A 54,019-nucleotide genomic window follows, 5' to 3' on the forward strand; every position below is an offset into this window, starting at 1 on the left:
CATATGATGGGCATTGACTACAAGTAGGGATTGATAGTTACTGTGGAATTCTTCAATTGCTTCATATACTGGCCGCCAATACACACCCGTGCTTTCCATGGCAATATGATTACAATCGTGGCGAACTAACCATTGAACCAATTCTTGTAAATCCTGTTGCATTGTCTTAAATTCAGCACGAATCACTTCTGGATTATCTGTTAGGCCCTTTAGTATACATACTTGCAGACTATCTCGATGTACATCAATTCCACAGCAACATTCCAAAAGGGCTTCCATCTAAATCACTCCTACTATTTTAAGTGCAGGAAGATTGTCTGATAGAAAAAAGTTTATTGTACGCTGTTTAACAGCAGTTCTCTGTACTCAAAGACAACCCGATCATGTTCTCAAAGCGGAGTAATCTCCAAACCGTCCCTCGATCTTATCCTGCTTCTTCGAGTATAGCATAATTATCGTTATTTTCATCAGCTCTGCTGTGTCAATTATTGTCATGGCTGTTCCCTGACTCATGTTAAATCTGCCAGGTAACAAGGAACCTTTCCGCTGCGTTATTAACCCCTTAACAGGCAAGTTGAGAACCGTCCCTGCTTGCTATGGTCAACTAAAAAATCGCGCACAAAACGCGATTTTTTTATTCCCTTTTATAGTTTTTCAAACTGATCTTTACCAACACCGCAAATAGGACATTGCCAATCCTTCGGCAAATCCGCAAAGGCCGTTCCCGGCTTGACGCCATGGTCCTATAGGATTACAAGTTTTTATTACGAAAAAAATTATACACAGCCTCAGCCGCCGGCAGCGTCATGCCCTCAACCTTGGCAAGTTCCGCCACTTCAGCCGCCTTGATTTTCGCCAAACTGCCAAAATGATGCCAGAGCGCCTGACGGCGTTTGGCGCCAATACCCGGAATATGATCCAGCACCGATACCAGATTGCGCTTGGAGCGCAGTTTGCGGTGATAGGTTATGGCGAAGCGGTGCGCCTCATCCCGGATGCGCTGCACCAGATAGAGAGACTGGGAGTGGCGTGGCAGGATCAGCGGTTCGCTGATTCCTTCTTTAAATATATGCTCAAATTCTTTAGCTAGGCCCACTACCATGACCGCCTGCAGGCCGGCGGCGCGGATAACCGGCAGAGCGGCGTTAAGCTGGCCTTTGCCCCCGTCAATGATGATCAGGTCAGGAACCGGCCCTTTCGCTAAGGCGTCACGATAACGCCGTCCCACAACTTCCTGCATGGACTTAAAATCATCAGGTTTGCCTTCCACCGTTTTCAGCTTGTAGCGGCGATATTCATTTTTATTGGGTTGGCCGCCCTCAAATACCACCATTGACGCCACTGTCTCCGACCCCTGGATATGCGAAATGTCAAAGCATTCAATCCGTTCCGGGGGAACCGTCAGCCCCAAATGCTGCCCCAGTTCGGCCGCCGCCCCGGCTGTCTTCTCTTGATCGGCAGCCAGTCGCGCAGCCTGCTCCTGTAATACAATGGCCGCATTGCCTGCCGCCATGTTAACCAAATCTTTCTTGGTGCCGCGTTTAGGCGTTTCCACCTGCACCCGCCCGCCCTTGCTGCCGCTCAGCCATTCGGCCAGCAGCTGCTGTTCCTCAAGCGCCAGCGGCAGCAGGATTTCACGGGGAATAAAGGCTGCCTGACTGTAGTACTGCTTAATGAAAGCTGTCAGCATGTTCTGATCGGTTTCATCTTCACCGCCTGACAACATAAAATGGTCACGTCCCACCATTTTGCCGCTGCGGATGAAAAATACCTGGGCACAAGTGCCGGCGGCCGAACGGGCCAAGCCGATGGCATCCTGGTCACCACTGCCGGTCACAATGTTTTGCTTTTCGATAATCTTTTCCACGGCCGTTAGCTGATCACGCAAACGGGCCGCCTGCTCAAACTCCAGGGCTTCCGCCGCCTCAGCCATAAGCCGTCTGAGGTTTTTGACCACCGTGTCACTGCGTCCCTCCAGAAACAGTTCCACTGCCTTAATCATTTCCCGATAGGCATCCTGATCCACCTTGCCGGAACAGGGCGCCAGGCAGCGTTTAATATGATGTTCCAAGCAAGGCCGCTTGGCGTCAAGGCGGCGGCAGGAACGCAGCGGGAATAACGTTTTGAGCAGCCGCAAGGTTTCATGCACGGCCCCGGCGCTGGTATAGGGGCCAAAGTACCTAGCACCGTCTTTAACCACTTTACGGGTGGCATATACCCGGGGATATTCTTCGGCTGTTACTTTGATATAAGGATAGGTTTTGTCATCCCGCAGGCTGATATTATACTTAGGGCGATGTTTTTTGATCAGATTGCATTCCAGAATCAGTGCTTCTATCTCTGATGCGGTAATAATGTATTCCAGATCGGCGATACGCGCCACCATCGCCAACACCTTGGGGGAATGGTTGCGGCTGGACTGAAAGTAAGAGCGTACCCTGTTTTTTAAATTAATGGCTTTGCCGACATAAATAATCCGGCCTTTGTCGTCTTTCATCAGGTAAACGCCCGGCTTATCCGGCAAAAGCGCCAGCTTTTCTTCCACTATGGAAGCTACAACAGCAATGACCGTACACCTCCTTTGCTATTGCCGCGGACCACGGGCCAACACAGGCGCCAAAAATTGACCGGTATAAGACACCGGCACGGCCGCCACTTGTTCCGGCGTACCCTGGGCCACAATCGTCCCGCCCCGTTTGCCGCCTTCCGGACCAAGATCGATCAAATAATCCGCCGTTTTTATCACATCCAGATTATGTTCAATCACCACCACCGTATCTCCGCCGTCAACCAGCCGCTGCAGCACCATGAGTAAGCGGTGAATATCGGCCGTGTGCAGCCCGGTAGTCGGTTCATCCAGGATATATAAGGTTTTGCCGGTGCTGCGGCGTGCCAGTTCGGTTGCCAGCTTAATCCGCTGGGCCTCACCGCCCGACAGTTGGGTAGCCGGCTGACCCAATTTAATATACCCCAGACCGACATCCTGCAAGACCTGCAGTTTCCGGTGAATCTTGGGGATATTCTGAAAGAATTCCACCGCCTCGTCAACCACCATATTAAGGACATCGGCAATACTCTTGCCTTTATAACGGACCTCCAGCGTTTCCCGGTTATATCTGGCGCCTTTGCATACCTCGCAGGGCACATACACATCCGGCAAAAAATGCATTTCAATCTTAATAATTCCGTCGCCCTTGCAAGCTTCGCAGCGGCCGCCTTTAACGTTAAAACTAAAGCGTCCCGGGCGATAGCCGCGCATTTTGGCTTCAGGCGTCTGGCTGAAAACTTCGCGAATATTATCAAAAAGGCTTGTATAGGTAGCAGGATTGGAGCGCGGCGTGCGGCCAATCGGCGACTGGTCAATATCGATAATTTTATCAATATATTCCAAGCCGCGAATTGCCTGATGTTCCCCCGGACGGGCATGGCTGCCGCGATACAGTTGACTGGCCAGCCCTTTGTACAGGATTTCATTAACCAGCGTGCTCTTGCCGGAGCCTGATACCCCGGTAACAGCCGTGAATACCCCCAGCGGGAAACGGGCGTTAACCTTTTTAAGATTATTTTCCTTAGCCCCAATGACTTCCAGCCACTTGCCATTAGGCTGCCGGCGCACGGCCGGTACCGGTATGGCTTTACGACCGCTCAAATATTGACCGGTAATCGAAGCTTCGCAAGCCTTGATTTCCTCTACAGTTCCCTGGGCGACGACCATGCCGCCGTCAGCCCCGGCCGCCGGTCCGATATCGATAATATGATCAGCCGCATACATCGTATCCTCATCATGTTCCACGACCAGCAGCGTGTTGCCTAAGTTTCTCATTTGTTTCAAAGTAGCAAGCAGCCTGTTATTATCCCGTTGGTGAAGACCGATACTGGGCTCGTCCAGAATATAGAGCACCCCAACCAGGCCGGATCCGATCTGGGTGGCCAGCCTGATCCGCTGGGCCTCGCCGCCGGAAAGGGTACCGGCGGCCCGGTCAAGTGTCAGATAATCCAGACCGACATTCAGTAAAAATCCCAGTCTGGCGTTAATTTCCTTTAAAATTTGGCGGGCAATCACCGTTTCCCGTTCAGTGAGTTGCAAATGACTAAAGAATTCTTTGGACTCAGCCACTGTCATCTTAGTAACTTCATTAATATTCTTGCCGCCAACCTTTACGGCAAGCGCTTCGGGTTTAAGCCTGGCCCCCTTGCACGCCGGGCAGGGCTTGGAGCTCATATATTCTTCGATTTCCTCCCGCGCCCAGTCTGAGGTCGACTCACGGTGCCTGCGGGTAAGTAGCGGCACAACTCCCTCAAAGTTGGAGTGATAGGTCTTGGTCTCGCCATACATGTTTTCGTACCGGAAAGTAAATTTATCCTGACCGGCTCCATAAAGAATAAGCTCCTTAAGATTGTCAGGCATCTTCTCCCAGGTATCATAAAGCGTATGGCCATACTGCTCCAGCACAGCCTCCAGCTGGCACATAAAATAAGAGTTTGTGCTTTTGCTGAGCGGCGCAATTACACCGTCGATAAATGACTTGCCTGGGTCGGGAATAACCAGCGCCGGGTCAATCTCCAGATTGTTGCCCAGCCCGGTACATTCCGGACAAGCGCCAAAAGGGCTGTTAAAAGAAAACATGCGGGGGGCAATCTCCGGCAGGCTGATACCGCAGTCCACACAGGCGAAATTCTGACTAAAAATCAGTTCCTTGCTGCCGCCGACATCCACGGTAACAATACCGCCACCCAATTTCAGGGAGGTTTCCAGCGAATCGGCCAACCGGCTGTCTACGCCCTCACGCACAATAATCCGGTCAACAACTACTTCAATGGTATGCTTCTTATTTTTTTCCAGCTTAATTTCATCGGCAATATCATAAATTTCGCCATCCACTCGCACCCGGACATAGCCATTTTTCCGGATGTCCTCCAGAATTTTTTGATGCTCGCCTTTTTTACCGCGCACCACGGGTGCCATCAGGCTCAGCCTGGAGCCCTCGCCCAAGGCCAGCAGCTGGTCAACCATCTGCTCAACCGTCTGCTGGCTGATGGGCTTACCGCATTTGGGGCAATAGGGCCGCCCCGCCCGGGCAAACAACAGGCGCAGATAATCGTACACCTCGGTCACGGTCCCCACTGTCGAACGCGGATTGCGGCTGGTGGTCTTCTGGTCAATAGATATGGCCGGCGACAAACCCTCAATATAGTCGACATCCGGTTTGTCCATTTGCCCCAGAAACTGGCGGGCATAAGCCGAGAGCGACTCCACATAGCGGCGCTGCCCCTCGGCATAAATGGTGTCAAACGCCAATGAAGATTTGCCCGAACCACTGAGGCCGGTAATAACCACAAGCTTATCGCGCGGAATGGTTATATCTATGTTTTTTAAATTATGTTGTCTGGCACCTTTAATGATAATTTGATCTGGCATCTTTCGGTTCCCCTTTTAGACTACTATATATTAATTGATACTAATTATCTAACTTATATATTATAGCAGTATTCTGCTGATAATGATAGCCGTCTGTAACAGCAAAATATACTTGTCTTACCCGGCGGCAACAGGTACAATAATGAATAGAACTATTTATTGGCATCATGGAGGATAGTATGAGCGAAGAACGCTTTGACAGACTGGAAAAAATGCTGATCCAACACCAAAACCAGCTGAATCAAATGCAGACCATGATGGAGCAGCTTATTAAAATGGTGGGTCACAATAATGCGGTCACAGAAGAACTCTGTGAGCGCGTGGATAAACTGGAAACCAGGTTCGATAATCTGGAAACTAGGTTCGATAAACTGGAAACTAGGTTCGATAATCTGGAAACCAGGTTCGATAATCTGGAAACCAGGTTCGATAATCTGGAAGCCAGATTCGATAACCTGGAAACTAGGCTTGATAACCATGAACTGCAAACTCAGGCCGGTTTTCAAGGACTTACCGCTATGGTTAACTTGCTTGGTGAAAAGTTGGATGCCATACCCCGCCTGGAAGCCAAGCTGGATATCCTTAATAACCGCCTCCTGGAGACAGAAACTGATGTTCGCCTGCTCAAAAAAGCACTATAAATTTTCTGCAATCTATACAACATGCTAAAGTGTCTTGCAGACAGATGGCGTATTAACCAAAATACTATTTCACCAAAAATCACCCGGTTCTATCCGTTCCGGATGATTTTTTTATTGGCTTTTCTTGCCTCTTGACCGTTTGGCCGGTTTACTGCCGCCCGCTTTGGCCTTTACCGAACCGGCCCCGGCTTTCTGCCTGAGTTCAATGACCATATCCCGCAGTTCGGCGGCCCGCTCAAACTCCAGCTGTTTGGAAGCCAGCCGCATTTCTTTTTCCAGATTATCAGCCAGTTCCAGCATATCTTCGCGCTTCATATCGCCAATACGGTCAGCTTTGTAAGCAGCCGGGGCCTCCGCCACCTTAGTGGTCTCAATCAGTTCTTTAACCCGTTTTTCGATAGTTTTCGGGGTTATGCCATGTTCTTTATTATAAGCCACCTGAATTTCCCGGCGGCGCTCAGTCTCGCTAATTGCCCGGCGCATCGAATCGGTAATATTGTCGGCATACATGATAACCTTGCCATGGGCATTACGGGCTGCCCGGCCAATTGTCTGAATCAATGACGTCTCCGAACGAAGAAAGCCTTCTTTATCGGCGTCGAGAATGGTCACAAGCGATACTTCCGGCATATCCAGACCTTCCCGCAGCAAGTTAATACCGACTAAAACATCATGTACCCCGGAGCGCAAATCGCGAATAATCTCAACCCGCTCAATGGTTGCTATATCGGAATGAAGATAATTCACCTTAATTCCCATGTTTTTCAGATATTCTGTCAGATTCTCCGCCATTTTCTTGGTAAGCGTGGTGACTAGCACCCGTTCATTGGCAGCCGTGCGCAGCCTGATTTCGTCAAGCAAATCATCCATTTGGCCCTTGATCGGCCGTACCTCGATTTCAGGGTCAACAAGACCGGTAGGGCGAATGATCTGCTGCGTAACCTGCTGGCCCGCCTTCTTCAGTTCATAAACGGCCGGTGTTGCCGAAACGTAGACAATCTGATTGATTCTGGCAGTAAATTCATCAAAAGTCAGCGGCCGGTTATCAAAGGCCGAAGGCAGCCGGAAACCGTTTGTCACCAGCGATTCCTTGCGGGACCGGTCACCGGCATACATGGCTCTAATCTGCGGTAAGGTAACATGAGATTCGTCAATAACAATCAGAAAATCCTCCGGAAAATAATCGACCAGCGTATAGGGCGCCTCACCCGCCTGCCGTTTCGTTAGATGCCGGGAATAATTTTCGATTCCGGAACAATACCCCATCTCCTGCAGCATTTCCAGATCATAGCGGGTGCGCTGTTCCAGCCGCTGAGCTTCCAACAGCTTATTGTTGGCTTTCAGATAAGCCAACTGCTCCTCTAACTCGGTTTCAATATCCTGCACCGCCCGCAGCATATTTTCCCGGGAAGTAACATAGTGAGAGGCCGGATAAACGGCAATATGCTTACGTTCCGCCAGAATTTCACCTGTCAGGGTGTCGATCTCCAGAATTCGTTCAATTTCGTCGCCAAACAACTCGACCCGCAAAGCCTTTTCCCCATAAGCTGCCGGAAATATCTCAACAATGTCGCCCCGTACCCGGAAAGTCCCCCGGGTAAAGTTATAATCGTTGCGTTCATATTGAATTTCTACCAGCTTGCGCAGAATATCATCCCGGTCTTTGGTCTGGCCCTGCCTTAACGATAAGACTAACCCCCGGTATTCATCCGGAGAGCCCAAACCATAAATGCAGGACACACTGGCTACGATAATGACATCCCGCCGTTCAAACAGCGAGCTGGTAGCCGAGTGGCGCAGCTTATCAATTTCATCATTAATCGAAGCGTCTTTCTCAATATAGGTATCTGTTTGCGCAATATAAGCTTCCGGCTGGTAATAATCATAATAACTGACAAAATACTCAACCGCATTATTGGGGAAAAACTCTTTAAACTCGCTGGCTAATTGCGCAGCAAGTGTTTTGTTGTGAGCAATGACCAAGGTTGGCTTTTGCACAGCTTCAATGACTTTCGCCACAGTAAAAGTTTTACCTGTGCCGGTAGCTCCCAAAAGGACCTGCGCCGCATCACCCTGTGTAATTCCTGCCGCTAGTTGGGCAATAGCCGCCGGCTGGTCGCCTGTAGGCACAAACGGCGCTTCCACTTTAAAAGGAATGCCTCCGTCCTGGTGAACCGTATTCAGTTTGGGTACAGTAGCCATTATTATCACCTAACTTATCTTTTAAACTTATCTTTCAGCCAGTCGATTAATCCGTATCGATTGGTCACCATTTCAACATAAAAAGACTCATTGCCGTCCGGAACTAAAATAACGCCCAGACGCCGCTCACCCTGCTTGAATTTACAATCCTTGTGAACGACCTTTCCCGCCCGTTCGAAAACAAGGCTAAACGCTGCCGGCGCCTGACTAATGGCTGCCGCTAAATCAAAACGGCTGTTTACCGGCAATCCGGCCAGATTGATCATAATATCGCCTGGCTTAAGAAGCTTAGCCGCCGGCGTATCGACAACCGTGTCAAGTACCATCAGCCCGTAAGGCGGCGGCACAAACCGGGGCGGTGCACCCATTTCGCGGCGATTATCCCACTGGATGAGAAACTCATGGCCCAGCGGCGACAGTATGGCGGCTATAGCCTGCAGCCATACATACTTGGCAGATAAAAGCGCCAGCGCCAGCAGCAGCAAGCTGTAACCCGCCAGATGCAGGGCTGACTGCCACCGCCGCTGCCGCGGCAGACTGGCTATTGCCATGTCGGTGTAGCCGAGAGCCGCTACCACCGGCAGCATAACATAAATCAAACTCGTACCGGGCGGCGTTTCCAGGGATACGTTCAGCAGCGGCCACCAAGCCGGCATATTGATTGTTCCCCCGCTTGCCGAACCAGAAGGTACTGTCACGGCCGCCAAAATAACCAGCGGCAGCGGCCAAAAATTCTGCAGACTGAAAGCGCCAACCAACCGTCCGTCCTGCCTCTTGATGATCATGGGCATAGCGCTGTAGCCGCCACTGACGGCGATTAACAAACTTTCGGTAACATGCAGCACAGCTACCAAAGACAGCACCTGCGGCACATTAACCTCCGGCCAGCCAAAAAGTACATTGGCCAAGGCAACCACCCCGCCGGCATAGGCAAAACATAGAAACCGCATATTGATCAGCATGAGTGCCAACGCCACCGGCCAAATATAGCTTAGGCCAAGCTGGTTTAAGGTAACGCCAACAAGCGTCAATAAAAAACTACCGGTAATGCCGCCAATAAGGCCAAATGCACCGGCTGACAGGATTTGCTGCGATAACGTGTAGTTATACACGCCAAACATTCTGTGCTGACTTTTTTGCATCTGCCAGTATTGATAGCCGACCAGTGCCAAAACAATCCAAAAATTAACATCGAATACTACGTCCAAAGCGCCGCGAATAATCAATATGCTGATTTCAGCCCATGGGAACAACTTGTCCTCACCTCAATGCAGATAAAGGTTGGTTTATAAATTATAAACCAACCTTCAACTTTAGTCATTACTGCATTTTACTCTTTAAGACCTCAACGGCCTTATCAAGCTGCACATCCCGGTTCCTGTTTTCCGGCAATTCTACTTTAATATCGGGTTCTATGCCGACACCGTTAATGGCTCTGTCATTTGGTGTCAGATACTTGGCAATCGTTAATTTTATGGCTGATCCGTCATCCAAGCGAATAACCGTCTGCACCGAACCTTTGCCGTAGGTCTTGGTGCCAATCAAAATGCCCGAACCGGTGTCTTGCGCCGCCCCGGCTACGATCTCGGAGGCACTGGCGCTGCCGCCGTTAACCAAAATCGCTACCGGATATTTTGTGGTTTCCAGGTTGGAAGAATGGGTTTCCCGCCGACCGTCACGCGTAACAATCGAAACCACCGGCCCTTTAGGCACAAACTGACCGGCCACTTTAACGCACTCGTCAACAAGCCCGCCCGGATTGTCGCGCAGATCAAGCACCAGGGATTTTAGGCCTTGCTTTTCTAATTCCTGCAGTTTTTGAACAAAATCATTGCCTGTATTCTCATTGAACATGGATATGCGAATATAGCCCATGTTATTATCAAGCATCTTACCGGCCACAGTCTTGATTTGAATATTGGACCTGGTCAGAGTATAATCCTGCACTTCCTGATCACGCATAATGGTCAAGACGACTTTGCTGCCTTCCGGCCCGCGAATCTTATTGACAGCTTCATCCAGGGCCAGTTCTTTGGTATCCTGACCGTCAATTTTAATAATCTGATCACCGCTTTTAATGCCGGCTTGTTCGCCGGGTGTCCCCTCAATCGGAGCAATAACGGTAAGTTGTTTATCCTTGGTTCCAATGACAATACCAACACCGCCAAAAGAGCCTTCGGTCTCAATCATAAACTGTTTATACATTTTGGCGTCCATATAAAGCGAATGCGGATCATTGAGAGAATTGACCATTCCTTTAATTGATCCGGCCATTAGGGTGTCCACCGGCACATCTTCCACATAGCGTGACTTGACGACCTGCATAGCCCTGAGTACCCTCAGCGTACTGACAATATCGGACGACCAGGCGTTCATCAGATATAAGAACCCGGCCGCTGTTGCCAAAAAGGTCACTAAAACTAAGAGTACGGCGCCAAAAATTATTTTACGGCGACTCAATCAATACACCTCGCAAAAGTCGCGGGTCTAACACCGGACTTATCCCTTTTTCTTCTCATCCTTTTAACTATATGTCAATTTGGCGGTAAATATTCTTATTAAGGCAAATATCCTAACGGACTGACCGGCGTACCATTTTCCCGCACTTCAAAATGCACATGCGGACCGGTGGAATATCCGGTTGAACCAGCGCGGGCAATCGTTTGTCCCTTTTGCACCCGCGCGCCCTCATCTACCAGAAGTTCAGAATTGTGCCCGTATAAGGTTGAAATGCCGTTGCCATGATCAATAATAACGGCCTTGCCATAGCCACCCATCCAGCCGCTGAAAACAACAACCCCACTATCGGCGGCGGCAACCGCATCGCCGTAATCGGCGCCGATGTCAATCCCGCTATGGAACCGGCTAGAGCCGGAAATCGGATGTGTCCGCCAGCCAAACGGCGAAGTAATCGGTCCGGAAACCGGCCACATCATGGCACCGCTGCCGCCTGCCGAACCGGTAGCGCCGCTGCCGCTGGACTGAATCTGCCTAAGCATTCGCTCAATCTGATTGGACGTCTCCATCAGGTCCTTATAGGCCTGCTCGGCGGTATCGCGCTCATTGACGGCTGAATCCAGCACTTTTTTCTGCTCGGTTTTACGGCTCTCCATCTGTGCTTTTTTCGCGGCAGCCTGGGCCTTAAGGTCGTTCAAAGCCGCCTTATCGCGTTCAAGTTCAGCCCGTTTTTGCACTACAAGTTCCCGCTCGGCCTTTACCTGCGCTACAAGGGTCAAATCCTGATTCACAACCCGCTTTAAAAGATCCGCCCGCGTGGCAAAATCGCTAAAATCGGAAGCTCCCAGCAAAACATCCAAATAATTCATCTGCCCGTTTTTATAGATATCACGCATTCTTTTGTTTAAAATTTGACTACGTTCGGCCAGGTTCTTTTCTACTTTGGCCAGTACAACTGTATTGGCTTCAATTTGCTTTTCGGTTGCCGCTATTTGGGACAAAATACCGTTATATTCACCGGTTACCGCATCAAGGTCGCCCTGAATCACCCGCAGTTGCTCCGAGACACTATTCACCTGCTGTTGTGCCTGGGCTGCCTTGTTTTGCTGCATTTCCATCTGCTGCTGAACGCTCTCGAGTTCACGCTGTTTGTCGTCGACATCATCGGCAAGCGCCGTTCCCAGCACGCTGGCAGCCAGTAGACCAACCAAGGCGGTTGATAAAATTCGTTTTCTAAACAAAGCTCTCCCCCCTGTTACACCTTCATAAAACGCTTCAGCGAAATCGTACTGCCTAACGCGCCGATGGCTGTACCCACAACCAGGAGCACAATACTAATATGAGTCAAAAACGGGCTCTTGGGAATCAATGGCAAGAACGCCAGTGATTCGTAGACTTTTTCCGTAATAGTGCTATAGGTCTGACTCAGGATAAGTACGGCGCAGAATGCGCCGCTAAATCCCAGGATCATGCCTTCAATCATAAATGGAAACCGGATAAACCAGTCGGTTGCGCCTACGTATTTCATAATCCCAATTTCCCTGCGCCGGGCAAAAACGGTAATCCGAATGGTATTCGAAATAATAAACAAAGCGGCCAGTGCCAGAAAGACGATCAAAATCAGCCCAAATATCCGAATGGCTTTGGTCAACGCAAACAGTTGTTCAATAACCTCCTGGCCATATTTTGCGTTTTCAATGCCTTTCAACTGACTAATTGACTGAGCTACTTGTTTCACATACTCAGGCTTGTCTACTTTTACTTCGAAGGAATTCGGCAATGGGTTCGTATCCCCCAGCGCCGTTAATAAGCTCTGCTGCTCGCCCAAACGCTCTTTGAATTTAGCCAGGGCCTCTTCTTTATTGGTAAACATGACTTCCGTTACACCGGGCAGCTTGGTGATCCTGGTACCAATTTCCCGCATTTCCCGGTCAGAGAGTCCGTCTTCCATATAAACCGAAATTTGCACCTGCGTCTCCAGGGTAGAGGCAATATGATTAAGATTAAGAACCATGACCAAAAACATGCCCAGGATCAACAAAGACAGCGCGACCGTACTCACCGAGGCAATACTCATCAAACTGTTGCGCCGGAGCGAAGAAAAAGCTTCACGGATAAAATATTCAAATGTCCTAATCTTCATAGCCATATACTCCTCTTTCCTGGTCACGAACAATATAGCCTTTTTCAACTGCGATTACCCGTTTTCGCATGGCATCGACAATGGTTTTATCGTGGGTCGCCATAACAATCGTCGTACCGGCCTTGTTGATGGTATCAAACGCCTTCATAATTTCCCAGGAAGTATCAGGGTCCAGATTGCCGGTAGGCTCATCGGCAATCACTACAGCCGGGTTGTTAACAATGGCCCGGGCAATGGCCACCCGCTGCTGCTCACCGCCTGACAGTTCTGACGGGTACGTGCGGACTTTATGCCGGAGGCCAACCAAATCCAGTACATTATGAACCCGTTTTTGCATCTCCCGGCGGGGCGCTTCAATAACCTGCATGGCAAAAGCCACATTATCATAAACCGTTTTATTGGGCAGCAAACGATAATCCTGAAAAACCATGCCTAATCCCCGCCGCAAATACGGCACCTCATTTGGCTTCATATCAATTACATTTCTGCCATTAACAAAAAGTTTTCCGCTTGTCGGCAATTCTTCGCGGAACACCAGCTTAATGAATGTCGATTTTCCAGCACCACTCGGCCCCACGAGAAAGACAAACTCACCTTTGTGGATCTCTATTGAAACATCTGCCAAGGCAACCGAACCGTTGCCATACACTTTCGACACTTCACTCATGGTAATCAATCGTAGAGTACCTCCATAGTAAATTGCAGTCCAAAACATTAACGGTATTCGACACCGATATGGAAAACCCTCCTTTTTCGGTAACAGCAATCACTTTTCTCCATTTATTTCCATCTCTTTTTGAAGAAAGTTGTCTTTTATTTTAACAGTTCCAGCGTATACAGTGTTGTCACCCCTAATACGCTTAACAACCCAAAATACCACCACGCCACTTGCAGACGCTGGGCCGCAGTCAATTGATAATAACCGTATTCCTGTTCCTCTCCGCCACGCCACAACTCAAATAACGAAAATAGAAAAATAATTAAAACCAGGATGTTATATGTATACACAAACACCGCACCAATAACAAAACTGCCAATCCACCAAATGCGTGGCGAGATGGCAGCGGCGATGCGTTCCCCATCTAAGGGAGCGCAAGGAATGAGATTAAAAATATTTAACAAACAGGCCGTATAAGCAAGCACCAGCATGAGCATGCTGCCACTCCATAAATAAAAAGCCAGGCATATGAGGGCACTGAGCGTCCCGGCCGCCGGTCCGCCAATGGCGATATTGGCCGTCATTTTGGCATTGACCGGGGGGCGGTTTAAGCTAATCACAGCACCAATAAAAGGGATAAACGTAGGGCCTTTGGCCTTTAGTCCGACTATCCGGGAAGCCGCAATATGCCCCAACTCGTGGATCAATAACAATAAAATGAAGCCGACAGCGAACTTAACGCCAAAAGCCAGCGCATATACAGCCAGCGAAACCAGCATCGAGGCAGCCGTAGAAAGAACGCCGCCCACCTGGATCAGCGCCAAAAGTCCGACTATCCCGATGCCGGCCCGGCGCAGAACCCGCCGGCCCAGATTGATCACCCGCCAGTGTCTCACAGCATCCCTCCTTCCCTTTTATGTAATGGATAAAAAAGTAGAAAAAAATTCCGCACATACAACATTCATATGCATGTGCGGAATTTTTTAGTCAAACAGAATTTATAGCAAGCGGGGACGGTTCTCAGCTTGCCTATCAAGGGGTTAAAAACGCAGTGACGAGGTTCTTTGTTGCCTGGCAGTTTTAAATTTTAAAGAATTCGCCTGAGTCAAGGAACCGTCCCTTGACTCACTTGACTCAGGCGGGGCCTTATGAGTTTTTACGGGCAACAGCCTTTTTGACCGCGGCCACAATAGCTTCTTCTGTCAGATTGTATTTTTTCAGCAAATCGTTGGGGGTACCGGATTCACCAAAGGTATCCATAATGCCTACCCTTTCCAGCGGCACCGGCACATTTTCAACAACTACCTCGGCAACGGCACTGCCCAGCCCGCCGATAATGCTATGTTCCTCACACGTTACAATCGCGCCGGTATCGCGGGCGGCGGCGGTAATCGCCTCTTTGTCGATCGGTTTTATGGAGGCCATATCGAGTACCCGGGCACTTATTCCCTGGGAAATAAGCTGTTCGGCCGCGTGCCGTGCCGGCGCCACCATGACGCCGCAGGCGATAATTGTGGCATCGGTTCCATCTGCCAGCAAAGCAGCTTTGCCGATATGGAATTCATAGGCATCGCCAAAAACATCAGGTACTGCTGCCCGTCCCAGCCGGATATATACCGGGCCCTGATAACTGGCTGCAAAATCAATTGCCTGTCTGGTTTCCGCCGCGTCAGCCGGCACAATCACCGTCATATTCGGCAAGGCGCGCATGACAGCAACATCCTCGACCGACTGGTGAGAAGCACCGTCTTCGCCAACGGTTAAACCGGCGTGAGTTGCCGCAATTTTGACATTGAGCTGCGGGTAACAGATGGAATTACGGACTTGTTCAAACGCCCGGCCGGTAGCAAACATGGCAAAAGTCGAAACAAAAGGAATCTTACCGGCGGCAGCCAGACCGGCAGCAACCCCCATCAAATTCTGCTCGGCAATACCGACATTAAAAAAACGGTCAGGATGCGCTTTGGCAAATACATTGGTCTTAGTAGACTTGGACAGGTCAGCATCCAAAACTACAACATTCTTATTGCGGTCGCCTAAATCTTTTAGAGCTAAACCATAGGCTTCACGGGTAGCTAAAGTAGCCATTTAAAATTTGCACCTCTTTCATGGGCGAATGACTCTGAACGCCCATCTGCGTTGTTGCTCCTGCGATCCGTTGCTCAACGTACGCGTGTACGTCTCCGCTACGGTTCTCGTCGCGAGCCGTACAATATGCGGTCAGTCTGTCTGCGACAAACTTAACGCGTTATAAGCAGCATTGTAAAACAGAACGCAGCATCTGGACATTCATAGCCATCCGCGTGTATATTCATGGTTTCTTTTGGGAACGTAAATAGACTCTTTTTATATCGAATCTATAATCACTCACCCGCTAACGCAGCTAAGAATTTTTCACACTCTTCCCGGCTGGGAGCTTTTCCATGCCAATCCACAACATTTTCCATTTGGCAGACGCCTTTGCCTTTAACGGTTTTGGCCACAATCATCGTGGGCTTGTCCTTTACCGTCTTAGCGGTTTGAATAGCATCATAGATAGCCTGATAGTCGTGTCCGTCAATTACCAGGACATTCCAGCCAAACGCCTGCCATTTTTCAGGAATAGGCAGCGGCGACATGACTTCACGAATCGGACCGTCAATCTGCAAGCCGTTAAAATCGACAAAAGCAGTCAGGTTGTCCAATTTATAGTGAGGCGCAAACATAGCGGCTTCCCAAACCTGGCCTTCTTCCAATTCCCCATCGCCTAATAATGCATAAACACGGTAATTGCGGGCATCAAGCTTACCGGCAAGGGCCATGCCGTTGGCAGCACTTAAGCCTTGTCCCAGAGAACCGGTGGACATATCCACGCCGGGAATCTTCTTCATTTCAGGGTGTCCTTGCAGGCGGCTGTTGACCTTGCGCAGTGTCAACAATTCTTCCTTAGGAAAAAATCCTTTTTCCGCCAGCGTAGCGTAAAGTACCGGAGCCGCATGCCCTTTGGACAGAACAAAGCGGTCACGGTCGGCATCCTTCGGGGTTGCCGGGTCTACATTCATTTCAGCAAAATAAAGCACCGTCAAAATATCGGCGGCCGATAAGGAACCACCCGGATGACCCGATTTTGCTTCCGTAACCATGCGCAAAATATTGCCTCTGATGGATTTGGCCCGTTCAGCAAGCTCGGTAAGTTGCTGCGGGGTTAGTTTTTGTGTCATTCTGTAACCTCCTATAGTCCTAATCCTTTATCTATCTACAATGTTTCAGCAAGCTGAAACGAGTCCACTGTAAAAAGTAGCAAGCGGGGACGGTTCTGAACTTGCTATTTACCTTTGCTCTCAAAATCTCAATACCCCTAGTTGACACGCAATACAAGTGGTTGGCACGCAATACAAGTAAAGTGCTCAGGCCTGAAACTGGCTAGAAATGTCCAGCTGCGAGGCGCACCGGAAAAACGTGCAGCGCCGCGTACATGCGTACGCAAGCAAACGTTTTGAGGAGCAACGAAGCAGATGGGCGTTTATAGCCAGTTTCAGCAGTTTCAGCGATAGGTGCCAAAGCCTTCGCCAAGCACCTCATGCGCATCCGCCACAATGACAAAAGCCTGGCGGTCAATACGGTACACCAGGTCTTTAACAGAGGAAACCTCACGGGTATTGACCACACAGAAGACAACATCCCGGTTGGCGTCTGTGTAGGCACCCCGTCCGGCCAGAAAGGTCACGCCCCGCCCAAGATCCTTCATAATCGCCGCTGCCACCGCGTCAGGCGCATTGGACATAATAAAAAAAGCTTTGGCGGAACTGGAGCCTTCCTGCACCAGATCAATAATTTGTGTAGTAACAAATAACGATATAAGTCCGTATAATGACAACTCGGCACTACCGAATACAATACCGGCGGTGGCAATGACAAAAAAGTCAACGCCCAACAAAGCCTGACCAATACTAATATTAGTCAGTTTATTAATAATCGCCGCCGCCAAATCCGTACCGGCTGTTGTCCCTTTAAATTTAAATACAATGCCCATGCCGACACCGGCCAGGACACCGCCGTATAAAGAATTAAGCAGCAAGTCATGGGTAAGCACCGGTACATACGGGGCCGTCAAATCAATACTGGCAGCGAGAATACCGGCTCCCAGCAGGGTATTAATGCCAAAGCGGGTTCCCAGAATTTTTACGCTGACCAAAAACATCGGGATATCGAAGGCCAGCATGGTCAGCCCCACCGGCAGACCAAACACATGATGAAGCACTGTGGCCAGGCCGCTGGTGCCGCCGGCCGCGACTTTATTCGGAATTAAAAACATGTTAAGAGCCACCGCGGTAATTACCGTGCCCAGCACAATTCCCAAATAGTCACGCAGCCACTTCACCATCGCTACCTCCTTACTTTTTTAGCAAACTAAGGGCAAGTTCGGCGTTTTGAAATGCTTTGTTTCTCAAAGTATTGATTCTTTCTTCCCGTTCCTGGTTGGGGCGCTTGCGTTCATCCCACAATTCACGAACCCTGGCTATCAGACTGTCGGCCGTTACCGTTTTCAGGGTGCCAACATGCCTTTCCCCAATCGTTTGCAGGAAGCGGTCAATCTTGGGGTCATAGGATATCCCGGCCATAGGCACATGCATAACAGCAGCAAAAATCAACGCATGCAGTCTGATGCCGATCAATAAATCCAAATTGCCAACAAGTGAAAGAAGCTCACTGGTAGTATATTCATCTGGCAAAACTTCAGCCCTATTTTTCATCTTGGCGGCAATTTTTTGAGATACACTGAGATCATCCGGCCACTGCATGGGAATAAATACGACCTTAGCTCCCAATTCTTCAATCATCCGGTCCCCGGCATGAGCCAACACCTGTTTATAATGACCCCAGTCTTTCCATTCGCGTACCGAAATTCCGATAAGCGGCGCGACGCCTTCCTGGCCGTGTTTCTTTAGAATGCTGCGGCCGATCAGTTTATCCACCGGATGCATGGCCAAAACCGGATCAGCGGTGACATGAATAGGCGGCGCAGTTACTTTTAGACGTTTAAGTTCTTGGTAAGAGCCGTCATCGCGGACAGTAATCAAGTCGACCATATTGCCAATATACCGCATCGCTCCCTGTGCCAGCAGCCCTTTTACCGGGCCAATCCCCTGCGCGTACAGCATAACCGGCTTGCCCAGCTTCTTGGCCAGCATCATAATACTTAAATAATAGTAGAGACTGCGATCGCTGGTTACATCCTGGAGCAGGCTGCCGCCGCCGCTGATCAGGAGCCGGCTTCTTACCAAAACCTTGGCGATCTCCGGGTAATTCAGGCGATACACGGCGGCGACGCCGTGCCGCTGCCGTGTGTCTTCCGGATTGCCGGAAATCACTGTAATTTTTATATTGGGTTCAATGTCGGTCAGAGCCTCAATCATGGCCGCCAGCATGGCCTCATCACCCGCGTTGGCAAAACCGTAATAGCCTGAAACAACAATTTCACTCATGGGTGGCATTACCCCTTCCCCAGCGAGCGATAACAGCTTGAATCACATACACGCCGACAACAGCGGCAATCCCGATGACCGCACCTAACAGCAAGCCATCCAACGCCCGGACAGTCGACATCAGCACCGGTGTCCGCAAATGGGCAAAGGTTTCGACAAGTGATCCCTGCGCAATGGTCGCCGCTACAATTAATAAATATTGAAAAAGGCGCGGCCACTGACGATAGATAGACATAACTGCCAACAAGAAGGCCGGATGGCCGATTAAGAACTCCTTCTCGCGCGGACGGGCATACATCGCTTGTTCCAAGAGCGCTCTCAGCTTAAGTTCGGCAGCCGGTACCGGCACCCCGGCCGTATGTCCTGAACGGCCGACAAAGATCCAGGCAGCAAACGCCGCCGCGCCGACAAGCAGCAATGTTTTCATATAGACCGGATAGTTCAGGATAGTCTTCACCTGGCGCCAGAGGTCCTTAGGACTCGTCAATTGCATGTTGTCAAATAAATTATATCTGGTCAAATAAATAATGGTTACTAAGAGCAGCGGTGCCACAAAGGTCAGTTTTACTCCCCGGAATATCTCCATTTCCAGGAAAAATCGTATATCACTGAGCACAGCACCCAGATAGAGGCCGCCTGACAGGGAAACAAACGTAGCGACAACAACGGCCCCCAAGCCGGCGGTAATTATTCTGCCTAAAGCAACCGGCTGGTTAAAGTGACCGTCGGCTTCCATTCGCCGCCAGCGGTCTAACTGCCAGGTCATAGCTAAGGCCGGGAAGACGCTGGCGGTGGCCAGCGCCACCATTTGGCGGCTAAGCGTACCGCCGCCCTTAAGGATTGGCAGCACCAGTAGTACTGACAGTACAGCCGTAAGAATATACTGCCAGCGGGCGGGAAACGGACAAATCAGCGACAGCAAGAGTACGCCGGCGGCAGTTGCCCCGAACATAACCAGCGCCAATAACGCCGGCATCGGGAAATACGGCCGGAAGGTATCTGCCCGTCCCAGGCTGTAGCCCTCGTCCACCAAAGCTTGTTTCACCCCTGACACATAAGCCAGGTTAGTTTCTGCCAGCGTTTTCCCCGGCTCCGGCTTATCATACCGGCGCAGGAGATTGATCCGGATATTACGCTCCTGGTCAGTCACGGCCCAGCGCAGGATAGCCTCAGCAGCCTTGAGCTTAGGCTGCTCATCTTTCGGTATGACATAAACCCGGGCAGACTGATAATTATTGGCGGCCGCCAGTTGGGTAAGACCTTCCTGTTTAAGGAATTGGAGCTGCAAAGGGTGTTCAATCATGCCCAGGGTTATATGGCGTTCTTTAAAATAACTGGCAGTCATCGGTAAAAGATCCGGGTAACCCAAAACCTCTTCGCCGGAGAAAATGATGGCACTCAGATTTTTGACCGGTGACAGGCGCTGAAATACGGAGTTAACATCATCAGGCGTTACTTTTGTATAATTCGTCGGGCGGGCAATTACATAAAAGCCCATCTGGTCGACGGCAGCCAATTCTTCTGACGGCAGCCCCAAATTCCATTTAACCACCTTTTCAAAATTGGCCTTCGCCGCCAGTACCGGCCGCTCGCCTTCAGCCAGCAGCGTTACCCTGCCAGGCCCCAAACGGCGGCTCAAGTCCTCCATAACTTCCCTGAAGACTTGTTGGTCCTGGCCGACAATGTAAACATCCTCAGCCTGAATCTTGCCTGCTGCAACTAAATTGCGCCAGAAGGGATCACTCAAGGTGCCGGTGCGGTTTTGGTGGAGGATCTCAGCACCAGGCAACGCTGTTATTTTGCCACTTTTATTAAGTTTCTCCAGGGTAGCTTCATAAACAGCCAGGCTTGTGACACCAGCCTCCTTGAACTGCCTGAACAGATCTGCCGGCGGAATCCCTTCGATTTGTGCTAATTCCACGATATCTTCATAATCCATTACTGTTTCTACTGTGGAATTGGCCTGTTCAACCATGTACCGCTGCCAGTCGATGGTGAAAGCAGCCAATAACCCCACAATAATCACACCAATTAACCATTTATTATATGTAAAGGTTGACAAATTCTCTCCACCCTTTTTGAAACTGCCTGCAAACAGTTTCAATAATTATACGGTATCTGTACTATTCCCCAAATTGCTAAATTCCAGCACAAGCTTACAGCAAAAAGGCTGGAAACTAGTTCCGGTTATCGGCATAAATAATAACCTGCCCCTGCTCCATCACAACATCGCGCACATTAACATTAAACGGCAGTTTTTTCAGATCCACCAACGGCAATTCGGTCAGCAGCGAGCCGCCGACATTGCCGACCGGCGTATTGTTCAGCCAAAATTGATCGGTCACAAACTTGATCCGCCGATTGTCGCGATCACCGGTGATCCGGCCTTCCAGTTTGACATCCACCCGGGCGATTGCGCCTAAATTCAAGGTACTTCTGACCTGCACCTTGCCGGGAGTAATCGTGACAGCGGCATTCTTAACCCCTTTTACAGAATTATTCAGAAATGCGGCTAATTCCTCCTGGCCAATTGCTGCCGTAAGCTGAACTTCATCGACTTTTTTCAGGACGAGTTTCCGGCTGGTCAAAAGTGCCTGAGTGTCCACTTCTACGCCGGTTAAATCAACATGCATATTTTCGAATGTTATTTTTTCGGTTTTCACCTCACTGGCATCGGCTCTCACCCGGTCAAACTTACCATCAAACATAAGAATTGCCGGCGCTTTGTCGACCTTGGCCGTAACCTGCCGGCTGCCGGTCAGGTCACGCAAGCCCTGCGCCACTGCATCCGACACCAGCTTCGGCAATACAACTTCCAAGGCGGCCACTACCATAACCAGGAACAGGAGTATGGTCGTCAATCGCTTCATAGGGTTACCCCCCGTTTTTCAAATAGGCTTCAATGAACAAATCAATCTCGCCATCCATGACAGCCTGAACATTCCCTGTCTCGGCAGCAGTCCGGTGGTCTTTCACCATATTATAGGGATGAAAAACATAGGATCTGATTTGGCTGCCCCATTCGATAGCCTGATATTCCCCACCGAGTTCAGCCTTCTTCTCCGCTTGTTTTTGCTGTTCCAGTTCAAAGAGCTTAGCCCGCAGCAGGCGCATACACTGCTCCCGGTTCTGAATCTGCGAGCGTTCACTCTGGCATTGCGCCACAATCCCTGTCGGCAAATGGGTCATGCGGACAGCGGAATCGGTCTTGTTGATATGCTGACCGCCAGCGCCACTGGCCCGGTACGTATCAATCCGCAAATCAGCCGGATTAATGCTGATCTCAACCGAATCGTCAATCTCCGGCATCACATCAACCGCGACAAACGAAGTATGCCGGCGGCCGCTGGCATCAAACGGTGAAATCCGTACAAGGCGATGCACTCCTTTTTCGGCCTTTAAATAACCATAAACGTTGGTGCCGCTTATCATAAGCGTAACACTTTTAACCCCGGCTTCATCACCGGCCAAAAAGTCCATGGTCTCCACTTTATAATTATTCCGTTCTGCCCAGCGCACATACATTCTTAAGAGCATTTGCGCCCAGTCCTGCGCTTCGGTGCCACCGGCACCGGCGTGCAGTGTCAAAATGGCATTATTGCTGTCATATTCACCGGACAACATCAATTCCAGTTCAAGATGATCAAGTTCCCGTTCCATGTCGGTAATGGCGGCGCTCACTTCAGGATAAACAGTCTCATCCTGTTCTTCCACCCCCAATTGCCACAAAACGGTCAGATCACTATGACGGCTGGCCAAGCTGTGGTACTGGCTGATACTGTCTTTCAAATGAGTGACTTCCTGGGCAACCTTTTGGGCCTCATCAGGATCATCCCAGAAAGTGGGATCACTCATGCGGTCTTCCAATTCTTCAATTCGCTCCGTTTTACCGGCAACGTCAAAGAGAAGCCCTCATTTCTTCAAGCCGTTTGGCCAGGGTCTCAATCGACCCGCGCAATTCTTCTAAAAGCACTTTCTCCACTCCCTATTACTTAGCTCCACAGCAACGTTTATATTTCTTACCACTGCCGCAGGGGCATAATTCATTGCGGCCTACCGTATCTTTATTGACAATAGGCTCTACCGGCTGCGCCTGTTCGTCGCCTTCCGCGCCGCCGCGGGTCGCATGCGCGCCGCGCAGGTGGTCCTCCGGCTGCGCCTGGGAAATAATATTCACCCTGAACATATAGCGGACAATATCTTCCTGCACATTCTCAATCATTTGCTGGAACATGTCATAGCCTTCAATTTTATATTCAATAAGCGGGTCTTTTTGGCCATAAGCCCGCAGACCAATGCCCTGACGCAGCATTTCCATAGCATCCAGATGTTCCATCCATTTCGCGTCAACCGTCTTGAGCATGACAACCTTTTCCAGTTCGCGCATATTCTCCGGACCGAATAAAGCTTCCCGGCCATCGTAAGCCAGCTTGGCGACACGCAGCAGTTCTTCCTTAAGTTCATAACGGCTTAATTGATCAAGATTCTCCTGCTTAAGCTCGCCATTCGGCGCAAAGAAGCCTTCACAGTACTCAATCAGGCCGGCATAATCCCACTCTTCCGGATAGATTTTTTCATTGGCATAAACATCCATGCCGAAATCAATAACTTTTTCAATCATATTTTCAATGTTTTCTTTGAGGTTGTCGCCCATCAGAATCTTTCTGCGCTGGCTATAGATCACCTCACGCTGCTGGTTCATGACATTGTCATATTCAAGGACATATTTACGGATATCAAAGTTCCGGGCCTCAACCTTTTTCTGCGCTTGTTCGATAGAACGGGTAATCAGCGCATGCTCAATCGGCTCGTCTTCCTCCATCCCCAGTTTATCCATGATACCGGCAATATTGTCGGAGCCAAAGAGCCGCATTAAGTCATCTTCCAGGGACAAATAGAAACGGGAAGATCCCGGGTCTCCCTGACGGCCGGACCGGCCGCGCAACTGATTGTCGATCCGGCGGCTCTCATGGCGCTCGGTGCCGATAATATGCAGGCCGCCCAATTCAGGCACACCGGTGCCTAACACGATATCCGTACCACGGCCGGCCATATTGGTCGCAATAGTGACCGCTCCGGCCTGGCCGGCCTGCGCGACGATCTGCGCTTCCATTTCATGAAACTTGGCATTCAGTACATTATGGGGGACGCCTTTTTTCTTAAGCAGGGACGATAATTCTTCCGACTGCACAATCGAAGTCGTACCGACAAGCATGGGTTGGCCTTTGGCATGGCGTTCCGCAATTTCCTGCACAACGGCCTTATATTTTGCCCGTTTGGTTTTATAAATGACATCAGGCAGATCCTCGCGCTGCATCGGCCGGTTCGGTGGAATAACAATAACGTCAAGATTGTAGATTTTCCGGAATTCAGGCTCCTCCGTCTTGGCTGTACCGGTCATACCGGCCAGTTTTTTATACATCCGGAAATAATTCTGGAAGGTAATGGTGGCCAGCGTTTGGCTTTCCCGTTCGACTTTAACGCCTTCTTTGGCCTCAATGGCCTGATGCAGCCCATCGGAATAGCGACGGCCGAACATTAGGCGGCCGGTAAACTCGTCAACAATGACAACCTCGCCGTCTTTCACCACATAATCCTTATCCCGCTTCATCAAGGCATGCGCCCTGAGTGCCTGGTTAAAGTGATGCGACAACTCAATATTTTCACTCTCATAAAGATTAGTAACATTAAGCAGCTTCTCGGCTTTGGCCACGCCAGCCTCGGTAGGCGCTACGGTATTGGCTTTTTCGTCAATGGTATAGTCTTCGCCTTCTTTTAATTTAGGCACAACCTTGGCCAAAACAAAATACAGATCTGTCGATTTTTCGCCCGGACCGGATATGATGAGCGGCGTCCGCGCTTCATCGACCAAAATACTGTCAACTTCGTCGACAATGGCATAATTCAGCGGCCGCTGCACCATTTGCTCAGCGGAAATAACCATGTTGTCGCGCAGGTAGTCAAAGCCGAACTCATTGTTGGTACCATAGGTTACGTCAGCACTATAGGCCAGTTTGCGTTCATCATAGTCGAGGCCGTGGACAATCAGGCCAACCGACAGCCCCAGATAGCGGTATAATTTTCCCATCCACTCGCTGTCGCGGCGGGCCAGGTAGTCATTTACCGTCACCACATGTACGCCTTTGCCGGTGAGCGCATTGAGATACACCGGCAGCGTTGCCACCAGCGTTTTACCTTCCCCTGTCCTCATCTCGGAGATTTTGCCTTCATGCAGGGTAATTCCCCCCAGCATTTGCACATCAAAATGACGCATAGCCAGCACCCGGCGTGAACCTTCCCGTACCACCGCAAAAGCTTCCGGCAAAAGATCATCGAGGGTCTCGCCTTTATCCAGGCGGCGCCTGAACTCAGCTGTTTTGGCAGTTAACGTGGTATCACTCATACTCTGCAGTTCAGGCTCAAAGGCGTTAATTTGCTCTACCAACTGCAGCATACGCTTAATTTCTTTTTCGTTATCATCACCAAACAAGTTTCTCAAAAATTTTAACAAATTATCAACTCCCCGGTAAAAAACCAATAAATTACACAGTAGACTTTGCCTGGCACAAAGAACAAAAACACCACACCTAGGCCTGCAAAATCTGTTCTAAGGTTAGTATGTGCCTAATATATGATTTTAGCAGAAAGCGCGTGCAAAGTCAAAAATGGATCGCCTGGTTAAAGAAAACACAGCTCGCCAAATGCTGAAAAACCAGTAAAGCCGGGAAATTAAAAACGGGATTGCCAGCCAGCGCCAACGCATAGTTTAATCAGCGTTTTTGACGTCTTGCTAAGCAATCCCGTTATTTAGCTCATACACGCATCTTTCCCGGTACGCTCGCAGTCTTAACCTGCCGGATGTTGTCCGGGAGTCGATATCTTACTTCCCTTAACCGGTTCAATTTCATTTTCCACCCATACCGGGTTATGATGTTCGGCCTCATGGAGCGGCTGCGTCCCATCGCCAAACATGCATAAAAACTCACCCCAGTTGTACACTCCCAGGAAGATATGGGCAAACAGGCACAAGCCCAGGAAAATACCGATTACCAGATGAAACATATCAAACCAGTACATGACCGCTTTCGGCGCCACCGGCAAAAATGCGTACAACCCCCAGCCGGTAACAATCAAAATAATGCCGCCGATCAGCATCATAATTCCCATTTGTTTTTGTCCTGAATTGATTTTACCCATTGGCGGCACAGGAATGGTTTTGCCTAACAGCATTTTTTGCGGATAGCCGCCGCAGATTTTCATCCAGGCCATATCCCGGGCATCCCAGGTAAAAATCCGGCGGGTAAAGGCCACAATCCGGTCTAAAGCAAAAATAATATAAAAAATGCAGGATAATGTGAGAATGCTGGCACCAATAATATGAATTTGCATTATGAGATTTTGCAGATCGTCGCTAAACGGTTTCCACCAAATAAAGAACCCGGTAAGCGCTGCCGGTAAAAACCCTAAAATCAATCCCCAGTGAAAAAGCCGCGAGATAAAAGGGTGCTTGAGTACCCGCGGGCCGTGTTCATCATGATGACTCATCCATTATCCCTCCTAAACTAATTTCGTTCTGTCCACATACTTAGTATGAAACAGTTCTTCGGCCAACGGACTGAGTGGGTTTTGAGCAAATTTTTTGTACACGTCAGTCACAGCCTGGTTGTTGTGGCTTTGGCGGATTTTTGATTTGGCGTCATCTTTATAGATGCCTTGCGCCCGCAGCTTTATATATTTGGTGCGGTCCTGAACCAAATCTGTGGCCACATAGGCACCGGTCCACAGTACGGCGGCTGCCACACCGGCAAGACCAATAAATTCACGCCGCGTTACTTTTACGGCTTTCTCGATATAATCATAATGCGCCACTATTTTCCCTCCTTATGACCACGGCAGTACAGCCTTGGCTTTATCCAGCCAGGATGTCCCCATTGGATTGATGGGCTGACCGCCGCCATTGACACAGCCGCCCGGACAGTTCATGACTTCAATGAAGTGATATGGTGATTTGCCGGCTTTCACTTCATCCAACAGCGGTTTTACATTTTCTTTTATGCCGTGGGCTACGGCTACTTTGAGAGTTACTTCTTTACCGGTTTTAACATCTTTCATGGTAACGCTGGCTTCTTTCACCCCTTTAAGGCCGCGAACGGGCTGGAATTCCAGCACATCAAGCTCTTTGCCGGTAATAACGAAGTAAGCGGTCCTGAGCGCGGCTTCCATAACGCCGCCGGTATTGGCGAAAATCGTGCCTGCGCCGCTGTACTGCGCCAGCGGATTATCCTGGTCGGTAAATTCAGGAACGGTTTTAAAGTCAATAGTAAGCTTCTTGAACAAACGGGCTAAGTCCCGGGTAGTCAAAACAACATCGATATCAGGATAGGTTCCTGATCTACCCTGGGTTTGCCAATAATGAGCGGCACTCGTAAATTCCGGACGCGAAGCCTCAAATTTTTTCGCCGTACAGGGCATAACGCCAACCATAAACACGTTTTCCGGATTAACCTTCCAGACTTCTTGCGCGCCGTAAGTTTTTCCCAGGGCACCGGCCATCATCATTGGCGATTTCGCGGAGGACATATTCGGCAGCAGTTCAGGATAGTTAAGTTCTGCATACCGTACCCAGGCCGGACAACAGGAAGTAAATTGCGGTAAAGGTCCCAGATGATGTTCTGACGGCTCTTTCAAGGCGAAATGACGGATTTTGGCAATGAGTTCCATGCCTTCTTCCATGATGGTCTGGTCGGCCGTGAAGTTCGTATCCAGCACTTTAAACCCGGCCTGTTTCATGGCGCCGTAGAGTTTTTCCGTCACCAGGCTGCCTGGTTCCATGCCAAACTCTTCGCCGATTGCCACCCGGACGGCCGGGGCAATGGTGCCAACAACAGTGACTTGCTTGTTTTTCAGTTTCTCAATAACCTGATCCACGGCATCAACCTTGTCCTTAGGCGCCCCAAACGGACAGTTAACCAGGCACTGACCACAAGAAATACATTTCTCGCTGTTGATCTTGTGAATCGCGCCATATTTGCCCTCAATTGCCTCGGACGGACAAAATGACTTACACGAATCACAGCCCTTACATGTCTTGCGGTCAATCTCAATGATACGGGTAACCTCCTGTGATTGAAAACCTTTCAAGACAAAACCTCCTCACCCATGAAATTGTAAATTTTCCCCTGTAGATGGATAACTTCGTGAAATTTAGAACGTTTAAACCCGATTATAATACTAGAATTAAATAACAGTATGGTTTAACTGTAATTTATATTTTGGAACTTGTCAATATTATTAAAATAGTCTGATTAAGTTATTTATTTCACTTTTACTAAATTAATCAAGAAAATAGTTTAAAAAAATACCAAATCCTGCATACTATTATAAGAAGGGTTCCCTCGGGAGGTAGCATCGTGAATCATAACGTCATGGATATTTTAGATATCGCGGGGCAATTGGCTGATCTGAAAGATGTGGATTATAAGAATACGTTAGCCATTGCCGTATTAATAGAGCTTTTCATTGAGAAAGGATTATTCACCAGACAGGAATTTGCCCGGAAAGCTCAGGAATTGGAATCAGCGTCACTAGCTGAGATTATTCTGAAACGCCGCGCGGAATACCAAACACCGCATTAAGAGTTACGTTGCGCTATGGGGCAATCTCATACAAGCAAAGAGCCGGGAGGAAATCCTCCCGGCTCTTTTGCGTTGCAATGTGTTTAGAACTCTGGTTCAATCAAGCCATACCGACCGTCTTTACGCCGGTATATTACGTTAACCTCTTCGGTTTCAGCATTAGCGAATACATAAAAGTCATGATTGATCAGATTCATCTGCATGACGGCTTCATCAACCGCCATGGGTTTAACCGCAAACCGTTTGGTTTTGACAATATCGAACTCTTCTTCACCAGTAGCCTGATTTGCCAAAGTTGCCGCAGGTATTAAGTCAGTCTTAAAGCTGCCGCTTTTTAACTTACGGGACAATTTTGTCTTATATTTTTCAATCTGCTTTTCAAGCTTTTCAATAACCAGATCAATGGAAGCATACATATCGGAGGTAGCTTCTTCACCACGAAGCAGTATTCCATTGATAGGCACGGTCACCTCAACAATGTGTCGACCTTTGTTAACTGTGAGGATTGCAGTAATTTCGCCCATGCTTGCACCGTCAAAATACTTGGTGATTTTGCCAACACGTTTGGCGACATAGTCTTTCAGCGCTGGTGTAATATCAATGTTTTTTCCACGTACTGTGATTGCCATATTACCCATCCCCTTTCCTGGTTCCTATATATTTAATATTCCCTGTCAAACGAAAAATTCCTGTCCAAAAATTCAATATCTTGTCTTTTTTCGATGTTTTTGTTATACCAAAATCAAAACCCGGCGATTAATCGCCGGGTGTAGTTTATATATTTGATTAGTTGGCTTTGTAAACGTTGCTAGCTTGCGGTCCGCGAGCGCCTTCAACGATTTCAAATTCAACCTGTTGGCCTTCATTCAAGGTTTTGAAGCCTTGGTCCTGAATAGCCGAGAAGTGTACGAATACGTCGCCGCCATCTTCTCTTTCGATGAAACCGTAACCCTTTTCTGCACTGAACCACTTAACTTTACCAATCATGTGAAACTCCTCCTAAGATTGAACTGCAGACTGCCCTTTCGCAGCCACACACGCAGTATAGCATAAAATGGCAGCACTGTCAATTTATAAAATCTTGGAGAGAAAGGCCCTGATCCGCTCTTCTTGGGAATGCAAAAACACTTCATCCGGCGTGCCTTCTTCAACAATCCGGCCTTCATCCATAAAAATGACCCGGTCGCCCACTTCACGGGCAAACCCCATTTCATGGGTAACCACAACCATGGTCATTCCCTCGGTTGCCAGAGCTTTCATAACATCTAGCACTTCTTTAATCATTTCCGGATCGAGGGCTGAAGTCGGTTCATCAAATAACATGACTTTGGGTTTCATAGCCAGCGCCCGGGCAATGGCCACCCGCTGCTGCTGGCCGCCGGAAAGCTGTTCCGGATAGGCATTGGCCTTGTCGGCCAGTCCTACTTTTTCCAGCAGACCAAGCGCCACTTTTTCAGCGTCAGCCCGGGCCAGCTTGCGCACTTTGACCGGGGCAAGGGTAATATTCTGCAACACCGTCATATGGGGAAACAGATTAAAGCGCTGGAAAACCATCCCCACTTCTTCCCGTACTTTATTAATATTCGCCTCATTGGTAAGCGGAATTCCATCCACAATAATCTCGCCTTCGGTAGGCTGTTCCAGATAATTGATACAGCGCAGCAAGGTGCTTTTCCCCGAACCGCTCGGTCCGATGATGACCACAACTTCCTGTTCGCTGATGTGGGCCGTAACATCTTTTAAAACATGCAAATTGCCGAATTTCTTATGGAGATTTTTAATGCTTATCATCAATCTTGTACCTCCGCTCAAGATAATCCACAAGGCGGGATATGGTTAAGGTCATTAATAGATAAATAAAAGCGACACTCATCCAGATCTCAAACGATCCGTAAGTACGGGCAATAATGAGCTGACCGCGCCGCGTAAGCTCCTCAAAGCCGATAACCGATACCAGGGAGGAATCCTTGAGCATAGCGATAAACTCGTTGCCTAACGGCGGAATAATGCGCTTAAAGGCCTGCGGCAAAATTATATATTGCATGGTTTGCGCCCAGGTCATGCCCAGCGACCGGCCGGCCTCCATCTGTCCTTTGTCAATAGACTGAATCCCTGCCCGGAAAATCTCGGCCACATAAGCACCGCTGTTGATACTGCAAGCCGTAATGGCGGCGATAAAGGGATCTATCCGCTGCCCGACTACAATCGGCAGAGCAAAATATATAAGAAAAATCTGCACCAAAAGCGGTGTACCCCGGATAAAATCGACATAGACGGCGGCCAGCACTTTCACCGGCCAAACAACCGACAGCCGCGCCATGCCGACAAACATACCAATTAATAGTCCAAAACTGACACTGAGTGCCGTAATTTGCACAGTAACACCGGCACCCATGAGGAGCAGCGGGAATGACTGGATAATTAAATTAAAATCAAAGTTCAAATTTCTCACCCTTAGAAGAAAATATAAGGTTCACAAAAGTACATGTCAATTATATGCGGACAACCTGTAGGTGTCAATAAATTTTTGGGGGTAAAAAAAACGGCGCGAAGATCGCGCCATTGCTATTCATTCATTACTGGGGAGGCTTTTTGCCAAACCATTTCACATAGATTTTTTCATACTCGCCATTTTTCTTTACCTCATCCAAAGCCTTGTTGATTTTGTCAGCCAGCTCGGTGTTTTTCTTGGCGGTAGCAATGCCATATTCCTCAGAGGTAAGCGGCTCACCGACAATTTTGGCGTCTTTGCCGCCGGCTTGGGCAATATAGTATTCGTTAACCGGCAAATCGTTAACCACTGCGTCAACACCGCCGTTTTTAAGCTCAATAAAAGCTTCCGGGGCGGTATTGAACTCACGAATGGTAGCGTTTTTGATTTTCTTAGCCTCATCAGCACCGGTTGTGCCGATTTGTACGGCAATCCGTTTTCCTTCCAGATCTTTAAAGGATTTTAATGTGTTATTGTCAACTTTAACAACCATAGACAAACCCGACTTATAATACGGTTTGGAGAAGTTAACCTTTTGGGCCCGCTCACTGGTAATGGTCATAGCCGAAATCGTGGCGTCAATATTGCCGGCTTCCAGCGCCGGAATCAGACCGTCAAAGCCCATGCTTTGCACTTGAACCTCGACTCCCATTTGCTTGGCGATGGCCTTAACCAAGTCCATGTCAAAGCCTACATATTCTTTCGAGTTTTCATCCTGGAACTCAAACGGAGCAAATGCGGTATCAGAACCAATTTTGAGCACTTTCGCTTTACTCTGTTCTGCCGGTTTGGCCGGTTGCTGACTGCCGCAGCCTGACAGCCCAAATGTCAATACAAATATAACGAGAACAGATAAAGCCATGAGTCTCTTAGACACGTAGATACCCCCCTCTAAAGTGTTTTCGTTATAATTATACGAGTGCGTGTATATTTAGACAAGTAGTTTAACATGTATACATGAGTTGTGATAGGATTGTCCTTGTCCAAAGTACGTTTTTCTTATTTGTCTTGCGATATCAATGAATACTTCGCTTGACTAACTAGGGTGAGTTGATGCTGCACCTTTCAAAAGCAAATGCCCGGAACAACAATTCCGGGCAAGGTATCACAATCTATTATTATATATATTATTGCTCCTTTTTGGCGATAAAGCAGTCACGGCAATAAATAGGACGATCGTTGCGAGGTTTGAACGGAACTTGAGTCACTGCGCCACATTCAGCACATACTGCTTCATGCATTTCCCGTTGAGTTGTCTGACCATCACCGTCACGACCGCGTCTTCTGTTACCCCGACACTCACGACAACGGGCAGGTTCATTTTCAAAACCTTTTTCTGCGTAAAACTCCTGCTCCCCTGCTGTGAAAACAAAGTCTTTCCCACAGTCCTTGCACTTAAGAGTTTTGTCCTGAAAAGCCATTAACGAAATCCCCTCACCTTAAGAAATTAAAAACCACTGCTTAGCCGACCTGGTCTTTGCCCCCACACTCGCCTGCTGGAAGGCTCGCTACTAAGAAGTCAATCTCCTCACTACTGCTTCTCTCGATCAAATCATATGTAAAATTTTCCGGACCGGCAGGACTTACCTCTAAGCCGCACCATGCTCAAAACCACTTTGGGTTTCTTACGTGGGTCGTTTCGCCTGCGACTGGCATCGACTTTCAACCACAGACCTAAGCAAATTGGTTCTTACACTAAATTATAGAATTGCCCCGTCAAAAAAGCAAGCATATATTTGTCGGCTTGCTGAAAAATTGCCAAAAAATTGCCAAAATACTCTATTTTATTATTACGATCACTCCACAGATCATTTAGCTATGATTTAAACCGTCCTTTAAAATCAATTGTATTGCATTGCTTCATGGGTAATGCAACACTAGTCCCTGCCGCAGCCGATTTATAAATAGCCAGCACAAGTTCTAACGCACTTCTGCCGTCTTCGGCTGACACATAAGGCTGTCGATTATTTTTGATGGCGTCAATAACATCCGCATACAGGGGTATGTGCCCGTAACCATATACATTGGGAGGATTTTCATGATATGTTGCCTTTACTTCGTCCGGATCATCCAGCAAATCAGAAAATCGCCATTCTTCAATCAGATTTACCGATTGCCCCCCTGCCTTGACAGTTCCCTTTTCCCCAAAAATGCACAACGTTTCTTCGAGGTTTTGCGGATAAATATTAGTTGTTCCCTCGATGATTCCATAGCTGCCGTTCTTGAAGCGTAGTAAGGCAATGCCTAAATCTTCGGCATCAATGTAATCATGATTCAGTTTATCGGTCATACCGATAACTTCAGTAATTTCGCCACCCATCATCCAGCGAAGCAGGTCGATATTATGGATGCATTGATTCATCAACGCGCCGCCGTCCTGTTCCCAGGTACCCCGCCATTTAGCTCTGGCATAGTATTCATAGCCGCGATTCCAGCGTATTTGCGCCACGCCATAAAACAACCTTCCAAAACGTTTTTTATCGACAGCCTCCCGGATTTTCTGAATGGATTTATTGAAACGGTTCTGATGGCATGCACAGACCTTCACACCTTTTGCTTTGGCCTTGTGAATGATTTCATCTGCTTCTGCGAGCGAAAGAGTGATCGGTTTTTCGATAATCAGGTTACAGCCCGCGTCAATACAGTTCAGCGCAATTTGACCGTGTAGGCCGCTTTCGGTACAAATGGCGACTAAATCCGGTTTCTCCCTTTCCAGCATATCTTTATAATCCCTATAGGTATGAATCGCTGCCGGCAAATTGAACTTCAGTATTTTATCTTCCATATTATCCGTTTTGATATCACACAAAGCAACCAACTCAAGATGATTTGCCACCGCGGCCGCTATATGATTGGGGGAAATTCTGCCACAACCAATTATTGCATATCTAAGTGTCATGCTAGTTCCTCCTTGAACTTCTGCATTCCGGTATTGCCGGTTAAAAACCGGCAATACCTTCTAGCTCCTCTTCCTTGAATTAAAGTCTTTCGATATTATCACGCCGCACAACTTCTTTGAATGCATTTTTCGTATCGAAAACCATCCTGGCATGCGTTGCAATCCATTCATAATTAAAACTGCTATGCATTGTCGTTAAAATGACCAAATCGGCATCAACCACAGCCTGTTCCGTTAATTCTACCGATTTATATTCTTTGCCTTTATAGGTAAACCCGTTCACAAAAGGATCGTGATAAACCAAATCAGCCCCATATTTCTCCAACTGCACAATGACATCCAGCGCCGGTGACTGCCGCACATCATCAATATCCTGTTTATAGGCCACTCCCAGCAGCAATACCTTGGCTCCCTGCAAGGCTTTGCCAAAACGGTTCAAAATCTTCATGCTGCGTTCCAGCACAAATTCCGGCATATAGTTATTGATCTCGCCGGCTGTCTCAATCAGCCGGGTATGGTAATTGTATTCCCGTGCCTTCCATGTTAAATAAAAAGGATCAATGGGGATACAATGCCCACCAACACCCGGGCCGGGATAAAACGCCATAAAACCATAGGGTTTCGTTTTGGCGGCGTCGATGACTTCCCAGACATCAATACCCATTTTATTGCAAAGAATCGCCATCTCATTCGCCAGGCCAATATTAATGTTACGGAAGGTATTCTCCAGGATTTTTTCCATTTCCGCTACCGCTGGACTGGATACCCGGTGCACTTCACCCTCCAGAATGTGCTCATACAGGGCAGCCGCTACTTCTGAGCAGTCAGGCGTAATTCCGCCTACCACCTTAGGCGTATTTTTGGTGTTATAAAATTTGTTGCCCGGATCAACCCGTTCCGGCGAAAAAGCCAGATAAAAATCTTTGCCAACTTTTAGGCCGCTTGCTTCCAAAATCGGTTTCACTACTTCTTCCGTCGTCCCGGGATAGGTCGTACTTTCCAAAACCACAAGCATCCCCGGATGCAGATACTGGGCAATCGCTTTTGCCGAATTCACTACATAGGAAACATCCGGTTGCTGGTACAGGTCAAGCGGTGTCGGCACACAAATAGCTACACAGTCCACATCTTTAATAAAAGAATAATCCACGGTTGCTTTCAGCTTACCACTATTGACTACATTGATTAAATCTTCCGGTACAATATCGCCGATATAATTGTTGCCGGCATTGACCATCGCCACTTTTTGTTCCTGAACGTCAAAGCCGATTGTCGTATACCCGGCCTTAGCCTTTTCCACCGCCAGCGGCAAGCCGACATAACCAAGACCGACAACTCCCAGTACTGCTTGCTGGCTGTTTATTTTTTCCAAAAGCGTCTGCTTCATCTCGTCACACTTCTTTCACTTGATCTTGCTGCTTCCCATATCTTCGCCTACAATTAACACACTGAGCCTGACCGTCGACAAAATTCAGTTGCTCCCCACACTGACACATCCAGCCGCGCTGCCGCGCCGGATTGCCTACCATGAGCGCATAGTCTGGCACATCCTTAGTCACAACCGCCCCGGCACCAATAAAGGCATACCGACCGATAGTGTGCCCGCAGACAATTGTCGCGTTAGCGCCAATCGAGGCACCGCGTTTAACCACAGTCTCCTTGTATTCGCTCTTGCGGCTGACATGACTGCGGGGATTAATAACATTGGTAAACACACAGGAAGGCCCCAGGAAAACATCGTCTTCACACCTTACCCCGGTGTATACCGAAACATTATTCTGGATCTTAACGTTATTCCCCAGAACAACCTCCGGCGAAATAACGACGTTTTGCCCAATATTGCAATTCTCGCCAATCCGGCAATGAGCCATGATATGCGTAAAATGCCAAATTTTTGTCCCTTTGCCAATACTGCAGGGCTCATCCACATAACTGGATTCATGCACAAAATATTCTTTATCCATATTGCTACCTCTGGGAATAAAATTCTTGTATCTTATCCATAATATAATCCTGCTGTTCCTCGGTCATTTCCGGAAACAGCGGCAACGCCAGCGTACGCTGGCATAACCATTCACTTACCGGCAAATCTCCCGGTTTGTAGCCCAGGTTATGTTTACCCAACTGATAAACCTTCTGCAAGTGCAGCGGCACCGGATAATAAATGCCGGTGGCAATACCTTGCTCGCTTAAATAATTAGCCAATGCGGCCCGTTCTTCACAGACAACCACATATAAGTGATAAACAGACTCGGTGTTTTGTAATACCGTCTGTGGGCATAACTTATCCAACAAGCCCGTTTCCGCCAGCAAAGTGCCATAGCGCCGGCTTAACCTTTGCCGCGCCCGATTCCACTCCGATAAATAATTCAATTTAACGCCCAGGATAGCCGCCTGGATAGTATCCAGCCTGCTGTTCATGCCGATGAGAAAATTGTAATATTTCGTCGGATCATAGATCGTAGCATCCGCTTGTCCATCATTTGTTAACCCAAGCTCAACTGTTTTACCACTTAACAGTTCATATGCCTTTTTACCATTTAAGCCGCTGCCATGAGTTCGCAAGCCCCTAATAATCGTAGCCAGCCGTTCAGCGGCCGTAGTAATCATCCCGCCATCGCCAAAAGCGCCAAGATTCTTGGTCGGGTAAAAAGAGAATGCCGCCGCATCGCCAATCCCGCCCGCCGCCTTGACAGTCCCGTCACGAAAAGTATAGCTCGCCCCAATAGCCTGGCAGGCATCCTCGATCACCTTTATATTATGCTTTTCGGCAATTTGCAAAATAGGCTCCATGTCCGCAGGCTGTCCAAAAATATGAACAGGCAAAATAGCTTTGGTTCTTGGCGTAATAGCAGCTTCCAGCTTCTGCGGGTCAAGATTGAATGTCCCCCGGTCCACATCGACAAAAACCGGCGTTGCCCCCACCCGGGAAATACTTTCGGCAGTGGCAAAAAAAGTAAAAGGAGTAGTTATTACCTCATCACCGGCACCTATGCCGAGCGCTTCCAATATAAGTACAAGAGCGTCAGTACCACTGTTGCAGGAAATGGCATGAGATGCGCCTGTTAGCTTAACTAGATTACCTTCTAATTCTTGGATATGCTGCCCCATTATGAAAGACGTGTTGTCTAAAACTTCAGTGATCTTAGCTATAATACTGCTTTTTATGGTGTGCGTTTGCTGATGTAAATCAATTAACGGAATGCGCATCTATAAGCCTCCTAATACAACACTGCATAATTACCCGTATTAATAGTATCGTATAAAATTTTTATTCAGTTAAATGTCTGTCGCTAAATTTTTTACATTATCAAATATTGCCATAACGTAAAATTGGAAGTATACATACTTAGCGCCTATACGTATTACCGCATAGGCGCTAATCTTTACTTATTAATCAAACGCATCACTTCAAATACCTCGGCATACCGCTGGCTGATCTGAGTTCCTCTGGTAATTGCTAAACTTCTGATAAATTCTTCTGTGGCGTAAGAGCGATGCTGCTGGGACCGATAGCATTGCAAAGCGTTAATTTTAGTCTGCAACTGCGCTTCAGCTAATACATAAAAGCAGGTAGTCCTAAAGTTTAAGTTATTCCACGGCACCTCATACCCCAACATGGTCGTTTTCTTAAAAGCCCGAAACCCTTCCTGGGCAATGACCAGATGATCCTGATGCGTGTCGTTGGCACTTGGCAAAAATACGATTTCCGGCTGATATTCTTTATTCAGAAGCACCATTTTTTCCAAGATATCCTGACGCAACTCCGGAAATTTACGAACGGCAAAATTTAATACTATACAATCAGCCGCCTTTATGCCAAGAGTGCTTGTAGCCTCCAGCACCTCATGGCGTAAAATATCTTTGGGAAATTGTGGTAATACGGACTGCTCAGCGGCCGAAAAAGCAACGTATACCACACGATAACCTTGCGAAATTAATTTAACAACCGTCCCACCGCAGCCAAATTCTCCGTCATCGGTGTGAGGCGCTAAAACCAATACTATTTTTTCCATGAAACTTTCCTCTCCATATTACCTTGGTACATGAGATAAATCTACTATACAGCCGGCCCAAGATAGACCTACGCCAAAACCAATTAGCATTACCTTTCCTAATGCCAGTGCTTTTTCCGCTTCTAAAAGCTGTGTAATGGCAAGTGGAACAGAGTTCGATACTGTATTGCCACAATTACTAGGATCATTCCAGAAAGGCAAGCCTTGAAGTTCACACTTTTGCTGAAGAAAATCCAGCATGAATTTATTGGCTTGGTGGAATACATAGTAATCAATGTCCCTCTTTTCCAAACCAGCCTTACCCAAAATATTTTGAACTGTCTCCGGTACGACATTCAGTGCGAAATTAGTAATTTCACTACCATTCATATTTATATGATAATTCGTCCGCCGGTTGCCATAGTCATCAACTTGTTCAATTATAGAAGTTTTACCATAAGGATTTCGTAAAGCTCCCGCTGGGACAATAAGCGAATCTGCGCCACTGCCATCTGTGCCAAACTCAAAAGAATGTATCCCTTCTACATCAGACTGTACGGCAGCAATTAAAGTAGCCGTTGCCCCGTCGCCGAACAATGGTTTTACTGTCTCATCTCCCGGATGAATATATTTACTATAGGTTTCAGCCGTAAGTAGTAAAACCTGTTTGGCCTGTCCCGTCTCAACTAATCCTTTGGCAATTGATAACCCATAGATGTAACCAGAACAACCCAGATTGAAATCAAATGCCCCACAATGTTTAGATAAGTGTAATTTTTCTTGAAGAAGACAAGCTGTTGTGGGTAAAAAATAATCAGGAGATTGTGTACACAAAATAATAAAATCAATTTGCTCCCGTTCTATCGCATATTGCGCAAACATTCGTTCTGCAACCTGAACTGCCAAGTCAGAGGCACATTCATTTTCATCGGCAAGATGCCGCTCATATATACCAGTTTTTTTAGTAAGACGTTTTGTTAAATCATTCTTCTCAATCTTACCGGGAAGATAACCCGCAACTGCCTTTATATATGACTTTATCCCCAAAATATCACCCCGCAATTAAGCTAAATAACCTCCATCCACTACATAATCAGCACCAGTAATCCAGTTCGCCCGGTCACTTAATAAAAAAAGAACCATTCCAACTACATCTTCCGTTTTACCAGTCCCCAGCAAATACTCATCAGCAAGTTTGTCCTCCTGTAGGGTGCCTTCAGTCATGGTCGTACCAATGAGACCGGGACTTATCGTATTAACGCGGTGTCCCTTGTCAGCTATTTCTTGGGCAATTGCCCTTATGCCTGCCTGCATAGCTGCCTTAGTGGCACTGTAAGCACTTAACCCTTTTTGACCTCTATACGCACTAACTGAAGAAAACTGCACATGAGAAGTTTTACTGGCGGCAAATTTTTTTTTAGTTACTAGCTGCAGTAGATTCACACCAGCCCAATAGCTTACATCCATCATTTGCCTGGCTTGCGCAAAATTAAAAGCCCGAAGCGGCGTAAAAAACAATATACCTGCGGCATGCACACTGCCATCTATCTGTCCTTTATTCAGAACAAAACGCGCAATGTGCTGTTCGACAGCGGTAAAATCTGTAACGTCAACAGCAGCGACCGTAACTTGGCGCGGGTATTCAGTTTGAAGTGTTTCTAATTCCGGCAGTCTCCTGGCAATGACCAATAATTCCGCACCAGCAGCCGCCAGTTCTTCTGCAACTTTCCGGCCAATTCCCGATGATGCCCCGGTAACGACGTATCGCTTATTTGAAAAGTCAAACAAAACATTCATCTATGTTAAGCACCGTGAACTAAATCAAAGAGTTCCTGAACAGTTTGCGCTTTTCTTACTTCAGGGGCATTTAGCTTTCTCTCATACTTGATATCAGCCATAGCGACAAAACTGATTACACTTAGTGAATCCCATTCCTCAATATCACTTAAATATGTATTTGTAGTAAGTCCCTTAACATCGATATCTAAAATATCTGCAAGATTTTGCAAAAATATGTCCACTTTTCTGTCTCTCCTTAGTTTTTTTCTACTCTAGATTAGGTCACTATTTAAATTGTGAGCTTTCCATGACGATATAGCGACAGCAATCGCTTCATCATATCTTTCTCTTCCTTGATCTCTTCTAAAGGTCGCGCCGGGTTACCACTTACAGTCAAACCATCAAGTAATGATTTTTTTACTACTGCACCAATTCCAATAAAGCAGTTTTTTCCAATGCTAATGCCGTTAATGATTGAACAGTTCGGCCCCAGCCAAGTATCGTCACCAATACTAACACTGCCACTCACTTCCGCACAGGCAGTAATTAGACACCGCTTACCGATATGACAATTATGCGCTATATGAACATGATCATCAATTTTTGTATAATCCTCAATTATCGTAGGATCAATGGTGCCAGCTACAATGGTTGACAATGCACCAATCTCTACATTGTTTCCAATCACTACTCCACCTATGTGTGGTATGCGAATAGGAATATCATTCTCGTCCCGTTCAAAACCAAAGCCATAACCGCCGATAACGGAGTTTTCGCGAATGATGTTGTGATTGCCTATCTTGACGTTATCATTGATAACTACTCCGGGCATTATTACACAATCAGTGCCGATTTCCACGTTATCGCCAATGACAACATTGTGACTAATGATTGTTCCTTCGCCTATTTTAAAATTTTCGCCAATGGAAGCTGTTTGACAAACATTAGTTTTTGATGGCTGTTTTTGACAATCTATTATAAACTGTAATATAATTGCAAATTCCAGTCTAGGATTATTTGCTGGAATAACAAAATTATCTTTTATACATTCATGAGCTTCTTGCTGTTGACCTGGAGCAATTATTATGCAGCTTTTTACGCTTTTCATTTTTTCAATTATATCTTGCGTTATTTTTTTACTGAACCAAATTGTATTGTTTTTCGGTCTAGTGGATGTGGATGCTCCGTTAATGTCAAAGGAAAATCTATTTTTATATTTATCGGATAAATCTTTTAGGTTGTTAACAGGAAAATTAAATAACAATTAAACCTTCTCCTTTCGTGTTTATCGTAATATACTCGTATTTATGTGTTATTGTTAATTTGCCTTTCGCACCCTTAATCTTCTGTTCTCAGTTTGCGCCTGCAGGCTGGCATAACAAGATTTCCGAAACTACTCTTGCTGATGCCATACTTGATCGTATTGTACACGATTCTTACACAATTGAATTCAATTCTTCTGAAAATCTTTATCCTATTTAATCCTTAAAACAAGTGTTACGTCATCCTCTGCAGTAAATTCTCTCTATACTCCCTTAATACTTTTTCCCATACTGCATAAGGTTCAGCAAAGTCTCCCTTTTTCTACTCTCTTATATTTATGCTCATCATTTTTATTTTTCTGTCAAAATGGAAAGATACAGACGTTGTTTACCGCTGAAAAATTGTGATCTAAATTAATCATCATAGAAAGATCAGATGCGATTAAACAATATTTTCCTATATGTATATTGCAGATTTCTGATGTAGCATCATTACTTGGTATGGTTAAGCTTGCAATATAACTTTCGGGCCCGATGTTAGTAGCGGAAAATCCTCTCTCCCATCTGGATGGACCTGTCTATATACTACTACTGGTTTTGCGCATAAACCAGCTCTATATGGAATAAATATATTCGAATCATTTTATTGCTACCTTTACACGGTGCAGTTGTCTATAAAAAATAAGCCTGCCCCTAATTTCTGATTATCTTTTCTTAGATAAAAATGCTATATCTTCCCTATGCTTATCATCATGCAAAAAAAAGAAGTTGGTCTCTACCGTATTTTCATCCATAGAATAAAACTCCTCTAAGTGCTTCTCTTTTACTACAAAACATCTATAGCCTATATTCTTTAAAAGATTGATAATTTCATTAGGATGATAATGGAACTTTGCTGACCACTTACGTAACATTTCCGTAAAAATAATTGGTTTATACTGCTTTAATGTTTCTTCTCCCCCTGTAAAAACAAATAGCTCTGCTCCCTCGACATCACACTTAATAAAATCCACACCAATATTTTCCTTTTTGGTAAATTGGTCTATTGTAGTAACCTTACATCTAATTTCCTTTATGTGCCTCTTTCCCGATAAATTTGCCATAGAAGAATTACCTGAACCTTCAATATCATAATAGAAAATTACTTCTTTTTCTTCATTACTAAGTCCAATATTATACTTTGATATATTTGATAAATTATTAATTTTTATATTGTGAGTTAAATAATCAAATGTTTTAGGCATAGGCTCAAATGCATATACTTTTACACCAACAATTTGTTTTACAAAATTCATACTATACCATCCAACATTTGCACCAATATCAAAAATAGTAGAATTTGTTTTTATCAGCCGAAGCATCATATCCAAACATTCTTGCTCATAGCTTCCAAAATTCAAAATTTCAATGGGCGTAATTCTTTTATCATATCGGTCACATAACATTTTTATATTCTTGTTTTTTGTCTTCATAAAAATAGAAGAATCAGATATTGTTATTTCACCGATATCAGTCCCTTTTATAAAGGATTGATATTCGAAAAGCAATTGATGCTTTTCATGCATAGTATCAATATAATCGGCCTTTGTAATAATTTCCTGTTTATAATCATTTAAAATGTCCTTTAAATTTTTCATATTTCAAAACTCCTTTTTCTTTATGGACTAACATATTTCGAAACTTTGAACTGTTCTTGCAAATCCCTCTTGTATTGAATGTCTAGTTACCCATCCTAAAGACTTTAATTTTTTAATATCAGGAATAGCTCTTGATATTTTACTTTCAATATAATTTTTTGTTTGATTTCTTGACTTTTTTAACACTCGCAAATTTCGTTCGGGAAAAAGCTGAACAAGTAGCTTTGCTAAATTTAGAATACTTATAGGAAAATCTGACGCTAGGTTATACGCTTCCCCTGTTTTTCCTATTAACATCACCCTAAAAAAGCCCTCTACCGCATCTGCTAAATAACAAAATACTCTTACTGCAGTTCCATCACTTTTAATTTCTATATCTCGTCTGTTCACTATGTCACTTACAAAATCAGCAAATACCCTGCCATCATCTAATAACATACCAGGCCCATATGTATGAAAAGGACGAACAATCTTTATCGGAATTCCAAACTGATGCATATAAGATATACACATTGTTTCTCCCATTCTTTTGCTTTCACCATAACATGAACGTATATTCAAAGGATCTGTATTTCCATACATAGCTTCACCAGTCGGAATTTGGTTCTCCGCAACCTCTCCGTAGATCTCACCACTACTGAAATATAAGAAGCCTTTGACTTTCTTTGCACGAGCTAATTCAAGAAGATTATAAGTACCTATAACATTTGCTAATATTGTTCCAACAGGATCAACGCCATAATATTTGGGACTTGCCTGGCTTGCTGCATGAATTATATAATCAATATTTTCTTTTATGCTTATCGGCTCACATACATCTTGAACAATGAATTTAATATCTTTTCTGCCAGTGTAATGTTCAAATCTAGCCAATGCTTTTTTTCCATTTCTTACGACTGCAATTACCTTTATTTTTAACCCACTATTCAGTTCGTTAATATAAAGAAGAGTTTCCACGATATATGCTGGAATAAATCCATTAGCACCAGTTATTAAAACTGTTTTACCTTTTAATTCTAACCAGGGAATATCTTTTATAGTAACAATTCCACATATATCTTCTTCAATAATCCGATTTCTCATTGGATAATTCCTCGCTTTGCATCGTCTGCTGTACCCTCATTTCCCAGAAAATATACCCTAATAGTTTTGCTTAGATTAAAACAGTATATATGTAGTCTTTAAAAATACAATCGGTTATCTATGATTACAAAAGAAAGCTTATTTTCAAAATTCATATAGATGAAACAAAAATATTGTTCAATTATCCTCTAAAATAGGTTCTACGATCATGCTATCTTTTAATTTTGTTCGTTCTAAGAGAGGCGACATATCCTCTAAAGGTCTAGAAATGAATGAGCCATCAGCTATTCGTAAAGAAGACACAGTTAAAATGTCTTGATTTTCCAAACACATTACTTCACAAATAACTGCTTCTGGGTATTTCATAACCCTACTAATGATTTTTTCAAGAGAATTTTCATTGGATATTTTAAAATACTTAAATCCATATGCATGCGCAATCTTCCTTAAATCTGGAAAAGAAACGCCATTAGTTCCGTCTGTTCCAATTAGTCTTCCATCAAAAAAATTTTTTTGGGTATTTCGAATTGAAAGATAACCATCATTATTCCATACAAACAATTTGATCGGTAAACTATGGTGGATAATGGTCTGTAACTCTTGTATGTTCATTTGAAAAGATCCATCACCTGTAATTCCAATCACTGATTCCTTATTTTTTGCAAAACTTGTTCCGATTGCAGCCGGTAAAGTAAAACCCATATCTGCTTGCGCTGCTGATGTAATAAAACGTGCATTTTCTTTTACAGAAATAGACTGTGAAACAACAAAGTTAGCCGAACCTGCATCTGAAACTACAACTCCATCTTCCTTGAGATATCGATTTAAGACTTCCATAAAATTATATAGATTTACCCTTTTGTTAGAGTCATTGGGAAATTTAATTTTAAATTGTTCCTTCCATTTTTGACATCTATTTACCCAATCGGAAGTGCAGTTACTTTTATAAGATGTAATTTGTACCAAAAAGCTATAAGCATCAGCGTTAATAAATGAATCAATTTTTACAGTATTTTTCTTATGTTCCTCGGGGTCAATATCTACGACCACCAGCTTCGCCTGCCTTGCAAAAAGAGAATATTCATGGCCGGTAGAACAAACACTTAATCGACTTCCAATAGCAATAACAAAATCCGCATTTTGTAAAGCAAAATTTCCTGCCCGGTCTCCTTTCGTGCCAATCCTACCGATAAACAGAGGATGATCAGATGGAAGCACATCTATTCCTAATCTTGAAGCCACAACTGGAATATTATTTTTTTCTACAAAGGACCGGAAAATTGGAATAGCTTTCGAAATTCTTACACCTTGTCCAACTACAAAAATTGGTCTTTGCGCTTTTTCAAGTAATTTCGCAAATAGTTTTAATTCTTCATCCGTAGGTTCTAACTTATTATATTTATCTAACATTTCTTGCTTTGAAAAATGGCGTAAATTAGATTCATCTATTATTGCAGCTTGAACATCCAATGGTATATCAAGCCATACAGGTCCAGGTCGACCTGATTTCGCCAAATAAACTGCCTTCTCCAAATGATAAGCTATATCTTGTGGCTCATTTACCATAACTGCGTATTTAGTTAATGATGTAACTACCGGGATTATATTAACCTCTTGCACCCCGAACTGACGTAGTTTTAGACCAGAATTTGCTACCGTCTCTTTTCTCTTGGTCTGCCCTGAAATAAATAAAACAGGTACACTATCTTGCCACGCATCCAGTAAACCAGTAATTGCATTAGTGCTGCCGCACCCAGTAGTTAAATAAGCCACTGCTAAATCTTCGCGATATTTGGAATAGGCAACTGCCCCCATCGCACATGCTTGCTCATGGTGGTTAGCAACAATTTTAACGTCCGGGTGCTGTGCGAGACCATCTGACAAAAACATCATCCCGCCACCAGACACCATAAAAACATATTCAACTCCTTGCTGAAATACGAAGTTAGCTATAAAGTCCGCAATACGTACCATTATAATCACTTCCCACTTTTTTATTGACTATCACCTATGCCCGGTAGCATTCGGGAAAAATCTATACATCTATAGCTAAGTCCTATTTCTTTTAATAAAGGAATTAATTACAGATTGTATATACCTGATCATATCTGAATTCATTCCCGGATAAACACCTACCCAAAAGGTACGATTCATAATAATATCTGTATTTCTTAATTCGCTAACAACTCTATATCCAGTCCCGTTCATCCGCATTTCATCAAAACAGGGATGCTTTAAAAGATTGCCCGCAAAAAGCATTCTAGTCTGTATCCCGTTTTCCTCTAAATGTGCCACTATTTCATCGCGGGTAAATTTCGCGGTTTCACGTACTGTTACTAAAAATCCGAACCAACTTGGTTTTGAATTAGCTGTTGCTTCTGGTAAAATCAGTGAATCATGTACGTCATTTAATCCTTCACGTAATAATTGCCAGTTTTGTCGACGTTTCTCTATAAAGGTTGGTAACTTGGCTAATTGAGCACACCCAACCGCCGCCTGCATATCTGTAACTTTCAAATTATAGCCAAAATGAGAATATACGTATTTATGGTCATACCCTAGCGGTAATTCACCAAACTGTTGGGTAAAACGATGTTTACAGGTATTATCATGTCCAGATTGACACCAGCAGTCTCGTCCCCAATCCCGGAAAGATTCAACAATACGTTTTAACTCTATATCATTTGTATACACCGCGCCGCCTTCACCCATTGTCATATGATGCGGTGGATAAAAACTTGATGTACCTAAGTGACCAACTGTTCCAGTATATTTCCATTCCCCGTTATATAGATACTTAGAACCAAGAGCATCGCAATTATCTTCAATTAACCACAGCCTATGCTGATCACAAAAATCTTTAACCACCTGCAAATTAAAGGGATTGCCCAAAGTATGAGCAATCATAACTGCTTTGGTCTTATCAGTTAATCCAGCTTTCATTTGTGCAACGTCAATATTATAAGTTGGTAAAGTTACGTCTACAAATACCGGAATTGCTCCAAACTGAATGACTGGTGCTACTGTTGTGGGAAATCCAGCGGCTACTGTAATGACTTCGTCGCCTTTTTTTATTCTGCGTTCACCCAATTTAGGAGAAGTCAAAGTCATAAAAGCTAAGAGATTGGCAGAAGAACCGGAATTGGTCAATGAACAATACTTTACCCCAAAAAAATCAGCAAATTCCCGTTCAAACCTTTCCGCATATTTCCCGGTTGTAAGCCAAAACTCTAACGCTGAATCCACCAAATTAATAATCTCATTTTCATCAAATACCCGTCCGCCATAAGAAATCCTGTCGCCTGGTTTAAATTGCTCGGTTTTCTTGTGTTTGAACTCATAATACCTGACAACAGCATCTATTACCTGCCGGTGCAGTTCTTCTTCCAATATTTGATCATTTATGCTCAAGTCTACACATCCTCACCCATTACGCAAGTATTACTATATTCTTCAATTTGATTACGACAGGCAGTATTCAATGAATCCCCTGCTTGAAAAACAGTGTACCATTCATAGATTTTCGTTATAGCTGTTGATAAATTCCATCGTGGTCGCCAGCCTAACCGCATTTTCGCTTTAGAACAATCTAATTTTAAATAATTAGCTTCATGTGCCTGCAGTTCATTGGTAACCATATAGGCAGCGCCATTTCCCCATTGCTTACACAACTTTTGCACAATCCATTCTACTGACCGTGCATCTGCATCATTTGGTCCGAAATTCCAGGAATCAGCAAACGCTATGCCTTCCTCATACAGTCGTTGCGCTAATAATAAATAACCACCTAACGGTTCTAATACATACTGCCAAGGACGAATAGCCTGCGGATTTCTAATAATAATTTTCTCTTTATGCGAAAGTGCTCTAATGCAGTCAGGTATCAAACGATCATTTGCCCAATCTCCACCGCCAATTACATTGCCAGCTCGCGCAGTGGCGATTGCTACACCATGCTTTTCGTATTGGCAAGGATTAAAAAATGAATTTCTATATGATGCCGTAACCAACTCCGAACAGGCTTTGCTATTGGAATAGGGATCATAACCACCCATTGGCTCGCTTTCCCGATAACCCCACACCCATTCTTTATTCTCATAACACTTGTCAGTCGTAACGTTGATAACTGCTTTTACAGTATTACATCTACGAATGGCTTCAAACAGATTCACTGTCCCCATGACATTTATGGCATAAGTCTCTGCAGGTATTTTGTAGGATTCACGTACTAATGGTTGTGCTGCCATATGGATAACAATATCTGGCTTGATTTCCAGGATGGACTGTTTTAAATGCCCTGCATCACGTACATCACCATAAATAGATTGGACAAGCGTTTTTAACTGACACAACTCAAACAAATTAGGATCGGTTGGCGGATGCAATGCAAAGCCCGTAACTTTAGCGCCCAATAAGGTAAGCCATATACTTAGCCATGAGCCTTTAAATCCGGTATGCCCTGTTAGGAATACCCTTTTCCCTTGCCAAAAATTGTTTTCTATCATTGATTTCGCGCCTACCTATGACCATACTTTCCAAGGTGCCTTTCCCAATTTCCATAGATTTTCCAAATTATTTTTTTCACGCATTGTATCCATAGGCTGCCAAAAGCCTGAATGCTTATACGCCATTAATTCACTTTCATGTGCCAATTTTTCCAGTGGTTCCTTCTCCAAAACACTATGATCTCCTTCAATATAGTTGAATATTTCCGGTTGACATACAAGAAAGCCGCCGTTAATCCAGCCACCATCTCCATCTTGTTTCTCTAGAAAAGTATGTATAGTATTATCATCAAGTATTTCTAATGCCCCAAATCTGCCAAGTGGCTGAACAGCAGTAATAGTAACCAATTTACCATGCGCTTTATGAAATGCTAACAGTTGATTAATATCTATGTCACTAACTCCGTCACCATAAGTGAGCATAAACGGTTCATTTCCAATATATGCTTGAACTCGTTTTACCCGACCGCCAGTCATAGTATCCAAACCAGTATCCACTAATGTTACTTTCCATGGTTCAGCATGGTGATTATGAATAATATGCTGGTTAGCCATCCGAAAATCAAAAGTTACATCTGATTCATGCAAAAAATAATGTGCAAAATATTCTTTAATATAATAACCTTTGTAGCCAAGGCAAATAATAAAATCATTAAAACCATACTGAGAATATATTTTCATAATATGCCATAAGATAGGACGTCCGCCAATTTCTACCATTGGTTTAGGTTTTAAATGCGATTCCTCACTAATGCGAGTGCCAAAACCACCGGCTAAAATGACTACCTTCATATTTTCCCCTCCACTTTTAAGTCGTTTGACGCAAGATTTTCTGATTCAGCTAGTGTTTTTAATAAATCATCAATATCAATTGTAAAATCATCATGGATACTATTTGTTCGATAAGCTCGCGGTCCAAAAACTGGTTTACTCACAATTTGAAAAATATTATTAAGCTGTGAATATTGGTGATCTCTTTCATAACAAATATCAGAAAGTAATGGAATATGAATAGTTCCTGGCCGACAATATATAAGATTTAGATCGCCAGACCCTGCTGATGATACAACTATTTCAGCTTGTCCCATCATTTTTTTTCGTTCTTCATGCGAATAAAGCAAAAAATCAACAATTTCAAAGCCTAACTTCTTGAGCATTTTCGTTATCTCTAATTCATTCAATAGTTTTCTTTCAAAATTATTGAGGCGGGATATATAAATTTTCTTACGATGTCGTTTATCATTATTTTCGTACTCGCCGACTAATTGATTTTGTACTTTTTTTATCCACTTTTGTGAAAGTATAAAATCATCACCATTTGTTAATACACCATGCGCTTTTTCAAACATAATGGAAAGATTAGATGGATAAATTAGCTGTTCAACCTCATAAACATATCCTTTTTCCAATTGCACTACGGAATACTCTTTGCAAATTTTTTCTATAAGCCCTAAAAAATATGGAGAAGCATCACTACCAACTAAAAACGGAATATTATCTATCCCCATTTTCTCCTGCACAAACGCTATTTTAGGCAAACATTCCATTACCCAATGACCATAACTAAAGTCATATTCACAGGATATCAAAATTCCCTGTTTAATTTTTTTATGTTCTTTATTTTTTCTATATATTAATCCAATTTTATCATTTGAAAGTATTTCAATATTTTGTAGTCTTGGTCGATAATCAGCTTTATTATATGTTGCCGCTAACTCATCATTGTATAAACATTGGTTTCCATCAAAAATATAACGAGTACCGCCAATTAAATAAACATTATTTAATACCCCTATAAATTCCTTTGGAGGTTTCAATAATAGTTTTTCAGAACCATCATTGGAAAAACAATAGTACGTTTCTTGAATGCCCTCATATAAAATTTGATCCACCCGTTCCAAGACGTACTTCGGAGATAAAATATTTCTTAGTATAATTGCGTCTTCATTCTCGCTTTTTTGCTTTTCAATCTTTTGCAATATATCTTTTTTCAATCTAACTAATTCCTCATCAAAGGCACTATTACCATGTAAATGTATTATTTCTAATGCTTTTTCAAAGTGGTTATATCTGTTAAGAATTGTAGCAAAATTTATTATCACTTCTTTATCTTGTAGTGACACCTGATTTGCTATCTGCCATAACGCAAATTCACTATTCTTGTCACATGCTTTATGAGCAGCTTTAGCTAGCTTAACAACAATTTTGGGGTATTTAACTGCATATTTATTGAGTATTTGAACGATATGGCGCAAATGGCAACACTTACTTAAAAACATTTCATATATAAATTGCTCACATTTCTCAAGGTTACAATCATTTTCTATATCTTTGAATACATTTTTAAGTACAACTCCATTTAAATTATAAATTGAAAAAGAAGCAATATAAAATTCACCATCATCCGATTCTATGTCTAAAAATTGACTATGTTCAAGTAAATTACAATCGTTAAATACCTTCTTGGGAATCTTAATCAAAATGTATCCTTGGATACTGCAATATAGATTTATCGCTTGCAGCATTTTCTCAAATTCATTTTTATTGCAAAATTCAAAATCAACAATAATTATATCAAACTGCCGCTTTTCAAAACGTTTCTCTAAGTCTGCATAAGGCTCCAGCGTATTAATTACTGTGATATTTTCATCCTTGAAATAATTTTTATCACTTATAAAGCCAAAACATTTAACAGTTGGCAAAATACTCTTAATATAAGACAATGTTGCAGCACAACCTCGTCCCAAATATAATATATCACTTCCTTGCAAAGCTTGCTTTTGTATAAAACTAGGGTAGTTAACATCAACATTCCATTTCTTATAAAATAAAATTTGATCCGTATACATTTGTTGTTTTTCTTGCTCACTTAGCTCAATAGGCATATGATGAACAAATGTATCTTTGCATAATAATGTTTTATATCCATTTTGCCTTAAACGAAATACATAGTCATCCTGTACAAATTGGCTATGTATAAAGTTTTCTTCGAAATTGCCGATTTTATAGAATGCTTTTCGTTTTATTAATAAACAAGAACTTGTAATACATAAGCAAGAAAGCCAACTATTGGCATTAGATTTATTATATTCACCAGCAAAAGAATGGAGTTCCTCTATATTAGAATAATTATATTGCCCTGGAGTGTTAATATTATTTATAGCGCCTGCTGCAAAAATATCATCACTGCTAAATAACGCTGCCCTTAAATTAGAAAGCCAATTACTTGTTACAATAATACTTGAGTCCATTAAAAGAATGCTATTGCCTTTAGCAACTCCAATACCCTTATTGTACTTAGTGGCAATGCTTACATTATTTTCACAATCTATAGAAATAATATCCTCTTGGAGCTCCAAATCCGTTGTTGATAGCCTCTTTATCCCGTCAAAAACAATAACTAACTCATACGTGCCGTGCTCAGTATATTTGCGAATATTATCTATACATAACCTGTTTAGTTCTTCGTTAGCAGACAATAAGATTATAATACTTGTTTTTCTCTTAACTTGTTGCAAATACTCAGCTTTTTGCTTTATTCTTTCAATAGACATTAATGCTTCACTGGATGTAATATTATTATTCGAATAATAATGCGATTGTTTATAATAATAAATTGCTTTAGTAAATTCGCCTTTCTGCTCATAAGCATACGCTAAATTGTATAAAAGATCTGCATTGCAAGGGTTTATGTTTAATCCCTGCTGCAAAATATCAATTCCTTCGGCATTATTGTCCTTTAGAATAGCTATAACTGCTTTCATCGAGTAAACTTCACAATCACTAGGCAAATTTTTCTCGTACTCAAATAACAATTGTCCTGCTTCGGTAAGTTTTCCAGTTTCAATAAGTTGTTTTATTGCCTGTTTGATACTATTTTTTAACTGTTCATTTTCTTGCACAATGCCACCTCAATTGCCCAAGGATTCGCTTTTAAACATACTTTCTATTAAGCGATACTCGATTTGATAATGTGACAAACAAATTCAAGTTCTTGCTCTGTAAGATGAGGCCACATCGGTAAACTGAGTATCTCATCAGCCAATTGCTCTGTTATTGGCAAACAGCCTTTTTTTAACCCAAGCTCAGCATATGCATTAGATAAGTGAGGCGGAACAGGATAATGTATCAAACAACCAATTCCCGCTTTGCTTAAACACTCTTGCAAAATATTCCGTATTTTTGTTTTTACTGCATATATATGCCAAACATGGCGATTTCCTTTTGCCACAGTTGGCAAAAACAACCCCGTATGCTCTAAATTCCGGAAATAGCTTTCAGCAACCTTATTGCGTTTGTTATTCCAAGCTTCCAAATATCTAAGTTTGACTCTCAAAAAGGCTGCCTGAAGTTCATCCATTCGCGAATTATGTCCTTTTAGATCATGTTGATATTTAATTTTAGACCCATAATTTCTTAGCATCCGTACTTTTTCAGCGATTTCATCATTATTTGTTGTAACAGCACCAGCATCACCCATTGCCCCGAGGTTTTTCCCAGGATAAAAACTGAATCCGGCCGCATCGGCTAAATTTCCAACCTTTTTCCCAAAATGCTCCGCCCCGTGAGCCTGAGCAGCATCTTCTAAAACCTTCAAATTGTATTTGTTGGCAATCGCAATAATTTCATTTACAGGTGCAGCCTGTCCAAATAAATGAACTGCAATAACAGCCTTTGTTTTCTTGGTTATTGCAGACTCAATTTTTTCAGGGTCTATGTTGTAGGTATCCGCTCTCGGTTCAACCGGAACGGGAGTTGCACCAGCATAGGAAACCGCCAGCCATGTTGCAATATAGGTATTAGCAGGTACTATTACTTCATCACCTTGTCCAATCCCCCATGCTCTTAATACCAAATGTAATGCTTCTAATCCATTTCCAACGCCAATACAGTGCTTCACGCCGCAATAGGCGGCAAATTCCTGTTCAAATAAATCAAGTTCTTGGCCAAGTATATACCATCCGGAATTCATCACACGCTGATATGCAGCATCAAACTCATCCTTAAGTTCTTGATAAGGCGCCTTTAAGTCTAAAAAAGGAATCCTCATGCTATTTATGCATCTCCTTTACCGCAGCCCTGAATTCCTTATAATCACGATAATAATCACTTTCATCATAATGCTCTGATGCTAAGACCATGCAAACCGCTCCTGAGGAGAAATTTACTATTTCACGCCATACCATATTTGTTAAGTATAATCCATAATAACTACGATTCAAACTGAAGGTCTTTTTATTAAAGCCGTCATCCAGAATGACATCAAAACTACCTGACATTGCAACAATTAATTGCTGCAACTCTTTATGCGCATGGCCTCCACGTGTTTCGCCTCCCGGTATATCATATAAATAGTAAACACGTCTTATTTCAAATGGTATATGCTGTGCACCTTCGATAAAACTTAAATTTCCTCGCGGATCTGTAATTTTAGGCAAATCAATAATACAGCAATCATGTAAACCACTCATGATTATCACCTACTTAAATATCTAAACTATAAAAATCATGAACCACTGCTCTAGCACCGAAACCTTCTTTTTGCGCAATAAGACCAGTATTCAAAAAACGACCTTGTTTTTCATTTGAAATGCCAAAATCAAAATAGATTTTATCTTTATATACTTCGGTAACAAGGTAATGAATCACCAAATCTAAAGCACCGGTAGAACGTCCTTCTTCTGAATTAGCCAAATATTGAGTATGCGCAACTTTATCATTTTCAAATATGACTGTTCCAGCCAATAT

General features: G+C 44.7%; 49 protein-coding genes and 1 pseudogene. 3 read left to right on the plus strand and 47 right to left on the minus strand.

Translation table 11 applies throughout. The features are described 5' to 3' along the window. The 4 genes and pseudogenes from BLR65_RS21855 to uvrA all read right to left on the minus strand — a co-directional run. Nucleotides 1-279, minus strand: a 279-nt coding sequence (locus tag BLR65_RS21855) for an IS110 family transposase (RefSeq protein WP_143122630.1), incomplete at its 3' end; no start/stop codon positions are given. 365 nt (nt 280-644) lie between these two features. Continuing rightward, nucleotides 645-728 (minus strand): annotated as a pseudogene (locus BLR65_RS29210) (rubredoxin); the annotation flags it as partial. A 23-nt stretch (nt 729-751) separates the two neighbouring features. Beyond that, entirely contained in the window at nt 752-2,545 is a 1,794-nt protein-coding gene (gene uvrC, locus BLR65_RS21870; RefSeq protein WP_342741404.1) for an excinuclease ABC subunit UvrC, read from the minus strand. Between the two features lie 39 nt (nt 2,546-2,584). Beyond that, nucleotides 2,585-5,419 carry an excinuclease ABC subunit UvrA gene (gene uvrA / locus BLR65_RS21875; RefSeq protein ID WP_093796297.1) on the minus strand — a complete coding sequence of 945 codons (2,835 nt, stop codon included), beginning with the start codon at nt 5,417-5,419 and terminating at the stop codon, nt 2,585-2,587. A gap of 179 nt (nt 5,420-5,598) precedes the next feature. Between uvrA and BLR65_RS21880 the strand changes: the two genes are divergently transcribed. After that, nucleotides 5,599-6,060, plus strand: coding sequence for a hypothetical protein (locus tag BLR65_RS21880; protein ID WP_093796298.1), 462 nt, complete (start codon nt 5,599-5,601; stop codon nt 6,058-6,060). Nucleotides 6,061-6,171: 111 nt separating this feature from the next. On the opposite strand, the gene uvrB is transcribed toward BLR65_RS21880, so the two are convergent. The 18 genes from uvrB to BLR65_RS21970 form a co-directional block, all read right to left on the minus strand. Continuing rightward, nucleotides 6,172-8,262 carry an excinuclease ABC subunit UvrB gene (gene uvrB, locus BLR65_RS21885; protein WP_093796299.1) on the minus strand — a complete coding sequence of 697 codons (2,091 nt, stop codon included), beginning with the start codon at nt 8,260-8,262 and terminating at the stop codon, nt 6,172-6,174. Nucleotides 8,263-8,276: 14 nt separating this feature from the next. Further along, entirely contained in the window at nt 8,277-9,515 is a 1,239-nt protein-coding gene (locus BLR65_RS21890) for a trypsin (protein WP_093796300.1), read from the minus strand. 67 nt (nt 9,516-9,582) lie between these two features. Then, entirely contained in the window at nt 9,583-10,722 is a 1,140-nt protein-coding gene (locus BLR65_RS21895; protein WP_093796301.1) for a S41 family peptidase, read from the minus strand. Between the two features lie 98 nt (nt 10,723-10,820). Further along, complete coding sequence (locus tag BLR65_RS21900) at nt 10,821-11,960, minus strand: murein hydrolase activator EnvC family protein (protein WP_245692978.1); 1,140 nt, start codon at nt 11,958-11,960, stop codon at nt 10,821-10,823. Between the two features lie 14 nt (nt 11,961-11,974). Continuing rightward, nucleotides 11,975-12,862, minus strand: a complete 888-nt coding sequence (ftsX, locus tag BLR65_RS21905) for a permease-like cell division protein FtsX (protein WP_093796302.1) — start codon at nt 12,860-12,862, stop codon at nt 11,975-11,977. Continuing rightward, nucleotides 12,852-13,538: a cell division ATP-binding protein FtsE gene (ftsE, locus tag BLR65_RS21910; RefSeq protein WP_093796303.1), complete on the minus strand. Its 687-nt coding sequence runs from the start codon at nt 13,536-13,538 to the stop codon at nt 12,852-12,854. The genes ftsX and ftsE overlap by 11 nt, the downstream gene beginning before the upstream one ends. Before the next feature lie 137 nt (nt 13,539-13,675). Next, nucleotides 13,676-14,416 (minus strand): site-2 protease family protein, encoded by a 741-nt coding sequence (locus BLR65_RS21915; RefSeq protein WP_093796304.1) that lies wholly within the window; start codon nt 14,414-14,416, stop codon nt 13,676-13,678. A 250-nt stretch (nt 14,417-14,666) separates the two neighbouring features. Continuing rightward, nucleotides 14,667-15,608: a transketolase family protein gene (locus BLR65_RS21920; protein WP_093796305.1), complete on the minus strand. Its 942-nt coding sequence runs from the start codon at nt 15,606-15,608 to the stop codon at nt 14,667-14,669. A 275-nt stretch (nt 15,609-15,883) separates the two neighbouring features. After that, nucleotides 15,884-16,720 (minus strand): transketolase, encoded by an 837-nt coding sequence (locus tag BLR65_RS21925; RefSeq protein ID WP_093796306.1) that lies wholly within the window; start codon nt 16,718-16,720, stop codon nt 15,884-15,886. A gap of 323 nt (nt 16,721-17,043) precedes the next feature. Continuing rightward, the gene (locus BLR65_RS21930) at nt 17,044-17,883 is read right to left on the minus strand and encodes a YitT family protein (RefSeq protein ID WP_093796307.1); all 840 of its coding nucleotides are present in this window, start codon (nt 17,881-17,883) and stop codon (nt 17,044-17,046) included. Between the two features lie 10 nt (nt 17,884-17,893). Further along, complete coding sequence (gene csaB / locus BLR65_RS21935) at nt 17,894-18,985, minus strand: polysaccharide pyruvyl transferase CsaB (RefSeq protein WP_093796308.1); 1,092 nt, start codon at nt 18,983-18,985, stop codon at nt 17,894-17,896. Further along, nucleotides 18,978-21,047 (minus strand): DUF5693 family protein, encoded by a 2,070-nt coding sequence (locus BLR65_RS21940; RefSeq protein ID WP_093796309.1) that lies wholly within the window; start codon nt 21,045-21,047, stop codon nt 18,978-18,980. Before BLR65_RS21940 ends, csaB begins: the two co-directional genes overlap by 8 nt. A gap of 115 nt (nt 21,048-21,162) precedes the next feature. Continuing rightward, nucleotides 21,163-21,855, minus strand: a complete 693-nt coding sequence (locus BLR65_RS21945; RefSeq protein ID WP_093796310.1) for an LmeA family phospholipid-binding protein — start codon at nt 21,853-21,855, stop codon at nt 21,163-21,165. 4 nt (nt 21,856-21,859) lie between these two features. After that, nucleotides 21,860-22,958, minus strand: a protein-coding gene (gene prfB / locus BLR65_RS21950) for a peptide chain release factor 2 (protein WP_176772787.1) whose coding sequence is annotated in 2 segments (ribosomal slippage) — nt 21,860-22,885 and nt 22,887-22,958 — 1,098 coding nt in all. Because the reading frame shifts where the segments join, the coding sequence is not laid out codon by codon here. Between the two features lie 15 nt (nt 22,959-22,973). Then, nucleotides 22,974-25,496, minus strand: coding sequence for a preprotein translocase subunit SecA (gene secA, locus BLR65_RS21955; RefSeq protein WP_093796312.1), 2,523 nt, complete (start codon nt 25,494-25,496; stop codon nt 22,974-22,976). A gap of 335 nt (nt 25,497-25,831) precedes the next feature. Then, on the minus strand, nt 25,832-26,530 hold the full coding sequence (locus BLR65_RS21960) for a cytochrome b/b6 domain-containing protein (RefSeq protein WP_093796313.1): 699 nt from the start codon (nt 26,528-26,530) through the stop codon (nt 25,832-25,834). A gap of 12 nt (nt 26,531-26,542) precedes the next feature. Beyond that, the gene (locus BLR65_RS21965) at nt 26,543-26,854 is read right to left on the minus strand and encodes an iron hydrogenase small subunit (RefSeq protein WP_093796314.1); all 312 of its coding nucleotides are present in this window, start codon (nt 26,852-26,854) and stop codon (nt 26,543-26,545) included. 12 nt (nt 26,855-26,866) lie between these two features. Continuing rightward, a complete protein-coding gene (locus tag BLR65_RS21970; protein WP_093796315.1) occupies nt 26,867-28,126 on the minus strand; it encodes a [FeFe] hydrogenase, group A in 1,260 nt (419 codons plus the stop codon). A gap of 269 nt (nt 28,127-28,395) precedes the next feature. Between BLR65_RS21970 and BLR65_RS21975 the strand changes: the two genes are divergently transcribed. Continuing rightward, a complete protein-coding gene (locus BLR65_RS21975; protein ID WP_245692979.1) occupies nt 28,396-28,620 on the plus strand; it encodes a hypothetical protein in 225 nt (74 codons plus the stop codon). Between the two features lie 83 nt (nt 28,621-28,703). Here the strand turns inward: BLR65_RS21975 and hpf are convergent, their stop codons facing one another. The 15 genes from hpf to BLR65_RS22050 form a co-directional block, all read right to left on the minus strand. Further along, nucleotides 28,704-29,249 carry a ribosome hibernation-promoting factor, HPF/YfiA family gene (hpf, locus tag BLR65_RS21980; RefSeq protein WP_093796316.1) on the minus strand — a complete coding sequence of 182 codons (546 nt, stop codon included), beginning with the start codon at nt 29,247-29,249 and terminating at the stop codon, nt 28,704-28,706. Nucleotides 29,250-29,406: 157 nt separating this feature from the next. Next, entirely contained in the window at nt 29,407-29,607 is a 201-nt protein-coding gene (locus BLR65_RS21985; RefSeq protein WP_093796317.1) for a cold shock domain-containing protein, read from the minus strand. An 84-nt stretch (nt 29,608-29,691) separates the two neighbouring features. Beyond that, nucleotides 29,692-30,411, minus strand: a complete 720-nt coding sequence (locus BLR65_RS21990) for an amino acid ABC transporter ATP-binding protein (RefSeq protein WP_093796318.1) — start codon at nt 30,409-30,411, stop codon at nt 29,692-29,694. Then, complete coding sequence (locus tag BLR65_RS21995) at nt 30,398-31,063, minus strand: amino acid ABC transporter permease (RefSeq protein WP_093796319.1); 666 nt, start codon at nt 31,061-31,063, stop codon at nt 30,398-30,400. Before BLR65_RS21995 ends, BLR65_RS21990 begins: the two co-directional genes overlap by 14 nt. A gap of 133 nt (nt 31,064-31,196) precedes the next feature. Further along, on the minus strand, nt 31,197-31,988 hold the full coding sequence (locus BLR65_RS22000; RefSeq protein ID WP_093796320.1) for a basic amino acid ABC transporter substrate-binding protein: 792 nt from the start codon (nt 31,986-31,988) through the stop codon (nt 31,197-31,199). A 250-nt stretch (nt 31,989-32,238) separates the two neighbouring features. Next, nucleotides 32,239-32,532: a zinc-ribbon domain containing protein gene (locus BLR65_RS22005; RefSeq protein ID WP_093796321.1), complete on the minus strand. Its 294-nt coding sequence runs from the start codon at nt 32,530-32,532 to the stop codon at nt 32,239-32,241. A 395-nt stretch (nt 32,533-32,927) separates the two neighbouring features. After that, nucleotides 32,928-34,010 carry a Gfo/Idh/MocA family protein gene (locus tag BLR65_RS22010; RefSeq protein WP_093796322.1) on the minus strand — a complete coding sequence of 361 codons (1,083 nt, stop codon included), beginning with the start codon at nt 34,008-34,010 and terminating at the stop codon, nt 32,928-32,930. 79 nt (nt 34,011-34,089) lie between these two features. Then, nucleotides 34,090-35,397: a nucleotide sugar dehydrogenase gene (locus BLR65_RS22015; RefSeq protein WP_093796323.1), complete on the minus strand. Its 1,308-nt coding sequence runs from the start codon at nt 35,395-35,397 to the stop codon at nt 34,090-34,092. Between the two features lie 4 nt (nt 35,398-35,401). Next, complete coding sequence (locus tag BLR65_RS22020) at nt 35,402-35,974, minus strand: acyltransferase (RefSeq protein WP_093796324.1); 573 nt, start codon at nt 35,972-35,974, stop codon at nt 35,402-35,404. A 4-nt stretch (nt 35,975-35,978) separates the two neighbouring features. Beyond that, a complete protein-coding gene (locus BLR65_RS22025; protein ID WP_093796325.1) occupies nt 35,979-37,220 on the minus strand; it encodes a DegT/DnrJ/EryC1/StrS family aminotransferase in 1,242 nt (413 codons plus the stop codon). A gap of 176 nt (nt 37,221-37,396) precedes the next feature. Next, nucleotides 37,397-38,026, minus strand: coding sequence for a PIG-L deacetylase family protein (locus BLR65_RS22030; protein WP_093796326.1), 630 nt, complete (start codon nt 38,024-38,026; stop codon nt 37,397-37,399). Between the two features lie 18 nt (nt 38,027-38,044). Further along, complete coding sequence (locus tag BLR65_RS22035; protein WP_245692980.1) at nt 38,045-39,067, minus strand: 3-oxoacyl-ACP synthase III family protein; 1,023 nt, start codon at nt 39,065-39,067, stop codon at nt 38,045-38,047. Next, entirely contained in the window at nt 39,068-39,802 is a 735-nt protein-coding gene (locus BLR65_RS22040) for an SDR family NAD(P)-dependent oxidoreductase (RefSeq protein WP_093796327.1), read from the minus strand. A gap of 5 nt (nt 39,803-39,807) precedes the next feature. Next, nucleotides 39,808-40,026, minus strand: coding sequence for a hypothetical protein (locus BLR65_RS22045; protein ID WP_093796328.1), 219 nt, complete (start codon nt 40,024-40,026; stop codon nt 39,808-39,810). 47 nt (nt 40,027-40,073) lie between these two features. Then, nucleotides 40,074-41,048, minus strand: a complete 975-nt coding sequence (locus tag BLR65_RS22050) for a UDP-3-O-(3-hydroxymyristoyl)glucosamine N-acyltransferase (RefSeq protein WP_093796329.1) — start codon at nt 41,046-41,048, stop codon at nt 40,074-40,076. A 17-nt stretch (nt 41,049-41,065) separates the two neighbouring features. Between BLR65_RS22050 and BLR65_RS22055 the strand changes: the two genes are divergently transcribed. Further along, entirely contained in the window at nt 41,066-41,266 is a 201-nt protein-coding gene (locus BLR65_RS22055) for an ATP-binding protein (protein ID WP_245692981.1), read from the plus strand. A 484-nt stretch (nt 41,267-41,750) separates the two neighbouring features. Here the strand turns inward: BLR65_RS22055 and BLR65_RS22060 are convergent, their stop codons facing one another. The 10 genes from BLR65_RS22060 to BLR65_RS22105 form a co-directional block, all read right to left on the minus strand. Next, nucleotides 41,751-42,683, minus strand: a complete 933-nt coding sequence (locus BLR65_RS22060) for an FkbM family methyltransferase (protein WP_093796330.1) — start codon at nt 42,681-42,683, stop codon at nt 41,751-41,753. 27 nt (nt 42,684-42,710) lie between these two features. After that, the gene (locus BLR65_RS22065) at nt 42,711-43,766 is read right to left on the minus strand and encodes an NAD-dependent epimerase/dehydratase family protein (RefSeq protein ID WP_093796331.1); all 1,056 of its coding nucleotides are present in this window, start codon (nt 43,764-43,766) and stop codon (nt 42,711-42,713) included. Nucleotides 43,767-43,943: 177 nt separating this feature from the next. Next, a complete protein-coding gene (locus tag BLR65_RS22070; RefSeq protein ID WP_093796332.1) occupies nt 43,944-45,740 on the minus strand; it encodes a thiamine pyrophosphate-binding protein in 1,797 nt (598 codons plus the stop codon). Between the two features lie 75 nt (nt 45,741-45,815). Continuing rightward, nucleotides 45,816-47,159 (minus strand): lipopolysaccharide biosynthesis protein RfbH, encoded by a 1,344-nt coding sequence (gene rfbH, locus BLR65_RS22075; RefSeq protein ID WP_373657773.1) that lies wholly within the window; start codon nt 47,157-47,159, stop codon nt 45,816-45,818. Between the two features lie 20 nt (nt 47,160-47,179). Next, nucleotides 47,180-48,271, minus strand: coding sequence for a CDP-glucose 4,6-dehydratase (gene rfbG, locus BLR65_RS22080; RefSeq protein WP_093796334.1), 1,092 nt, complete (start codon nt 48,269-48,271; stop codon nt 47,180-47,182). A gap of 15 nt (nt 48,272-48,286) precedes the next feature. After that, nucleotides 48,287-49,063: a glucose-1-phosphate cytidylyltransferase gene (gene rfbF / locus BLR65_RS22085; protein WP_093796335.1), complete on the minus strand. Its 777-nt coding sequence runs from the start codon at nt 49,061-49,063 to the stop codon at nt 48,287-48,289. Continuing rightward, nucleotides 49,060-52,173 (minus strand): glycosyltransferase 61 family protein, encoded by a 3,114-nt coding sequence (locus BLR65_RS22090; RefSeq protein WP_093796336.1) that lies wholly within the window; start codon nt 52,171-52,173, stop codon nt 49,060-49,062. The genes rfbF and BLR65_RS22090 overlap by 4 nt, the downstream gene beginning before the upstream one ends. A 47-nt stretch (nt 52,174-52,220) precedes the next feature. Further along, nucleotides 52,221-53,321, minus strand: a complete 1,101-nt coding sequence (locus tag BLR65_RS22095; protein ID WP_093796337.1) for a DegT/DnrJ/EryC1/StrS family aminotransferase — start codon at nt 53,319-53,321, stop codon at nt 52,221-52,223. Nucleotide 53,322: 1 nt separating this feature from the next. Beyond that, on the minus strand, nt 53,323-53,742 hold the full coding sequence (locus tag BLR65_RS22100; protein ID WP_093796338.1) for a sugar 3,4-ketoisomerase: 420 nt from the start codon (nt 53,740-53,742) through the stop codon (nt 53,323-53,325). Between the two features lie 13 nt (nt 53,743-53,755). Then, a partial coding sequence (locus BLR65_RS22105; protein WP_218130655.1) for a hypothetical protein occupies nt 53,756-54,019 on the minus strand: 264 nt, incomplete at its 5' end.

Origin of the sequence: Sporomusa acidovorans, from assembly GCF_900101845.1 — a bacterium.
Lineage (GTDB): Bacteria > Bacillota > Negativicutes > Sporomusales > Sporomusaceae > Sporomusa > Sporomusa acidovorans.

Bases quoted from the DNA above. Each gene is read 5' to 3' on its own strand.
- uvrA (WP_093796297.1), bottom strand. From the start codon at position 5,419: ATGCCAGATCAAATTATCATTAAAGGTGCCAGACAACATAATTTAAAA.
- BLR65_RS21880 (WP_093796298.1), top strand. From the start codon at position 5,599: ATGAGCGAAGAACGCTTTGACAGACTGGAAAAAATGCTGATCCAACAC.
- uvrB (WP_093796299.1), bottom strand. From the start codon at position 8,262: ATGGCTACTGTACCCAAACTGAATACGGTTCACCAGGACGGAGGCATT.
- ftsX (WP_093796302.1), bottom strand. From the start codon at position 12,862: ATGAAGATTAGGACATTTGAATATTTTATCCGTGAAGCTTTTTCTTCG.
- BLR65_RS21920 (WP_093796305.1), bottom strand. From the start codon at position 15,608: ATGGCTACTTTAGCTACCCGTGAAGCCTATGGTTTAGCTCTAAAAGAT.
- BLR65_RS21925 (WP_093796306.1), bottom strand. From the start codon at position 16,720: ATGACACAAAAACTAACCCCGCAGCAACTTACCGAGCTTGCTGAACGG.
- BLR65_RS21930 (WP_093796307.1), bottom strand. From the start codon at position 17,883: ATGGTGAAGTGGCTGCGTGACTATTTGGGAATTGTGCTGGGCACGGTA.
- csaB (WP_093796308.1), bottom strand. From the start codon at position 18,985: ATGAGTGAAATTGTTGTTTCAGGCTATTACGGTTTTGCCAACGCGGGT.
- BLR65_RS21945 (WP_093796310.1), bottom strand. From the start codon at position 21,855: ATGAAGCGATTGACGACCATACTCCTGTTCCTGGTTATGGTAGTGGCC.
- BLR65_RS21960 (WP_093796313.1), bottom strand. From the start codon at position 26,530: ATGAGTCATCATGATGAACACGGCCCGCGGGTACTCAAGCACCCTTTT.
- hpf (WP_093796316.1), bottom strand. From the start codon at position 29,249: ATGGCAATCACAGTACGTGGAAAAAACATTGATATTACACCAGCGCTG.
- BLR65_RS21985 (WP_093796317.1), bottom strand. From the start codon at position 29,607: ATGATTGGTAAAGTTAAGTGGTTCAGTGCAGAAAAGGGTTACGGTTTC.
- BLR65_RS21990 (WP_093796318.1), bottom strand. From the start codon at position 30,411: ATGATAAGCATTAAAAATCTCCATAAGAAATTCGGCAATTTGCATGTT.
- BLR65_RS22005 (WP_093796321.1), bottom strand. From the start codon at position 32,532: ATGGCTTTTCAGGACAAAACTCTTAAGTGCAAGGACTGTGGGAAAGAC.
- BLR65_RS22010 (WP_093796322.1), bottom strand. From the start codon at position 34,010: ATGACACTTAGATATGCAATAATTGGTTGTGGCAGAATTTCCCCCAAT.
- BLR65_RS22015 (WP_093796323.1), bottom strand. From the start codon at position 35,397: ATGAAGCAGACGCTTTTGGAAAAAATAAACAGCCAGCAAGCAGTACTG.
- BLR65_RS22020 (WP_093796324.1), bottom strand. From the start codon at position 35,974: ATGGATAAAGAATATTTTGTGCATGAATCCAGTTATGTGGATGAGCCC.
- BLR65_RS22025 (WP_093796325.1), bottom strand. From the start codon at position 37,220: ATGCGCATTCCGTTAATTGATTTACATCAGCAAACGCACACCATAAAA.
- BLR65_RS22030 (WP_093796326.1), bottom strand. From the start codon at position 38,026: ATGGAAAAAATAGTATTGGTTTTAGCGCCTCACACCGATGACGGAGAA.
- BLR65_RS22040 (WP_093796327.1), bottom strand. From the start codon at position 39,802: ATGAATGTTTTGTTTGACTTTTCAAATAAGCGATACGTCGTTACCGGG.
- BLR65_RS22060 (WP_093796330.1), bottom strand. From the start codon at position 42,683: ATGAAAAATTTAAAGGACATTTTAAATGATTATAAACAGGAAATTATT.
- BLR65_RS22065 (WP_093796331.1), bottom strand. From the start codon at position 43,766: ATGAGAAATCGGATTATTGAAGAAGATATATGTGGAATTGTTACTATA.
- BLR65_RS22070 (WP_093796332.1), bottom strand. From the start codon at position 45,740: ATGGTACGTATTGCGGACTTTATAGCTAACTTCGTATTTCAGCAAGGA.
- rfbG (WP_093796334.1), bottom strand. From the start codon at position 48,271: ATGATAGAAAACAATTTTTGGCAAGGGAAAAGGGTATTCCTAACAGGG.
- rfbF (WP_093796335.1), bottom strand. From the start codon at position 49,063: ATGAAGGTAGTCATTTTAGCCGGTGGTTTTGGCACTCGCATTAGTGAG.
- BLR65_RS22095 (WP_093796337.1), bottom strand. From the start codon at position 53,321: ATGAGGATTCCTTTTTTAGACTTAAAGGCGCCTTATCAAGAACTTAAG.
- BLR65_RS22100 (WP_093796338.1), bottom strand. From the start codon at position 53,742: ATGAGTGGTTTACATGATTGCTGTATTATTGATTTGCCTAAAATTACA.